Annotated in this window: 52 protein-coding genes and 8 pseudogenes (2 of these 60 running past the window's edge); 26 read left to right on the top strand and 34 right to left on the bottom strand. The window is 57.9% G+C overall.

The features are described from left to right. The 13 genes and pseudogenes from PSQ19_RS00935 to PSQ19_RS00870 all read left to right on the top strand — a co-directional run. A pseudogene (locus tag PSQ19_RS00935) lies at nt 1-696 on the top strand (NAD-glutamate dehydrogenase); its annotated part reaches 2,745 nt to the left of the window's first position; the annotation flags it as partial. A 254-nt stretch (nt 697-950) separates the two neighbouring features. Next, entirely contained in the window at nt 951-2,258 is a 1,308-nt protein-coding gene (locus tag PSQ19_RS00925; protein WP_282219230.1) for an NAD-glutamate dehydrogenase domain-containing protein, read from the top strand. Further along, the gene (locus PSQ19_RS00920; RefSeq protein ID WP_282220766.1) at nt 2,201-2,983 is read left to right on the top strand and encodes a class 1 fructose-bisphosphatase; all 783 of its coding nucleotides are present in this window, start codon (nt 2,201-2,203) and stop codon (nt 2,981-2,983) included. Before PSQ19_RS00925 ends, PSQ19_RS00920 begins: the two co-directional genes overlap by 58 nt. A gap of 127 nt (nt 2,984-3,110) precedes the next feature. Beyond that, nucleotides 3,111-4,358, top strand: a complete 1,248-nt coding sequence (locus PSQ19_RS00915) for an AGE family epimerase/isomerase (protein ID WP_407649188.1) — start codon at nt 3,111-3,113, stop codon at nt 4,356-4,358. Nucleotides 4,359-4,480: 122 nt separating this feature from the next. After that, nucleotides 4,481-5,357, top strand: a pseudogene (gene nadC, locus PSQ19_RS00910) (carboxylating nicotinate-nucleotide diphosphorylase). Further along, nucleotides 5,354-6,160 (top strand): 3'(2'),5'-bisphosphate nucleotidase CysQ, encoded by an 807-nt coding sequence (gene cysQ, locus PSQ19_RS00905; protein WP_282219228.1) that lies wholly within the window; start codon nt 5,354-5,356, stop codon nt 6,158-6,160. The pseudogene nadC and the gene cysQ overlap by 4 nt, the downstream one beginning before the upstream one ends. A gap of 134 nt (nt 6,161-6,294) precedes the next feature. After that, nucleotides 6,295-6,969: a PadR family transcriptional regulator gene (locus PSQ19_RS00900; RefSeq protein WP_282219227.1), complete on the top strand. Its 675-nt coding sequence runs from the start codon at nt 6,295-6,297 to the stop codon at nt 6,967-6,969. Next, nucleotides 6,908-7,453: an efflux RND transporter periplasmic adaptor subunit gene (locus PSQ19_RS00895; protein ID WP_282219226.1), complete on the top strand. Its 546-nt coding sequence runs from the start codon at nt 6,908-6,910 to the stop codon at nt 7,451-7,453. The genes PSQ19_RS00900 and PSQ19_RS00895 overlap by 62 nt, the downstream gene beginning before the upstream one ends. Continuing rightward, nucleotides 7,422-7,715 (top strand): HlyD family secretion protein, encoded by a 294-nt coding sequence (locus PSQ19_RS00890; protein ID WP_282220781.1) that lies wholly within the window; start codon nt 7,422-7,424, stop codon nt 7,713-7,715. Before PSQ19_RS00895 ends, PSQ19_RS00890 begins: the two co-directional genes overlap by 32 nt. Further along, nucleotides 7,657-8,127: an efflux RND transporter periplasmic adaptor subunit gene (locus PSQ19_RS00885; RefSeq protein WP_282219225.1), complete on the top strand. Its 471-nt coding sequence runs from the start codon at nt 7,657-7,659 to the stop codon at nt 8,125-8,127. The genes PSQ19_RS00890 and PSQ19_RS00885 overlap by 59 nt, the downstream gene beginning before the upstream one ends. Next, the gene (locus PSQ19_RS00880; RefSeq protein ID WP_282219224.1) at nt 8,124-10,382 is read left to right on the top strand and encodes an efflux RND transporter permease subunit; all 2,259 of its coding nucleotides are present in this window, start codon (nt 8,124-8,126) and stop codon (nt 10,380-10,382) included. The genes PSQ19_RS00885 and PSQ19_RS00880 overlap by 4 nt, the downstream gene beginning before the upstream one ends. Beyond that, on the top strand, nt 10,363-11,478 hold the full coding sequence (locus PSQ19_RS00875; RefSeq protein WP_282219223.1) for an efflux RND transporter permease subunit: 1,116 nt from the start codon (nt 10,363-10,365) through the stop codon (nt 11,476-11,478). Before PSQ19_RS00880 ends, PSQ19_RS00875 begins: the two co-directional genes overlap by 20 nt. A gap of 117 nt (nt 11,479-11,595) precedes the next feature. Next, nucleotides 11,596-11,724 (top strand): hypothetical protein, encoded by a 129-nt coding sequence (locus PSQ19_RS00870; RefSeq protein WP_282219222.1) that lies wholly within the window; start codon nt 11,596-11,598, stop codon nt 11,722-11,724. 495 nt (nt 11,725-12,219) lie between these two features. On the opposite strand, the pseudogene PSQ19_RS00865 reads toward PSQ19_RS00870, so the two are convergent. From PSQ19_RS00865 to PSQ19_RS00855, 3 genes and pseudogenes are all read right to left on the bottom strand, one after another. Continuing rightward, nucleotides 12,220-14,119: pseudogene (locus PSQ19_RS00865) on the bottom strand (ABCB family ABC transporter ATP-binding protein/permease). Further along, a complete protein-coding gene (locus PSQ19_RS00860; protein WP_282219221.1) occupies nt 14,119-14,442 on the bottom strand; it encodes an ArsR/SmtB family transcription factor in 324 nt (107 codons plus the stop codon). The pseudogene PSQ19_RS00865 and the gene PSQ19_RS00860 overlap by 1 nt, the downstream one beginning before the upstream one ends. A 93-nt stretch (nt 14,443-14,535) precedes the next feature. Continuing rightward, entirely contained in the window at nt 14,536-15,429 is an 894-nt protein-coding gene (locus PSQ19_RS00855; RefSeq protein WP_282219220.1) for a LysM peptidoglycan-binding domain-containing protein, read from the bottom strand. A 450-nt stretch (nt 15,430-15,879) separates the two neighbouring features. Here PSQ19_RS00855 and PSQ19_RS00850 point away from each other — a divergent pair, with 450 nt between their 5' ends. Beyond that, complete coding sequence (locus PSQ19_RS00850) at nt 15,880-17,079, top strand: hypothetical protein (RefSeq protein ID WP_282219219.1); 1,200 nt, start codon at nt 15,880-15,882, stop codon at nt 17,077-17,079. A 2-nt stretch (nt 17,080-17,081) separates the two neighbouring features. On the opposite strand, the gene cimA is transcribed toward PSQ19_RS00850, so the two are convergent. From cimA to PSQ19_RS00805, 9 genes and pseudogenes are all read right to left on the bottom strand, one after another. Further along, nucleotides 17,082-18,692, bottom strand: a complete 1,611-nt coding sequence (cimA, locus tag PSQ19_RS00845) for a citramalate synthase (RefSeq protein ID WP_282219218.1) — start codon at nt 18,690-18,692, stop codon at nt 17,082-17,084. Between the two features lie 11 nt (nt 18,693-18,703). Next, the gene (locus tag PSQ19_RS00840) at nt 18,704-19,186 is read right to left on the bottom strand and encodes a GFA family protein (protein WP_282219217.1); all 483 of its coding nucleotides are present in this window, start codon (nt 19,184-19,186) and stop codon (nt 18,704-18,706) included. Next, on the bottom strand, nt 19,186-20,145 hold the full coding sequence (pip, locus tag PSQ19_RS00835; RefSeq protein WP_282219216.1) for a prolyl aminopeptidase: 960 nt from the start codon (nt 20,143-20,145) through the stop codon (nt 19,186-19,188). Before pip ends, PSQ19_RS00840 begins: the two co-directional genes overlap by 1 nt. Then, complete coding sequence (locus PSQ19_RS00830; RefSeq protein ID WP_282219215.1) at nt 20,142-20,624, bottom strand: GFA family protein; 483 nt, start codon at nt 20,622-20,624, stop codon at nt 20,142-20,144. The genes pip and PSQ19_RS00830 overlap by 4 nt, the downstream gene beginning before the upstream one ends. Next, complete coding sequence (locus PSQ19_RS00825; protein ID WP_282220765.1) at nt 20,611-20,985, bottom strand: VOC family protein; 375 nt, start codon at nt 20,983-20,985, stop codon at nt 20,611-20,613. The genes PSQ19_RS00830 and PSQ19_RS00825 overlap by 14 nt, the downstream gene beginning before the upstream one ends. Nucleotides 20,986-20,990: 5 nt before the next feature. After that, the gene (locus tag PSQ19_RS00820) at nt 20,991-21,191 is read right to left on the bottom strand and encodes a CysS/YqeB C-terminal domain-containing protein (protein ID WP_282219214.1); all 201 of its coding nucleotides are present in this window, start codon (nt 21,189-21,191) and stop codon (nt 20,991-20,993) included. A gap of 43 nt (nt 21,192-21,234) precedes the next feature. Next, nucleotides 21,235-22,455, bottom strand: a pseudogene (gene cysS, locus PSQ19_RS00815) (cysteine--tRNA ligase); the annotation flags it as partial. A 257-nt stretch (nt 22,456-22,712) separates the two neighbouring features. Further along, nucleotides 22,713-23,168 (bottom strand): c-type cytochrome, encoded by a 456-nt coding sequence (locus PSQ19_RS00810; RefSeq protein ID WP_282219213.1) that lies wholly within the window; start codon nt 23,166-23,168, stop codon nt 22,713-22,715. A gap of 113 nt (nt 23,169-23,281) precedes the next feature. Beyond that, nucleotides 23,282-24,301 (bottom strand): fumarylacetoacetate hydrolase family protein, encoded by a 1,020-nt coding sequence (locus tag PSQ19_RS00805; protein ID WP_282219212.1) that lies wholly within the window; start codon nt 24,299-24,301, stop codon nt 23,282-23,284. Between the two features lie 157 nt (nt 24,302-24,458). On the opposite strand from PSQ19_RS00805, the gene PSQ19_RS00800 reads away from it, so the two are divergent. After that, nucleotides 24,459-25,637 (top strand): DUF2865 domain-containing protein, encoded by a 1,179-nt coding sequence (locus tag PSQ19_RS00800; protein ID WP_282219211.1) that lies wholly within the window; start codon nt 24,459-24,461, stop codon nt 25,635-25,637. Here the strand turns inward: PSQ19_RS00800 and gltX are convergent. From gltX to PSQ19_RS00785, 3 genes and pseudogenes are all read right to left on the bottom strand, one after another. Further along, nucleotides 25,582-26,910 carry a glutamate--tRNA ligase gene (gene gltX / locus PSQ19_RS00795; RefSeq protein ID WP_282219210.1) on the bottom strand — a complete coding sequence of 443 codons (1,329 nt, stop codon included), beginning with the start codon at nt 26,908-26,910 and terminating at the stop codon, nt 25,582-25,584. The two genes, PSQ19_RS00800 and gltX, sit on opposite strands and share 56 nt — an antisense overlap. After that, a pseudogene (locus tag PSQ19_RS00790) lies at nt 26,907-28,575 on the bottom strand (NAD+ synthase). Before PSQ19_RS00790 ends, gltX begins: the two are co-directional and overlap by 4 nt. A 119-nt stretch (nt 28,576-28,694) precedes the next feature. Continuing rightward, nucleotides 28,695-29,687 (bottom strand): hypothetical protein, encoded by a 993-nt coding sequence (locus tag PSQ19_RS00785; protein WP_282219209.1) that lies wholly within the window; start codon nt 29,685-29,687, stop codon nt 28,695-28,697. A 208-nt stretch (nt 29,688-29,895) separates the two neighbouring features. Here PSQ19_RS00785 and PSQ19_RS00780 point away from each other — a divergent pair, with 208 nt between their 5' ends. Then, entirely contained in the window at nt 29,896-30,321 is a 426-nt protein-coding gene (locus PSQ19_RS00780; protein ID WP_282219208.1) for a response regulator, read from the top strand. Nucleotides 30,322-30,334: 13 nt separating this feature from the next. Here the strand turns inward: PSQ19_RS00780 and PSQ19_RS00775 are convergent, their stop codons facing one another. The 6 genes and pseudogenes from PSQ19_RS00775 to rpiA form a co-directional block, all read right to left on the bottom strand. Then, the gene (locus PSQ19_RS00775) at nt 30,335-32,248 is read right to left on the bottom strand and encodes a PAS domain-containing sensor histidine kinase (protein ID WP_282219207.1); all 1,914 of its coding nucleotides are present in this window, start codon (nt 32,246-32,248) and stop codon (nt 30,335-30,337) included. A gap of 111 nt (nt 32,249-32,359) precedes the next feature. Then, nucleotides 32,360-33,736 carry a class II 3-deoxy-7-phosphoheptulonate synthase gene (locus PSQ19_RS00770; RefSeq protein WP_282219206.1) on the bottom strand — a complete coding sequence of 459 codons (1,377 nt, stop codon included), beginning with the start codon at nt 33,734-33,736 and terminating at the stop codon, nt 32,360-32,362. Between the two features lie 97 nt (nt 33,737-33,833). After that, a pseudogene (gene gorA / locus PSQ19_RS00765) lies at nt 33,834-35,209 on the bottom strand (glutathione-disulfide reductase). Between the two features lie 95 nt (nt 35,210-35,304). Continuing rightward, nucleotides 35,305-35,469, bottom strand: a complete 165-nt coding sequence (locus PSQ19_RS00760) for a hypothetical protein (protein WP_282219205.1) — start codon at nt 35,467-35,469, stop codon at nt 35,305-35,307. After that, complete coding sequence (locus PSQ19_RS00755; protein ID WP_282219204.1) at nt 35,454-35,807, bottom strand: DUF2059 domain-containing protein; 354 nt, start codon at nt 35,805-35,807, stop codon at nt 35,454-35,456. Before PSQ19_RS00755 ends, PSQ19_RS00760 begins: the two co-directional genes overlap by 16 nt. A 54-nt stretch (nt 35,808-35,861) precedes the next feature. After that, the gene (gene rpiA, locus PSQ19_RS00750; protein ID WP_407649187.1) at nt 35,862-36,494 is read right to left on the bottom strand and encodes a ribose-5-phosphate isomerase RpiA; all 633 of its coding nucleotides are present in this window, start codon (nt 36,492-36,494) and stop codon (nt 35,862-35,864) included. A 311-nt stretch (nt 36,495-36,805) separates the two neighbouring features. On the opposite strand from rpiA, the gene PSQ19_RS00745 reads away from it, so the two are divergent. Together PSQ19_RS00745 and moaA are read left to right on the top strand one after the other, a co-directional pair. Then, a complete protein-coding gene (locus PSQ19_RS00745; RefSeq protein ID WP_407649186.1) occupies nt 36,806-37,387 on the top strand; it encodes a L,D-transpeptidase in 582 nt (193 codons plus the stop codon). 98 nt (nt 37,388-37,485) lie between these two features. Beyond that, nucleotides 37,486-38,521, top strand: a pseudogene (moaA, locus tag PSQ19_RS00740) (GTP 3',8-cyclase MoaA). Here the strand turns inward: moaA and PSQ19_RS00735 are convergent. The 3 genes from PSQ19_RS00735 to PSQ19_RS00725 all read right to left on the bottom strand — a co-directional run bounded on the left by PSQ19_RS00735 (nt 38,518) and on the right by PSQ19_RS00725 (nt 40,074). Further along, the gene (locus PSQ19_RS00735; protein ID WP_282219201.1) at nt 38,518-38,934 is read right to left on the bottom strand and encodes a VOC family protein; all 417 of its coding nucleotides are present in this window, start codon (nt 38,932-38,934) and stop codon (nt 38,518-38,520) included. The pseudogene moaA and the gene PSQ19_RS00735 sit on opposite strands and share 4 nt — an antisense overlap. Further along, a complete protein-coding gene (locus PSQ19_RS00730; RefSeq protein WP_282219200.1) occupies nt 38,924-39,409 on the bottom strand; it encodes an Lrp/AsnC family transcriptional regulator in 486 nt (161 codons plus the stop codon). The genes PSQ19_RS00735 and PSQ19_RS00730 overlap by 11 nt, the downstream gene beginning before the upstream one ends. Before the next feature lie 149 nt (nt 39,410-39,558). Continuing rightward, nucleotides 39,559-40,074 (bottom strand): thermonuclease family protein, encoded by a 516-nt coding sequence (locus tag PSQ19_RS00725; RefSeq protein ID WP_282219199.1) that lies wholly within the window; start codon nt 40,072-40,074, stop codon nt 39,559-39,561. A gap of 98 nt (nt 40,075-40,172) precedes the next feature. On the opposite strand from PSQ19_RS00725, the gene PSQ19_RS00720 reads away from it, so the two are divergent. Continuing rightward, the gene (locus PSQ19_RS00720; protein ID WP_282219198.1) at nt 40,173-41,702 is read left to right on the top strand and encodes a sensor histidine kinase; all 1,530 of its coding nucleotides are present in this window, start codon (nt 40,173-40,175) and stop codon (nt 41,700-41,702) included. A 12-nt stretch (nt 41,703-41,714) separates the two neighbouring features. Here PSQ19_RS00720 and cobT read toward each other — a convergent pair whose 3' ends face one another. After that, nucleotides 41,715-42,743 (bottom strand): nicotinate-nucleotide--dimethylbenzimidazole phosphoribosyltransferase, encoded by a 1,029-nt coding sequence (cobT, locus tag PSQ19_RS00715; RefSeq protein ID WP_282219197.1) that lies wholly within the window; start codon nt 42,741-42,743, stop codon nt 41,715-41,717. A 64-nt stretch (nt 42,744-42,807) separates the two neighbouring features. On the opposite strand from cobT, the gene PSQ19_RS00710 reads away from it, so the two are divergent. Together PSQ19_RS00710 and PSQ19_RS00705 are read left to right on the top strand one after the other, a co-directional pair. Beyond that, nucleotides 42,808-43,650 (top strand): adenosylcobinamide-GDP ribazoletransferase, encoded by an 843-nt coding sequence (locus PSQ19_RS00710; RefSeq protein WP_282219196.1) that lies wholly within the window; start codon nt 42,808-42,810, stop codon nt 43,648-43,650. Nucleotides 43,651-43,733: 83 nt separating this feature from the next. Beyond that, nucleotides 43,734-44,393, top strand: a complete 660-nt coding sequence (locus PSQ19_RS00705; RefSeq protein WP_282219195.1) for a retropepsin-like aspartic protease family protein — start codon at nt 43,734-43,736, stop codon at nt 44,391-44,393. 25 nt (nt 44,394-44,418) lie between these two features. On the opposite strand, the pseudogene dusA reads toward PSQ19_RS00705, so the two are convergent. After that, nucleotides 44,419-45,406 (bottom strand): annotated as a pseudogene (gene dusA / locus PSQ19_RS00700) (tRNA dihydrouridine(20/20a) synthase DusA). A gap of 300 nt (nt 45,407-45,706) precedes the next feature. On the opposite strand from dusA, the gene PSQ19_RS00695 reads away from it, so the two are divergent. The 5 genes from PSQ19_RS00695 to PSQ19_RS00675 all read left to right on the top strand — a co-directional run bounded on the left by PSQ19_RS00695 (nt 45,707) and on the right by PSQ19_RS00675 (nt 50,467). Further along, nucleotides 45,707-46,618 carry a sulfurtransferase gene (locus PSQ19_RS00695; protein WP_282219194.1) on the top strand — a complete coding sequence of 304 codons (912 nt, stop codon included), beginning with the start codon at nt 45,707-45,709 and terminating at the stop codon, nt 46,616-46,618. Nucleotides 46,619-46,729: 111 nt separating this feature from the next. Then, nucleotides 46,730-47,950, top strand: coding sequence for a YeeE/YedE family protein (locus PSQ19_RS00690; protein ID WP_282219193.1), 1,221 nt, complete (start codon nt 46,730-46,732; stop codon nt 47,948-47,950). A 322-nt stretch (nt 47,951-48,272) separates the two neighbouring features. Then, nucleotides 48,273-48,884 (top strand): DUF6969 family protein, encoded by a 612-nt coding sequence (locus PSQ19_RS00685; protein WP_282219192.1) that lies wholly within the window; start codon nt 48,273-48,275, stop codon nt 48,882-48,884. 157 nt (nt 48,885-49,041) lie between these two features. Beyond that, nucleotides 49,042-50,025, top strand: coding sequence for a DUF3179 domain-containing protein (locus PSQ19_RS00680; protein ID WP_282219191.1), 984 nt, complete (start codon nt 49,042-49,044; stop codon nt 50,023-50,025). A gap of 43 nt (nt 50,026-50,068) precedes the next feature. Next, the gene (locus PSQ19_RS00675) at nt 50,069-50,467 is read left to right on the top strand and encodes a hypothetical protein (protein ID WP_282219190.1); all 399 of its coding nucleotides are present in this window, start codon (nt 50,069-50,071) and stop codon (nt 50,465-50,467) included. A 15-nt stretch (nt 50,468-50,482) separates the two neighbouring features. Here the strand turns inward: PSQ19_RS00675 and PSQ19_RS00670 are convergent, their stop codons facing one another. From PSQ19_RS00670 to PSQ19_RS00635, 8 genes are all read right to left on the bottom strand, one after another. Continuing rightward, nucleotides 50,483-51,730: a bifunctional alpha/beta hydrolase/OsmC family protein gene (locus PSQ19_RS00670; RefSeq protein WP_282219189.1), complete on the bottom strand. Its 1,248-nt coding sequence runs from the start codon at nt 51,728-51,730 to the stop codon at nt 50,483-50,485. Nucleotides 51,731-51,735: 5 nt separating this feature from the next. After that, nucleotides 51,736-52,017 (bottom strand): hypothetical protein, encoded by a 282-nt coding sequence (locus tag PSQ19_RS00665; RefSeq protein ID WP_282219188.1) that lies wholly within the window; start codon nt 52,015-52,017, stop codon nt 51,736-51,738. Further along, entirely contained in the window at nt 51,944-52,441 is a 498-nt protein-coding gene (locus PSQ19_RS00660; protein WP_282219187.1) for a flavodoxin family protein, read from the bottom strand. The genes PSQ19_RS00665 and PSQ19_RS00660 overlap by 74 nt, the downstream gene beginning before the upstream one ends. 214 nt (nt 52,442-52,655) lie before the next feature. Further along, the gene (locus tag PSQ19_RS00655; RefSeq protein ID WP_282219186.1) at nt 52,656-53,570 is read right to left on the bottom strand and encodes a DMT family transporter; all 915 of its coding nucleotides are present in this window, start codon (nt 53,568-53,570) and stop codon (nt 52,656-52,658) included. A 130-nt stretch (nt 53,571-53,700) separates the two neighbouring features. Next, entirely contained in the window at nt 53,701-53,892 is a 192-nt protein-coding gene (locus PSQ19_RS00650; RefSeq protein ID WP_282219185.1) for a glycoside hydrolase family 2 protein, read from the bottom strand. 19 nt (nt 53,893-53,911) lie between these two features. Then, nucleotides 53,912-55,210, bottom strand: coding sequence for a glycoside hydrolase family 2 protein (locus PSQ19_RS00645; protein WP_282219184.1), 1,299 nt, complete (start codon nt 55,208-55,210; stop codon nt 53,912-53,914). A 55-nt stretch (nt 55,211-55,265) separates the two neighbouring features. Further along, nucleotides 55,266-56,198: a glycosyl hydrolase 2 galactose-binding domain-containing protein gene (locus tag PSQ19_RS00640; protein ID WP_282219183.1), complete on the bottom strand. Its 933-nt coding sequence runs from the start codon at nt 56,196-56,198 to the stop codon at nt 55,266-55,268. Between the two features lie 195 nt (nt 56,199-56,393). Then, nucleotides 56,394-57,423 carry the 3' portion of an ABC transporter ATP-binding protein gene (locus PSQ19_RS00635; protein ID WP_282219182.1) on the bottom strand. The gene runs 833 nt beyond the window's last position, so 1,030 of the gene's 1,863 nt are visible here — the last part of the coding sequence; the start codon falls outside the window, past its right edge; the stop codon is at nt 56,394-56,396.

Below are 57,423 nucleotides of genomic sequence, written 5' to 3'. Positions count from 1 at the left end.
CGCGATATTCAAACCAGCCCCTTCACTGTTGTCGGCGTCGGCGACATGTCGGGCGATGTTTTTGGCAATGGCATGCTGTTGTCGCGCGAGATCAGGTTGGTGGCGGCCTTTGACCACCGCGATATCTTTATCGACCCCACCCCCGATGCAGCCAAAAGCTTTGCCGAGCGGCAACGCCTGTTTGAACTGCCGCGCTCGAGCTGGAAAGACTATGATCTCAAACTGATCTCGCCGGGCGGCGGGGTATATTCGCGGTCGCTCAAGGCGATCCCCGTGAGCGCCGAAATGCAGAAACTGCTCGGCATAGCCGCCAGCGCGGCAACGCCACAGGAGATCATGTCGGCGATTTTGGCGGCGCCGGTTGATCTGTTGTGGTTTGGCGGGATTGGCACCTATATCCGCTCCAGCCAGGAAACCAACGCCGATGCTGGTGATCGTGCCAATGATGCCATCCGTATTCCGGCGACGCAGATCCGCGCCAAGGTAATTGGCGAGGGCGCAAATCTGGGCATTACCCAACGTGGCCGGATAGAATATGCACTGGCCGGCGGGGCGATCAATACAGATGCCATCGATAATTCGGCAGGCGTCAATTCGAGCGACCTTGAAGTCAATATCAAGATTGCAGTCGCGCCCCTGCTGGTCGATGGCAGCTTTACCCAGGAGCAGCGCAATAGCTTCCTGGCCGAAATGACCCCGGAAGTGGCGGCGCTCTGTCTGCGCAACAATTATTTGCAATCGCTGGCCCTGTCATTGGCGGAGCGTTCGGGCCTATCGGAGTTGCCTGACCACCGCGAATTCATCGCCCGTCTGGAACAGCGCGGCCTGTTGGACCGGCAGGTTGAGTTCCTGCCCGGCGAGATCGCCATTACGGAGCGAGCCTGTCAGGGGACAGGCGCTCAGCCGCCCCGAGTTGGCGGTGCTGCTGGCCTATGCCAAGCTGACGCTTTATGCGGATCTGCTGGAGTCTCCCCTGCCCGACAATCCTTATCTGGGCGATGAGCCTGTTCCGGTATTTTCCCGAAACCCTGCATCAGCGCTTTCCTGAGCATGTCAAGGCGCACCGGTTGAAGCGCGAGGTCATCGCGACGGTTCTGGCCAATGCCATCATCAATCGGGGTGGTCCGGCGTTTGTCACCGAACTGATGGCAGCAACCAGCACCGGGGTTGGTGATATCGCCATTGCCTATGTTGCAACCCGCGACATTTACGGGTTGGGCGAACTCAATGGACTGGTTGATGCGCTGGACAGCAAAGTGTCGGGCGCAGCGCAACTCGAACTCTATGAAAAGCTGCGTTCGCTGCTACAGCAGGAGGTATTGTGGTTCCTGCGCAACAGCGATCTGAGCCTGCCCCTGCCCGAGATCATTGCCCGCCATGCTTCGGGCGTTGCCACCTTGCGCGACTTGATGCCGGAACTGATTTCTCCCAGCGTGACCGACGCGATCGAAACGGCTGTGGCGAAGGCCGAGGCGCAAGGCGTTCCCGCCTCCACGGCGCGTCGGATCGCCGAGTTGCCGGTGCTGTCCTACGCCAGCGATGTGGTACTGATCAGCGAGCGGGGCGGCGTTTCGGTCGGTGAGGCGGCCCACGCCTTTTTCGGTGTCTTCTCAATCTTTGAACTTTGGTCCATCCTCGATCAGGGACGTTCAATCAAGCTGGATGACCGCTTTGATCGCATGGCACTTGACCGGGCACTGGCCAATCTGATGCGGGCGCAGCGCGACCTGACCATTGATGTGCTGGCAGCGGGCAAGGGCAGCATGGCCGACCGGCTGTCGCTCTGGCGACAGTCGCGCGCGGTGGGTATCGAGCGCGCTGCGGCGGCTGTTGCCGAGTTGCGGCAGGGACAATTGAGCGTATCGCGCCTGTCTGTTGCCGCCGGTCTGTTGGGCGATCTGGCGCGACAGAGCCTGAGCTTCATAGTAGTCCTGTCGCGCTTGCCAATTGCGGGGCAATCGCGACAGGTCCAAACACATTGTTCAAGCGACGAGGAGCCGTTTCATGTCCGCCGCCACCACCTTACAAAACTGGCTCCAATCGCAGGCCCCGACGACCGAACTGGCCGGCGTCGTTTTGACTATTGCCGCAGCCTGCGCCGAAATCGCCAAAATATTGCGCACCGCGCCGATGGACGGGCTCGCCGGGGCGACAGACCACACCAACGTGCAGGGCGAGACTCAAAAGCAGGCTCGATGTCATCTCAAACGATATATTCATCAAGCACATACGCCAGAATGCTGCCATTTCGATTCTGATTTCGGAGGAGTTGGATGAAGCACTTCACATGCAGAATCAAGGCGACTTTGCCATCGCAACCGATCCGCTGGACGGGTCTTCAAACCTGGACGTAAATGTCACTGTAGGCTCGATATTTTCAGTTCTGGCAACCGATCCGAACGCGCCCGACCTGTTGCAGCCCGGCACCAAGCAACTCGCGGCTGGCTATGCCGCCTATGGTCCCTCGACCGGCCTGTTGTTGACATTTGGCAGAACGACTGCGGCCTTCACCCTGTCCAATGACGGGGTGTTCATGCTGGACCGCGCCGAGGTCAAGGTGCCGCCCCGGTCGGTCGAGTATGCCATCAATAGTGCGCGCCAGCGTTTTTGGGACGAACCGACAAAGGCCTATGTCGAACAGAATGTGGCGGGCGAAGATGGCGAACTCGGCGAGCGTTACAATATGCGCTGGGTGGGCTCGATGGTCGCCGACATTCACCGCATTCTGATGCGCGGGGGCATTTTTCTCTATCCGCTCGACAGCGAAACCAGCGCCAAAGGTGGTCGCTTGCGGCTGCTATACGAGGCCAATCCCATGAGCATGTTGCTCGAAGCAGCAGGCGGCGCGGCCTCGACCGGCCATGGCCGCATTCTGGATGTGATACCAACCGATATTCACCAGCGTGTACCGGTGATCATGGGGTCGTCAGAGGAAGTTGCCCGCCTCGACGCGCTTTATGCCAAGACGAGATGTACCGGTTGATATGACCGCAAGTGACATACGGGCCGTAAATTGCATCGTTGCGACTGCCTCGCTAAACATATGCCGAACACCAGAAAATCGGGATCGCCCCCGATTTGGGAGCCTATTGATGACTGAATATGCCAAATTGCTGCCAACCACCAATGCCGCATCGTGGACGGGTCGCCCGTTTCATCGGCAGTGGCTCATGCGCCAGGCCAATGATCTGTTCGACTTTTTCCAGGAAGCCTCGATTGATCCGGCGGGCGGGTTTTACGAACTTGATGATGCTGGCAAGGCGCTCAATGCCGACAATAATATCTGCCAGATTCATACCGCCACCCGCATGGTGCACTGCTTTGCCATCGGCGCCCTGATCGGTCGCCCCGGCTCTGGCGAAATTGTTGATCATGGCATGCGCTATATCTGGGATCGTCTGCGGGACGGGCGTCATGGCGGCTATTTCTGGTCCAGCGATCGCAATGGACCGGTCGATACCGTCAAGCAGGCCTATGGCCATGCCTTTGTCCTTTTGGCCGCGTCCAGCGCCAAGCTGGCCGGCCACAAGCTGGCAGACAAAATGCTGGCAGACGTCACCGAGGTGATCAATGCGAAGTTCTGGGACGACAAGCGAGGCGCAGTGCGCGAAGAGTTCAATGCGGACTGGGCCCCTGTTGCCGAGTATAATGGCCAGAACTCCAACATGCACATGACCGAGGCCCTGATGGCGGCCTATCAGGCCACCGGGGACAAAAGTTATCTGGACAAGGCCGAGCGGATCGCCGATTTGATCATCGGCAAACATGCCGCCTCACTCGACTATCGCGTTGCCGAACATTTTGATGGCGACTGGGCAGTCGACAAGACCTATCTCGGCAATGAAATGTTCCGCCCAGCGGGCACGACTCCGGGGCACTGGCTCGAATGGTCGCGCCTGTTGTTGCAATTGTGGACACTTGGCCATAAGCGGCTGAGCTGGATGACGGACGCGTCGCGCCAATTGTTCCGCCGCTCGATTGAACTGGGCTGGGACGACAAGCATGGCGGTTTTTTCTATACGCTCGATTGGGACAACAAGCCGGTGATGACGGAAAAGCTCTGGTGGCCGCTGAGCGAGGCCATCGGCGCGGCGGCCTATCTCAGCGATCATGATCGCGACCAGTACTTTCAACTCTGGTATCGCAAATTGTGGGATTTTGCCGCCAATCATATGATCGACCACAAACAGGGCGGCTGGCGTTCGGAACTGACAACGGATTTGCGTCACAGCGCCCGCTTGTTTACCGGCAAGCCCGATATTTATCATGCGCTTCAGGCATGTCTTATCCCGCTCTATCCGACTACCGGGAGCTTGGCGAACGCCATTATCGAGGCCGACCATACCAGTCACTACTGAACCCGTTCGATCATGGTTTGTAAACGGCGACGGCTGATACGTCATAGCGATGGGCGGCGACACTGTTGCAAGTGCGACAGACCGCGCGTAAACGTCCGGCATATCGCAACAACAGGCTGGCCATGTCACATCAGCAGAGCTTTCCGGCGCAGTTGCCGCGCCTGACCGTTGAGCGCGCCGTTATGGCGGCACTCGAAGAGGATTTGGGACTGGCCGGTGATTTGACCAGTCAGGCCACGCTATCGCCCAAGGATCGGGCCGTAGCGCGTTTGGGTGCGCGTGAAGCCGGTGTCATTGCCGGGCTGGATATGGCGGCGGCGGCATTTCGGCTGATCGGCGAGGGCGTGGTGTTCGACGCGCAAGTGGGCGATGGTGATATTGTGGCCGCTGGTGCGCTGGTCGCCCGAATCGAGGGGCCGGCGCGTCTGGTCATGTCAGCGGAACGCGTGGGGTTGAACTTTCTCAATCATTTGAGTGGCATTGCCACCCTCACACGGCGCTATGCCGATGCGGTGGCGGGCACCTCGGCGCAAATTTGCGACACGCGCAAGACGACGCCCGGCTTGCGGGCTTTCGAAAAATATGCGGTGCGGTGCGGCGGCGGTGCCAACCACCGCTATGGCCTGGATGATGCGATACTGATCAAGGACAATCATATCGCGGTGGCGGGCAGCGTAACGGCGGCTTATCAGGCAGCCGCCGCCTATGCCGGTCATCTGGTGGCGATTGAAATCGAGGTTGCAAGCCTTGACGAGGCTTAATGAAGCGCTGGACGCCGGTGCCCGGATCGTGCTGCTCGACAATATGGACAATGAACAATTGGCTGAGGCTGTCGCGATAAACAGGGGCCGTGCGCGTCTTGAAGCATCGGGTGGGGTCAAGCTGGACCGGGTTCGGTCAATTGCCGAAACCGGTGTTGATTTCATTTCCACCAGCCAGATAACGATGGCGGCGGTGCCGCTTGATCTTGGCCTCGATGTCGAGATCTCCCGCCAATGAACCAATCCCTGATCGATCTGATGGTCGAGGCGTCCATCGCGGCGGCCAAGGTGATCAATGACATCTATGGACGCCCCATTGCCGCCCGACAAAAATCTGATGGCTCGCCAGTCACCGAGGCTGACGCGGCGGCTGAAGCGATCATTCTCAAAATGCTCGATATCACCGGCCTGCCCGTTCTGGCCGAGGAAAGTGTGGCGGCGGGGCGCATCCCGGCGCTGGGCGAGCGTTACTTCGTCGTTGATCCTCTCGATGGCACCAAGGAATTCATCAAACGCAATGGCGAGTTTACCGTCAATATAGCGCTGATCGAACATGGTCGCCCGACAATTGGCGTGGTGCTGGCGCCGGTAACGGGCATTGCCTATGTCGGCAGTTCGGCGGGTGCCTTTACTGGTGATACTGCACGCGGCACCATCGCAAACAGGCGTCCAATAATGGTCAAGCCCGATGGCCCGGTCCGCATCGTTGCCAGTCGCTCGCACGGCCACGCGGCTCTGACCCATTTGTGCACCAGTCTCAAAGTGGTTGAGGATGTCTCGGTTGGCTCCTCGCTGAAATTCTGCCTTCTGGCGGCTGGTGAGGCCCAGCTTTATCCGCGATTTACCCCGACCTGCGAGTGGGACACCGCTGCAGGCCAAGCCGTACTCGAGGCTGCCGGTGGCGTGGTTTTGACGCTCGATGGCCACCCCTTGCATTATGGCAAGCGCAGCAGCGATTTTCTCAACCCGTTTTTCGTCGCGGCTGCCAGCGCCGGACTGGCCAAACAGGCGGCGCGCGAGATGGTGCACTTGGTCGCCTGAGCCGGGCCGGAATCTACACCCGATATTAACGCATTGAGATCATAGGTCGCGCCCGCGCCCTTGCGCCGTTCCGCACGAGCATATATAGACCCGATATATGTCCAACCACCATATCAACTTCTAGGGACGTCAATATGAACGTCAGAACGCTATGCCTGTCGATCCTTTATGACGGCGACGCCACGGGCTATGAGATTCGGCGCCTGTCGGTAGAGGGCGAATGTGCCTACTTTGTGGAGGCCAGTTTCGGCTCGATCTATCCGGCCTTGGCCAGGCTTGACGAAGAGGGGATGGTGACCAGCCGGGTAGAGCCACAGGAGGGCAAGCCCTCGCGCAAGGTCTATTCGATCACCGATGCGGGGCGCGCCGAGTTTGTTCAGGCTCTTCAAGCCCCTCTCGAAGAAGACGTCTATCGCAGTCCGTTCCTGCTATTTGCCCGTTTCGCCCATCTGCTACCGGCGGAACTGGTTGAGGCGCGGCTGACCGATCACATGAACCGACATATCGCCGACCAGAAGAAATTTGACGAGATGCTTGCAGAGCGAAGGCTCCTCTGCGGCAGACGCATGGGTCATCAATTACGGGCGTGCCATAATGGCGGTTGCGGAAGAACATTTGCGCACCCATATGCACGAACTCGTCAGTTTGGCGCGCACCGACGCTGCCGACCGCGACGCAGCAGAATAAAGGGGCACTTTGATGCGAGCATATATTTCATACGGCGTAGCCGGGTTGATCATTGTTGGCGTGGCCGTATGGCTGTCGACCGGCACACTGGTTATTGGCGGCAATGGCCCGGGCAAGGGTGAAAAGCCACTCATTGCCGTTATCGAGGGTCAGAATGACGGCCCGATTGCCAAGTCACTTGATGGCGCAGGCCTGTTGGCCGAAGCGCCGCACAGCGATGAGGCAACTGATCCGGCCCTGACCATCGCCGAACGCGTTGCCAGCACCAGCACAGGCGAAAGCGTGCCGCTACAATCGGTGCGTACCGTGACCTATATGGTCAAGCCGATGGCGCTTCAGGTGCCTTTGCGCGGCCGCACCCAGGCCAAGTCAACAGTGACGGCGGTGGCGCAGACAGCGGCGATTGTTGACACGGTTCACGTGACCAAGGGGCAAAGGGTTGCCGTTGGGGACAAGCTTTGCACGCTCGATCAAGGCACACGGGTTGCGGCTGTAGAACAGGCAAAAGCCGGGCTGGAACAGGCCAAGGCCTCCCAGGTGCAAGCCCAGGCTCGATTTCGACACCAATGCGGAGTTGCGCAAAAAGGGGCTGGCTGCTTCCAATAGCGGTCGCGGTCCAGAGGTGGCGCTATCAGCGGCCAAAGCCGGCGTCAGTTCGGCGCAGGCCGGTCTTGATAATGCCCAGGCCGAGCTTGATCGCACCGAAATCGTCGCCAAGGTTGGCGGCATCGTGCAGGAGCCAGTGGCGACCGCAGGGTCCATGCTGGCGATGGGTGCGCCGTGCGCCAGCATCGTGCAGGCTCGATCCGATGGTCTTTGTCGGTCAGGTGCCCGAGGCGCGTATCGGATTGGCCAAGACCGGACTTGAGGCCAAGATCACCACGGTGACCGATCAGAGTGTCGAGGGCAAGGTAACCTACATTTCCTCGACGGCAGATTCGGCGACGCGGTCATTTCCGGTCGAGATCGAATTTCCAAATCCCAATGGGGCGATCCGAGACGGCATCACCGCTACCGCCACTGTCGATATGGGCAGCGCTCCAGCACATTTGTTGCCCCAGTCGGTCCTGACACTCAATGATGATGGCGTGCTCGGGGTTCGGGCGGTTGAACAGGACAAGGTCAAGTTCTATCCCGTCCAGATCGCCAGCGATACGCGCGAAGGCGTGTGGGTTCTGGGCTTGCCTGCCAAGGTCGATGTCATCGTCATTGGTCAGGAATATGTCACTGACGGCCAATCAGTTGCCGCTACCAACGTTCCCGAGAGTGCCGCACTATGATGAACATACTCGACCGCGTCCTGCGCATGCCACGAGTCGTGCTGACGGTGATGGCGCTGCTGCTGCTTGCCGGCTTCGGCGCCTACACGGCGCTGCCCAAGGAAAGCTTTCCGGCCATCGATATTCCCTATTTTTACATTTCGGTCTCCCAGACCGGCGTGTCGCCGCGTGATGCCGAGCAGCTTTTGGCCAAGCCCATCGAAGACCGTATCAAGGATCTTGACGGGCTGGAAAACTATACAACGACCTCCACGACCGGGCATGCCTCGGTATTTCTGGAGTTCAACGTCAATACCGACAAGGACCAGGCGCTGTCGGACATTCGCGCCAAGATGGATGGCGCCAGCGCCGACCTGCCGGACGACGCCAAGGCCCCAACGGTCAACGAAATTTCCTTCACCGACACCCCATCCATTTCGGTGGCGGTCTATGGCAATGTGCCTGAACGTGAACTGGTGCAGCGCGCCAAGGATCTTCAGACCGAGCTGGAAGGGATCAACGACGTTCAAAGCGTGACCATTTCGGGATCGCGCGATGAAATGCTCGAGGTGACCATCGATCTCAACCGTCTTGAGGCCTATGGACTGACAGCATCACAATTGTTCGACGCACTGGCCAAGAACAATATGGTTGTCCCGGGCGGCACGCTCGATACCGGCCAGGGCTCGTTCAATGTCGAGGTGCCAGGCCTGATCAAGAGTGCACAGGACGTCTATTCGCTGCCCCTCAAGACCAGCGGCGACACCGTCGTGACCTTTGGCGATGTTGCCACCATCACGCGCACATTCGAGGACGCAACGCAGTATTCACACGTCAATGGCCAGCCAGCCATTACCTTGGGCGTGATCAAGAAATTGGGCACCAATGTCATCGATGTTTCCGATACGGTGCGCAAGACGACCACCGATTTTACCTCGGCCTGGCCAACTGGCATTCAGCACAGTTTCCTGATCGATCAGGCAGACACAACCAAAAATCTGTTCCGCTCGCTTGAAGCGGCTGTTTTGACAGCTGTTGCGCTGGTGATGATCACCTGCGTTGCCACCCTTGGTGTGCGCCCTGCCCTGATGATCGGCATGTCGATCCCGATTTCGTTCATGATCGCGTTTCTGGTGGTGCAGATGCTCGGCATGACCATCAATATGATGATCATGTTCGGCCTGGTGCTGGCGGTTGGCGTGCTGGTGGACGACCCGATTGTGGTGGTCGAATATGCGGAGCGAAAACTTCAGGAAGGCGTGCCCAAGCGGGAAGCCTTCATCATGGCCGCCAAGAAAATGTTCGTGCCAGTGGTTTCGGCGACGTTCACGACGCTTGGTGCGTTCATACCGCTACTATTCTGGCCCGGTATCATCGGCAAGTTCATGAGTTATTTGCCGATCATCGTAATCGTGGTCATGATTGCCTCGCTGGTTTCAGCATTGATTTTCATGCCCATTATCGGCGCGATCATCGCCTCCACTCATGTTGATGAAAAGGCCCGCGAGGCCGCTGACATCGTCATGTATGCCGACAAGTTCGACCCCAAGAAGGTCAAGGGACTGACCGGCATCTATGTGCGCACTATGGCGCATCTGATGCATCAGCCGCTGCTGACGCTGGGTGTGGGCTTCACCATCGTGGGGTTGATGTTTTTCGCCTATATTTCAAACCCGACCGGCACCGAGGCGTTTCCCGCCTCCGAGCCCGAGTTCGGTACGGTGAATGTGATCGCCCGCGGCAATTATTCGCCGGTCGAAATCCGCGACATGCTGGTGGAAGTCGAAAACCAGTTGCTGCAGGTCCAGGGCATCCAGGACGTGATCATGACATTTGGCGGCCAGGGCGGCTTTGGTGGCAGCGCGCCGCCCGACACAATTGGTTCGTTCAATCTGCAACTGGTCAACTACACCGAACGGGTCAAGGCAGAGGAAATCTTTACCGAAATCCGCAAGCGGGTCGCGCCGATTTCCGGACTTGACGTGCAGATCGCTGCGCAGGAAAACGGCCCCCCGGCCGGCAAGGCGATCAATCTGCGGGTTGAAGGCAATGTCTATGACGACCTTGCCCCAGCTGTTGCCAAGCTGCGCGACTATGTCGAAAATGACGTTGAGGGTACAATCGACGTCGAAGATGGTCGCCCCTCCCCCGGCATCGACTGGCAGATCACCATTGATCGGGTGGAAGCTGCCAAATACGGCATCGGCGTGCGCGAGGCTCAGCCCCTATGTGCAGTTGGTCACCTCCGGCGTCAAATTGGGGAGTTATCGTCCTGAAGATGGCGGCGACGAGCTTGATATTCGAGTTCGGCTACCTGAGGATGAGCGCACCTTCAATGCACTCGATTCACTGCGCGTCGTTACCGCCCAAGGGCTTGTGCCGGTTTCGAACTTCATTCACCGCAAGGCCGTACCGAAGGTTGCCAATATCCAGCGGCGCAATGGCGTCTATGCAATGACTGTTGCCGCCAATCTGGAACCGGGCCTCGCCAGTGACGAAAAGATCAAGCAGATCAAGGCATGGCAGGACACCCAGACATGGCCTGAAAGCGTCAAAATCGTTTATGGCGGTGCTGCCGAGCAGGTTGATGACACGAACGCGTTCATTGTGCAGGCGTTCGGGGCGGCGATGTTCCTGATCTTCTTTGTGCTGCTGCTGGAGTACAATAGCTTTTATCAGGTGCTGGTCACGTTATCGACGGTGATCATGTCGCTGGCGGGCGTGCTTACGGGCATGCTGGTGACCGGCATGAGCTTTTCGGCGATCATGACCGGGCTGGGCATTGTTGCTCTGGCGGGGATCGTGGTGAAGAACGGCATCGTTTTGATCGATACCTATAACCACTATCATCGCGACGAGGATGTCGAGCCAGTCAAGGCCATGCTGATCACGGCCGCCCAGCGCGTGCGTCCGGTGTTGCTCACCGCAACAGTGACCGGTCTTGGGGTCATCCCGATGGCCATGAATGTCGAATTTGACTTCATTCGTCGCGAGATCGTTGTTGGCGGCATTGCCGGATCGTGGTTCATCCATTTGTCGGCGGCGCTGGTGTCGGGCCTGTTCATTTCGACGGCTTTGACCCTGATCATGGTGCCGGTGATGGTGGTGGCGCCAAACGTCTTGTGGGGCCAGATCAAGTGGGTCTGGGCTCGGATGGCCGGGTTTGGCCAGTTGATCGCCAGCCCGTTCCGTCGTCGCCAGACCGCGGCGCCCGCCGGGTTCGATGGCATGGCGTTGGAGGTGCCGGGCGATACCGATAGCGCACAGCGCTACATCGTGTCCAAGGACATCACTGCACCAAAGGATGTCGGGCTCGTTGAAAACGAGAAGAACGGCGTTACGGTCGTCAGTCGCCCCGAAGCGGCCGAATAGACCGAACAGACCAAATTCAGGTCACTGAAGGCCCGCAGCGATGCGGGCCTTTTGCTTTTTAGCCAAGTAGAAAATTCGGACGGCGGCCCGTTTGGCCCGACCGGCATGGAGAATCACGTGAGTTTAGCTGACCGCATGAGCGGCATCGTTCTAACGGGGCATGGTGGACCTGAAGCGTTGGCGCCGCCCGTCGCCGAAACCTATCCCCTTGCGCGACATCGGGATCGCCCAGAAGAGTGTCGGTGAAAAATCCCCTACCGGCGAGATTGTTCTGCAGGTGGACTGACCCCCAACCCGCTAGTGGCAGAACTTATCCCCTGCCCGCCAAAACACCGCCATACTAATTGGGTCGCCCCCTCTTGCGTGGTCATGACGAGTGATGAGGGGGCGAGGCTGGTGGATCGGGGGTCGCTCCGGTTCGGGCCAAGCCGCAACGGGTTGGCTGTCTCGGGGTAGGCAGCTGTCTTAAAATGCCGCGACGGGGACTGTTTTCTTCGTCAAGACTGGCTCGGCTCACGGTTCGCTTGATGCGGCCAGTGGGCCAAAACGGGGGCCAAGCGGTGACGGGCAGTCCTTTATTGTCCCGGACCCTTGCGGAATAGGTCAAAAACTCCGGTCACCTCGGGCGTGGCAAGCCTCGTTTCTCTAGCTAGTTTCTGGGGCTTGTCTCGCCCGAGGTTCGCTATATTTTCAACGTCGGCGCGCGTCGGCGCGCCTATGCATGCCATGTAGCCGTCGGTCCTACTCCGCCGCAGGCATGCCGCGCTTGACGAAGCCGTCCGGATCGTTGGCGGTGCGCAGCAACTGCTCCTCGGCCTCCGTGGCCTCGCGCTGACGGTTCCACATCTGGGCGTATAGCCCGTCCTTGGCCAGCAACTCGTCGTGGCGCCCGCGTTCGGCGATGTGGCCGTCGCGCAGTACCAAAATCTCGTCGGCCTTGATGACCGTCGACAGCCGGTGCGCAATGACCACAGTGGTGCGATTGGCCGAAACGGCGTCGAGCGCCGACTGAATGTCGCGTTCGGTCTTGGTGTCGAGCGCCGAGGTGGCTTCATCGAGGATCAGAATGGAGGGACCCTTGAGAATGGTGCGGGCAATGGCGACGCGTTGCTTTTCGCCACCAGACAGCTTCAGTCCACGTTCGCCGACCGGGGTGTCATAACCCTTGGGCAGGCTCTCGATGAATTCACCTACCTGCGCCATTTTGGCGGCATCATGGATTTCCTCCTGGCTGGCGCCGGGCCGACCATATTCGACATTATAGCCAATGGAATCGTTGAACAGCACGGTGTCCTGCGGCACCATGCCGATGGTGGCCCGCAGCGAATTCTGCGTCACGTCGCGCAAATCCTGCCCATCGATGGTGATGGAGCCCTCGGTGACATCATAAAACCGATAGAGCAACCGCGAGATCGTCGATTTTCCAGCCCCGGTCGGGCCAACAATGGCGACGGTTTTGCCAGCGGGCACTTCAAAGCTCACGCCCTTGAGAATTTCGCGGTCGGGATCATAGTGGAACTTGACGTCATTGAAGCGAATAACCGGCCCGCTGACTTCCAGGGGCTTGGCGGTAGGCTTGTCCTCGATCTCGGGGCTCTGATCGAGTAGTTTGAACATTTCCTCGATGTCGGTCAGCCCCTGGCGCAATTCACGATAAACGAAACCGATGAAATTGAGTGGCCGGTAGATGCTGCATCAGGAAGGTATTGAGCAGCACGAAGTCGCCCAATGTCAGTGTCTTGTTCATGACGCCGGTGACGGCCAGCACGCCAATGACGACAAAGCCACCATAAAAAATTACCGCCTGGCCGAAATTGAGAAATCCCAGCGATGTCCAGATGCGGATGGCAGAACGCTCATAGCCGGACATGGCATGATCGAAGCGCTTGGCTTCCATGTTCTCATTGGCAAAATATTTGACGGTCTCGAAGTTCAACAGGCTGTCGATGGCCTTGGAATTGGCATCGGTGTCGCTTTCATTCATGTCGCGCCGGATGCCGATGCGCCAGTTGGAAGCCTTGATGGTGAAATAGAGATAGCCCCAGATCATCAGGATCAGCACGCCCAGATAGGTAATGCCGAACATGGTGACGAAAATAACCGCCACGATGCAGAACTCGACAATGGTGGGCGCAATGTTGAGCATGGTGAAACGTACGATGGTCTCAATGCCCTTGGTGCCGCGTTCGATGACCCGGCTCAGCCCGCCGGTCCGGCGCGCCAGATGGAAGCGCAGTGACAGCCGGTGCATGTGATTGAAAGTGCGGAATGCCAGCTTGCGCACGGCATTCTGGCCGACGCTGGCAAACAGCACGTCGCGCAACTGCTGGAAACCAGCGTCAACAATGTTACCCACCCCATAGGCAATCACTAATATAATCGGTACCGCCAGCCCCAGCACCAGGGCACTGTCAGGCGCGGCAACGTCAAGACTGTCGATAATGCCCTTGTAGGCAAAAGGAATAAGCGTGGTGGCAACTTTTGAAACCAGTAGGGCGCCAATGGCCAGAACCACACGCAAGCGCAGGTCCGGCCTGCCCTCGGGCCACATATAGGACCAGAGGTTTTTGACCGTAGAAAGCACAGAGCCTTCGTCCGCGCTCACTGTCGGCTTTTTAGTCCCGTCGATTTTACCTGTCATCAGACTGGGTCCATTTCCAGTTCTTTGATCGGCCCACCGGCCAATCCGGCCAGCAAGCCGGTATAGGCAGCACCCAGATCAGCGAGCCGGTCGTGCCGAATGGTATAGCAGTTGCGGGTGCCGCGAGACTTGCGCTCGATCAGACCCGCGTCGAATAGCACCTTGATGTGCTGGGATACTGTGGACTGCGCCAGGGGCAGCGACACGGTAACATCGGAGCAACAACACGGAGATTGCTGCTGAGTTGCAAGAATGCGCAAAATATTGAGGCGCACGGGGTGCCCCAAGGCTCGCATGGCGGTTGCAATGTCGTCGTCACGCATGGCTATCTTCTTTTATCGGTACATTACGATAAAAGAAGGTGAGGCAACCTGCAAGCCCTATCAGCCCCACCGCTTGGCGGGGCTGATAATCGGCTATTGCGCTTGTGTCTTGGGCAATTCAAACACTTGACCCGGATAAATCATATTCGGGTCACGGATCTGATCGGTATTGGCGTCATAGATGGTGGTGTATTTGATCCCGGCGCCATAGACGCGGCGGGCGATGGTCCAGAGATTGTCTCCGCGCCGAATGATCGCCTTGCCCGACGCGAAACGAAGGTTTTCGGGATCACCGACGGCAGTCCCAATCAGGGTTGGCACCTCAGGTTCGGCGATGGTTGTTGATGATGCTTCTGGCGCAGCAGTCGCCGTCGCCATGGACTCAGAAACCGTGGCCGGTTTGGATGCCGTTGCGGTCTCCACCGGCTCGGGCGGAGTCGTGGCCGGTACGGATGCGGATGCGCTGCTATTGTCCGCATCACTGGCTGCGGGTACTACCGGTTCCGGTGTCGTCGCCGCTATCGTGGCTTGTGGCTTGGCCTGTTGGGGTGCTGTCGCCGCAACCTCTGGCGTTGGCGCGGTGGCGGGTTCGCTCACTGGGGCGGTTGTCGGCGGGGCCATGCTATTTTCGGCTTGTGCCGGCACCTCTGCCGTTACGGTGGGCGTTACCGGCGCTGCTTCAGGTGCAACCGCCGGCTGTGGCGCTGTCGCTGGTGTCTCGACCGCTGGGGGCGTTGGCGTCGCCAATTCAGGCGCTGGTGTGGCGCTTGGCGCAGGCTGCTGCGTCGGTTCCACCGCTACAGGTGCCTGGTTGTCTTGCGTTGTGGGCGCGTCTGGTGCTGGCTGATCAGCTGACGCGATGGCAACGGGCGGCTCGACTGCTGCGGGCAATTGAACCTCGAAATTGACCTCGGCGCGGGCGGTGACGTCGGCAGAGCCAGATTTCAGTACGTCAATGCGAATGCGCTGGCTCGGCTTGGTCAGCACCTTGCCCGCCTCAACAAGCCAGCGGCCATCAGCAACGGTGGCGTCGGCGATATACTGATCATCAACATAGAGCCGGACCGTGGCGCCATCGGGGCCACCACCGGCAATAAAGGATTTGTCACCGTCGATTTCGATCGCGTCAATCGTGGGTTGGACATCAGCGACCGCTTTGGGCGTTGTCGAAACCGGAGGTGCTTCCGGCGCTGTTGACGTGGTCGCAACGGCGGCTGGTGCGGCTGGCGCTGCTGGCTGATCGAGCGATGGTGCCGCCGCCGGTGCCGTCGCTGATTCAACCTGCGGAGTGGGCTGGGGTACGGCCGGAGCAGGTGCTTCGGCAGGTGCCGTGAGGGTCGGTTGAGCTGACGTCTCGGGTGCCGGTGCGGTCTCGGGTTCTGCAGTTGCGACCTGGATCTGCGTATCGGCAGGTGTCGTATCCCCCCGGTCGGCGCCGTGGTATTATCGCCTGATGGTGGGTTTTGCTCACTATTGGTGGCAGGATTGTCAGCATTGGGCACGGATGGCGTCGGTGTGGCTGCCTCGACTGCAGGAGCAACTGACTCGACCGCCGATGCTGTTGCTGGCGCAGCGGTGGTGTCGGTAACGGTGTCGGTGGCGGCTGATGCCTCAGCCGTCGCACTCGGTGTCGGCGTTGCGGATTGGGCGGGTGCCGACGTTTCAGCGGTTACCGCTGGTTCAGTTGGCGTTGCCGTTTCTGGGGGTGGCGCAGTCTCTGTTGGCGTCGCAGTTTCAGCGGGTGGCGCCGTTTCAGCGGTTGTTGCGGGTTCAGCTTCCACGGCTGGTGCTGTATCTGCTGGCGTCGGAGCCGGTGCGGTCGCGGGGGCATCTGCCGCGGGTGGTTGCGTCGTCGCCGTTTCGGCGGTGGCGGTTTGGACGGGTGCTGGCCTCGTCAGGCCTTGCAGGATGTCGCTTGCCTCGCCCGGTGCACTTGCCACAACCAAAGGTTCGGTTTGCTTGTCAGGATTGATCACAACCACAAATGATTTGTCGGCAAGAGCGGTCTTGCCAGTCTCGCCCAGCGTGATTTCAACACCACCTGCCGGCAGTGGCGCGTCGGGAACCAAAACCCAGTCACCGCTGGATTCAACGGTGGTTTTACCCAACAGGTCGCCATTGGCAAAAACTTCGATTTCGGACTTTGGCGTTCCTGACCCGGCGATAACCACTGACCCATCTGGTTCAGCACGCAACAAGCCAAAGGTCGCGGCAATCAGATCATTTGGAACCTTGGGTTCTGCTGTCGGCGCCGGTTCGGCAGGATTTGCTGTCGCGACCTCTGCCGGTGACGAAGCGGTCGCCTCGCCCGCATCTGGCGGAGTCACGCTCTGGTCGGTGTCACCGATTGTCGTATCGGTTGGCGTGTCCGGTGCCGTTTGGTCCGGTAGCGCGGCGGTCTCGGTCACGGCGACCGGCACGCCGGGCATATGGGCGCGCAAACACAGCCCCATGCCGTCCGGACTGTTAAAGCAGTTCACAACTGTCGGGCCGGTCAGAACGCCAATGACAATGAGCAGGGTAACCGCAGCCGCACCGATGGTGAGCGCCAGGGGTTGTTTCGGTGCGGAATCGGCCAGTGTTGCCTCCCGGGCAAAATGGGGCGACGCGCCCGAGGTGGGTGCGCTGCCAGATTAAGTTTAAGCGGCTGTTGTTGACTGTGCCGCCGCAGTTTTCAACAGCTTATATGTAATGGATTCATACAGTGCCTCAAACGAAGCATCAATGATATTGGGCGAGACCCCGATTGTGTACCAGCGCTCGCCGCTGCCATCCCGACTTTCTACCAGCACACGAGTGACCGCGCCCGTGCCGCCGTTGAGGATCCGCACCTTAAAGTCGACCAGTTCCATGTCGCCAATTAGGTCCGAATACTTTCCAAGATCCTTGCGTAGCGCCAAATCCAAAGCATTGACCGGGCCATTGCCTTCGGCAACCGACATTAATACTTCGTCGTCGATACGGATCTTGACCACCGCTTCGGTCAATGCATCGAGCGCGCCAGCACCATCGACACGCTGTTCGACACTGGCACGGAAGCTGGTGACAGTAAAAAAATGTGGCAGCGTGCCAAGCACCCGGCGCGCCAGAAGCGCGAAAGAGGCGTCGGCACCGTCGTAAGAATAGCCACGTGATTCGCGATCCTTGACGTTGGCGAGGAGCGTATTCAGGCGTGGATCGTCCTTCTCAATAGCGATGCCGTGGCGCGCCAAGGCAGTCATCAGGTTGGATTTTCCGGCCTGCTGGCTCACCAGAATGGCGCGCTCATTGCCAACGCTCTCGGGCTGGACATGCTCATAGCTGGAAAAATCCTTGGCCAGCGCCGATGCGTGGATGCCCGCCTTGGTGACGAAAGCAGATGCACCGACATAGGGGCTTTGGCGCTCCGGTGCACGGTTCAAGCGGTCGTCAAAGGCGCGCGAAATCTGTGTCAGACTGGCAAGCTGTTCGGCGCTGATACCCAGCGTAAACCGCTCGGCAAACACTGGCTTGAGCGCCAGCGTGGGAATGAGGGTTATCAGATTGGCGTTGCCACACCGTTCGCCGATACCGTTGAGTGTGCCCTGAATCTGGCGCGCACCCGCCTCGACCGCCGCCAATGTGTTGGCGACCGCCTGTCCGGTGTCATCATGGGCATGGATGCCGATTTTATCGCCCGGCACCACGGCCACGACTTTACTGACGATGTCGTCGATTTCGGATGGCATAGTGCCGCCATTGGTGTCGCAAAGGACCACCCAGCGCGCGCCCGCTTCGATGGCACCCACCACACAGGCCAAGGCATAGTCGGGGTTGGCCTTGAACCCATCAAAGAAATGCTCGCAATCGATCATCGTTTCCTTGTTGGCGGCAACCGATGCCCTGACGGTATCAACCAGGTTGGCAAGATTTTCCTCGGGTGAGATTTCAAGCGCAGTTTGCACCTGTTGGTCCCACGCCTTGGCGACAAAGCAGGTGGCTTCCGCGCTGGAATTGAGTAGCCCCTGCACGCCGGGGTCATTGGCAGCAGAGCGCCCGGCTCGCTTGGTCATGCCAAAGGCAGTAAAGCGCGCGTTTTTGGTGCGTTTCTCGGTAAAAAATTCGGTGTCGATCGGATTGGCACCGGGATAACCGCCTTCAATATAGTCGACACCCAGGCGTTCAAGCAGCCCGACAATGGAAATCTTGTCTTCCAGCGAAAACTCGATCCCTGCCGTCTGTGCGCCGTCTCTGAGGGTGGTGTCGAAGATATAAAGGCGTTCTCTGGTCATGCCGATTTGCTCTATTTCTGCTGTGGCCAACTGGCCGTGTCATAGTCTGGATGCTGGTGGTTGCTGGCGAGAATGCGTGCGGTACCCGCGGGATCCTGCATTTCCGTTGTCGGTTGTTCCGGTAGTGATCCCAGGCCATTGGTGTAACTCAGGCGGCTTTCGGTTCCGTGCTGGTCGACGGGCGGAAAATCCTCCGGGTGATCAAGCGAGCCAATGGACACCGAGATATATTTGCCGCCGATGTCGCCCAGGGTCAGTGGAGTGCCGCAGGCTGCGCAGAAGCCGCGCTCGACCTGGTCTGACGACTTGAAGACGCTCAGTGTGCCGCGCGTAAACTCAAACGTCGTTTTGAGCCCACCGACCAGTGGCGCATAAAAGCTGCCAAATGCCTTTTGGCACATGCGGCAATGACAGATATGGGCGTGGCTGGGCGGCTGGGTAAAGCGATAACGTATGGCGCCACATTGGCAGCCGCCGCTCACTGGCTGGTCCATTAGATATCCTTTCCGGCGAAACGATCCGTTGCCTCTATCAGGTGGTGCAAAATACCCGGCTGGCTCAAGGCGTGACCGGCATCGTCTACGACATGAAACTCAGCCTCCGGCCAGGCGCGGTGGAGTGCCCAGGCGGTAATGGCGGGTGTGCACACATCGTAACGTCCCTGAACGATCACGGCTGGAATATCGGCAAGCTTGTGAGCGTCGCGAATGAGTTGGCCCTCATCCATCCAGCCGGCATGGACAAAATAATGATTTTCGATGCGCGCGAACGCCAGCGCGTAGTGGCCATCATAAAAGGCATCACTGACGGAAGGGTCCGGCAGAAGAGTCAGCGTTTCGCCTTCCCATTTGGCCCAGGCCTTGGCTGCTTCGAGTTGCACTGCCTTATTATCCGACACCAGGCGCTTGCGGTAGGCGCCCATCAGGTCATCGCGTTCTGACACCGGGATCGGAGCGACAAAGCCTTCCCACTTGTCGGGGAAAATGTTCGATGCTCCCTCCTGATAATACCAAAGGAGTTCGGAGCGCCGCAGGGTAAATATGCCGCGCAGAACCAACTCGCTGGTGCGATCGGGATGTGTTTGAGCATAGGCCAGCGCCAATGTTGATCCCCAGGAGCCGCCGAAAACCAGCCAACTCTGGACACCAACCATTTCGCGCAATTTTTCGATATCGGCGACCAGGTCCCAAGTGGTGTTGTGATCTAGTTCCGCATGGGGCGTCGAGCACCCGCAGCCTCGCTGATCAAATAACACTACGTCATAGAGTGCCGGGTCAAATACCCGCCGCTGGCTGGGACTGATACCACCGCCCGGGCCACCATGCAGGAACACCGCCGGCTTGGCGCCAGGCGTGCCGACTCGCTCCCAATAGACGCTGTGGCCATTGCCAACGTCGAGATGACCCGACGCATAGGGTTCAATTTCCGGATAATATGTGCGGCGCTGGTTCATTTCGTCTCGTTTGTTGGAGGCCAATCATCGGTGTCATGATCGGGATGCTGGTTGGAGTGAATACCGGCGAGAAAATCGACCCATTCATCGCTTTGCGCGGCACGGACCGGCAGGCTGGTCAGTCCATCAAAGAACGGCAGTTTGTCGTGCATATTGACCTGAAGGGCGGGCGCGGCGCTGCTCGGTTCGTCAAATGAACCAATGGCCAGTTCCAAGCCGAAGCGCGTTTCATAGGCCAGTGGCGTACCGCAATCGCCGCAAAAGGCGCGGCGCGCCGCATTGGAGCTTTGAAACCATTTTGGTGTGCCACGCGTCCAGATCGCATCGTGTGCGGTGATCAGTGGTCCGAAAAAGCCGCCGAAGGCTTTTTGGCACATACGGCAATGGCAGATCGAACCGCGCCCCAACAGGCGCACGGCAAAGCGCACCGCGCCGCACTGGCAACCACCAGACAGGCTCGCCCGCTTATTCGTGGGCATGACACACCGCCTCGATATTATTGCCGTCCGCGTCGAGGATAAAGGCGCCATAATAGTTGGGATGGTATAAATCACGAATGCCGGGCCCGCCATTATCGCGACCACCAGCGGCAATAGCGGCGGCGTAAAATGCATCGACCTGTGCGTGACTGGTGGCTGCAAAAGCCAGATGTAACGAGGTTTGTACCGTCTTGCCGGTACCGATCCAGAATACCGGTCGGTCGACACCAAAACCGGCGTGGTGATTTTCGTTGTAGGTAAAATCGGTCAGAAGCGTAATGCCAAGCCGCGCGAGTGCCGTTCCATAAAACGATTTGGCTGCCTCGAAATCCGACACCACAAAGCCGACATGATCGAAAATACTGGTCATCGCTTGATCTCCCATTTGGTGCGGCGTTCGCCTGTGTCTGCGTCCTTGTAGTCCATCAGGGCAATGCCCTGTTCGGTCAGTTGGTCGCGAATATTATCTGCCGTAGAAAAGTCCTTGGCGTTCAAGGCGTTGAGACGGGCAGTGACCATTTCTGTTACCGCGTGCTCGCCGGGTCCATCGCGAACTTCCTGCCGCAATAGGACATCCGAGTTTTGTTTTTCATATAGCCCGGATAGGCTCGAGTGCTGCTCTCAGCCTTCCCGCGGTCTCAACCTTGTCGAGACCGGTGGCGGCGGCATTGACCGATTTTGCCAACGCATGCAGGATCGTAATGGCGCCCGAGGTATTCAAATCCTCGCAGAGTGCCGCGAGAAATTCGGCAGGCACAGGCTGCAATGGTGCTTCGAACACCGCTTTATTCCAGTCGTAAAGCATCGAGCGGCATTCAAAGAGCCGATCTGCTGTCCAGTCGATGGGCTGGCGATAATGCGTGGTCAGCATCGCCAGACGTAGCACGCGACCATGCCATTTTTGTCCGCCGAATTTATTGGTGTCCAGCAGATCATTGATGGTGATGAAATTGCCCAGGCTTTTGGACATTTTCTGCCCTTCGACCTGCAAAAAGCCGTTGTGCATCCATATGTTGGCCATGGCGTGGGTGCCGTGGGCGCAACGGGACTGGGCGAGTTCGTTTTCGTGGTGCGGAAAGATCAGGTCTAGCCCGCCCCCGTGAATGTCGAATATTTCGCCCAGAAAAGCGGCGCTCATGGCCGAGCATTCTATGTGCCAGCCCGGGCGCCCCCTGCCCCATGGGCTTTCCCAGCCGGGTTCATCGGCGGAAGATTGTTTCCAGAGCACAAAATCGGCGGGGTTCTTCTTGTGGGCATCAACGGCAATGCGGGCACCGGCAAGGTTCTCAGCAAGATTGCGGCCCGACAGTTTGCCGTAATCAGGCATTGAGGTTACATCGAATAATACCTCGCCATTGGCCTCGTAGGCGTTGCCCTTGTCGATCAATTGGCCGATCAGGCTGACCATATCCGACTTGCCGTCGTTGCGGGGGACGATGAAGTCAGTAGCGCGCGGCTGATGTGTGGGCTCCAGGCACCCCAACGCCATTGCGTCGGCTACAAACCGGTCAGCGGTTTTTTCGGTGACTTTGCGTATCGCCTCGTTGAGCGGCATATCGGGAAAGTCGCGCGCGGCGCGGGCATTTATCTTGTCGTCGACATCGGTGATGTTGCGCACATAGGAAACGTGCTCGTCGCCAAAATGGTGACGCAATAGCCGAAACAACAGGTCGAATACGATGACCGGGCGGGCATTGCCGATATGGGCAAAATCGTAGACGGTCGGCCCGCAGACATACATGCGCACATTGTTTTCGTCCAAGGGGTGCAAGGGCTCCTTGGTGCGCGTCAGCGTATTGTAGAGACTGATTGGAGATTTGGCCGAAGTCATGGATGCGTCCTGAGCATAGAAATGCACTGGCGGTGGAGTCTTCGGGTCGTGTGATTCAGAATGAAGAAAACCGCGCCGCCAACAAGTGGTTAGCAGCTAATAATGCAGCCAATAATGCAGATTGCGTTTACGGTTTTCATTTGCGGCGAAATTGACCGCAGATGCGACGGAAATCAAGCATTTTTTGCGTTTGAGTAATCGGGCAAAAGAAAAGGGGCGGCGCAAGCGCCGCCCTAGATCGCTTTGGAGGCGATAAATTATTGCGGTTTGCGGAACTGTTGGTGGCAGGCACCACAGCTTGCGCCAAGTGCCTTGAGCGCCGCGCCATAAGCGGTTGCATCACCGGTTTCAGCTGCCGCCATTGCTGTCTTGGCCGCTTCGGTGCCGGTATCCACAATCGCGGTAAATTCGTCAAAATTGTCCCAAATTATCGGCAGGGCTTCGGAGTCGCCTACTATGGAGCCTTCAGGGAACAACGCTGGAATATGGGAATAGTTGGTGATGATGGTTTTCATAGCAGTAACCGCTTCGTCACCGGTGAGACCCCCCGCTGTGCGCAGAATGCCACCATCTTCTTTCATCAATGCCTGTCGCGCCGCAACGATTTCCTCGGGCGCGGTCGGCACCACAAATGCATCCTGCGCGAACACCGCTGCGGTTCCGGCAAGCGACAGAGCGACGCCGACGATAATTGAAAGAGATCCAATACGCATGACAGTTCCTATTTCATCGGCTCGCGGTGGATGCGGGCAATTTCGGTTGAGGCAGACTGCCACGGCTTGGGGAGGATGCGGAACCGGCACACACAATTGTTATCGGCTACTGTTCACCCGTGGGCTTTCGGGGTGCGAACGGTGACGATCTGGTCGATTTCGCCAAATACCGGCGTACCGTCGCTATCGAGCGCAGCAATTCGGATGCGATCACCGGCCTTCAGGAAGGGCGTTCGGGCCCGACCGTATTTTAGTTTTTCAACGGTGCGGGCCTCGGCGATGCAGGCAAAACCGATGCCGCCTTTTTTGGTGGGCAGACCCTCATCATGCCGGTTTGACACGGTGCCCGAACCGATGATGGTGCCGGTACCTAGGTCACGGGTGCGCGCCGCCTCAACAATCAGATCGGCGAAGTCGAAATGCATATCAACGCCAGCATTGGGCTGACCGAACAATGAATCATTGATCACAGACTGAACACGGAGGTGCAAGCGGTTGTCGCGCCAGGCATCGTCGAATTCGTCGGTGGTCACGACCAGCGGCGCAAAGGCTGTGGAGGGTTTGGCGTGGAAAAAACCAAAGCCATTTTGGAGATCATCAAGAACAAGACGTCGGAGTGAAACATCGTTGCACACGGTCAGCAGGCGTATGGCGGCGCTGGCAGTGGCACGATCCGCGCCCATGGGCACCGGGCCGACAATGGCCGCGATCTCGGCCTCGAAATCAACCGCCAATGCATCGTCGGTGACCGCAATAGGAGACATGGGAGCTGAGAGCGAATCGGACCCGCCCTGGTACATTAGCGGTCGGGCCGATTGCAATTCGGCATCCTTGCTGCCCTTGAGGGTGCGCACACGTTCGAGATGGCTGAGATAGCCGGCGCCATCGATCCACTGAAATGCGCGCGGCAATGGGGCAAGACAGGTGGCGGGGTCAAACATTTGCCCGGCGATTTCGCCAGCATTTAGCTGGTCGGCAAGCGCCGCAAGCGCCGGGCTGGCCTCGGTCCAGTCATCTAACGCGGCTTGAAGCGTGGGCGCGATACGACTGGCCGATACGGTGCGCAGTCGATCGCTGGATACCACGACCAATTGTCCGTCGGGTCGGCCATTTTTTACGGTGGCAAGTTTCATATTGAGTTCATCCGGTCGCGACGGTGTGTCTTTGATACGCTACCAACATAAGCGCTATGGCACTATAATGTTGCACTACGCCCTAGCGTTGTCTTAAAGCCCGATGGTTCGGGCGCCTCGCCTAGGTAATAGCGTCAACATGACGGATGCAAACTTGATGGCCGGTTCTAGCAGTGTTTTTTTCCGCCTTCTGGCAATGATATTGGCACTGTGTGCTGCCAGTCTGGTCGATGCAACCAGCGCCTACGCGCAATCGTCAACCTGTTCGCGCCTACAATCGAATTTGCGCACATTTGATCGTAATGGCGATTTTCGCAATATTCAGGCCAACACCCGCAATGCGCGCGATCTGGCGCGGCAGGTTCAGGCGGCGGAAAGTTCTTACATTCGCAATGGCTGTAATGCCGACGCCAAGGCCGGGCGGACGCTGACCCGTGAGTGCCAGGGCATTGGCCGCACAGTGCTGCGGCTGCGCGACGACTATGCCAATGTCGCGGGCGCTGTTGAAACCGCGAATGCGGTGGCCCAACAACGCGAAGCAATATTACAGGAACTGGCACGATTTGGCTGTGGCGCCGACCAGCGCGGTTCAACCGCGACGTTCACCAATGAGCGGCAGGGAATATTTGATCGGATCTTTGGCAACGGTTCGAACGGCGACTATCAGGATGGCAACATTATCGAAGATGATGGTTGGGGTTATGGCGGTTCGGGCACGGTTCGTACGGTCTGCGTGCGCTTGAGTGACGGCTATTTCTGGCCCGTCAGCTATGCAACGCTGCCCGATATGGTGGGTAATGACGCTGCGATGTGCAAGCAGCAATGTCCGGGAACGCCCGTTGATATCTATTATTATGATAATCCGGGCCAGGAACCCGAACAGATGCGCAATATGTTCAACCAGCCCTATTCAGCGCTGCCGAACGCCTTCCGCTATCGGCGCGAATATGACCGGTCGAGCACCTGCAAGCCCGATAATGCCGGTGGCAATGTCTCGGTTGTGGAACTGGCCAACGGCCAGAAACGACAGTTCGCTGATCTGGGCGGCAATCGTTTTGCCCTGCCAGTACCCGACCCCCGGCGTCGTCAGGCCGAACCCGCTACTGCTGCCGCGCCGGTCGAGGTCGTACAGCCAACACCTGCGCCGCTCGAGACGGCTCAACTGGCCGATATCCCTTTGCCACGCGCGCGTCCGCAAGCGCCCGGAGAAACCCCAATTGCCAAACCGATCGTTCAAGCCGACACATCGCTGCGGCTGGTTCGGTTTGGTGACAAGGTTGTCAGAGTAGTCGGTCCAGACACGCCTTACGCCCAACCAGCGCCAGCAGGCTCTTAAGCTCCGGGCCATCGGGTCGCCCGGTCAGCGCGAGGCGCAATGGCAGGAATAGAGTTTTGCCTTTGCGCCCACTTTCGGCTTTGAGTGCACTTGTCCATTGCCCCCAGGTGTCCCCGTCCCATGGCTCATCGGGCAGACGTTTTGCTGCCAATGAAATGAATTCGCGATCCTCGGACGCGATGATGGGCGTCATCGGCCCTGTCACCAGGCGCGCCATATCCTTGATATCGTCAAATTTGAGCAGGTTTTCACGCAGCAGGTCCCACATGGGCTCATGGGCAAGGCCGAATTGCTCCAGCCGTGGTCGTGCGACCGAATAGGGCATGGTGTGCAGTATCCGAGCATTCAGACTATCGAGTTCGGCTGGATCAAATCGGGCCGAACCGTGCGAGATCATCGATAGGTCGAGCTTTTCGGCGATCTCTGCAAAGCTTGAATAAGGCTCAATCGGCAGGCTGGTGCCGGTCAGGACAGCCATGATTGCCACAGCTATCGCCTCGTACCCCTGGGCACGCAGGTCGGATAGCGACAGCGATCCCAAGCGTTTGGAAAACCCCTGCCCGTCAGCATCGGTCAGCAGATTATGGTGCGCGAAATCAGGCACGTTGCCGCCTAGCGCCTCGAAAATTTCAATCTGGGTACCGGTATTGGAAACGTGATCTTCGCCTCGGATGACATGGGTTATACCCATGTCGATATCATCGACTACGGAAGGCAGCGTATAGAGATAGCTGCCGTCCTCGCGTACCAGCACCGGATCGGACATCGAGGCCGTGTTAACCGTCTGGCCGCCCTTGATCAGATCGTTGAACTGCACCGGGCGTCCATCGAGCTTGAAGCGCCAGTGGGGTCGACGACCTTCGGCTTCGAGTTTGGCGCGATCCTCGTCGGTCAGACGCAGCGCGGCGCGGTCATAGATCGGCGGATTGCCGAGGGCACGCGCACGCTTGCGGCGGCGGTCCAGTTCGTCGCCGGTTTCATAGCATGGATAGAGACGCCCTGCCGCCATCAGGCGATCCCGCGCCGCATCATACATTGTCGTGCGTTCGGACTGGCGCACCAAAATGTCGGGCCGGACGCCAAGCCAGGTCAGATCGGCTTCGATGCCATCGGCAAATGCCCGGGTCGATCGCGCCAGGTCGGTATCGTCCATTCGCAAGACAAATTTGCCGCCATTGGCTTGGGCATAGAACCAGTTGAGAAGAGCGGGTCGGGCGTTGCCAAGGTGGAGGCGACCGGTCGGAGACGGCGCGTAGCGAACAATAGGGGTCATAATGCGGACTCGTCACGGTAACCGTTGGTGATGGGATATTTCCGGCCCATGCCAAAGGCTTTTGGTGACAATTTGGGTCCGGGTGCGGACTGGCGGCGCTTGTATTCCGCTATGTTCAGCAGTTTTTCAATGCGTTTCACCAGAGCGAGATCGAACCCCTTGGCGACAATTTCAGCGACCGAGAGTTCCTGTTCTACCATAGCGTCAAGGATGGCATCCAGAGTCGGATAGGGCGGTAAACTGTCCTGATCGGTCTGATCGGCGCGCAGTTCGGCGCTTGGTGCCTTATCGATAATCGCGGTGGGAATGACTTCGCCAGCGGGCCCGAGACTGTCGGTGGGCTTGTTCGCATTGCGCCAGGCAGCGAGATGATAGACCTGCATCTTGAGCAGATCCTTGAGTGGATTGTAGCCACCATTCATGTCGCCATAAATGGTGGCGTAGCCGACCGCCATTTCCGATTTGTTGCCGGTGGTCAGCAACATCGAGCCGAGTTTATTGGAAACCGCCATCAAAACGACCCCGCGCATGCGCGACTGAATATTTTCCTCAGCCAGATCAGCCGGGCGATCAGCGAAAATCGGAGCCAGTTCGGCCAAAGCGCCATCTACGGGGTCGCCGATGGCGACAATGTCGTAGCGCACGCCGAGCCGTTCGGCACAGTCCCTGGCGTCACGAAGACTGGCTTCCGAAGTGTAGCGATAGGGCAGCATGAGGCAGTGGACATTGTCGGGTCCAAAGGCATCGACTGCCATCGCTGCAACCACGGCGCTATCTATCCCGCCGGACAGACCCAACACCACCTGCTTGAAGCCGTTTTTATGAACATAGTCCCGCAAGCCCAGGACACAGGCTCGCCACGGCGCTTCATCCGTGTCGGTCAATGGGACGACCGCGCCGGTAACGCATGTCCAGCCATCATCCTGATAGGCCCAATCGGAAATGATGAAATCGGGCTCGAACGATTTGCCCTGAAAAACCATCTTATCGCCGGGCTCGATGGCGAACGAGGCGCCATCAAAGACCAGGCTCGTCCTGGCCCCCGACCTGATTGAGATAGAGCATGGGTACCCCGTCCTCGGCGACACGCGCGCGCACCAGCTCCTTGCGAATATGCTGCTTGTTGGTCCAGTAGGGTGATCCGTTGGGGCAGAGCAGAATTTCGGCGCCAAGGCGCACCAGCTGGGCGCTGACCCACGGATGCCAGATATCCTCGCAGATCGGGATTCCAATCGAAATGCCTTTTATCGAGACCGGTTCCGGCAATGGGCCGGGCGTGAAATAGCGCCGTTCATAGAATACATCGGTGTGCGGTAGTTCGCGCTTGTAGCGGGTAGCGATAATTTCGCTATCCTCGACTACGAGCACGGCGTTGTAGAGCACCTCCTGCTCAAGCCATACGGTCGGCAGAATAAGTGTTGTCTGCAGCCCCTTGGTGGCAGCAACCAGTTCTCTGGCGGCTGCAATTGCGTCAGCCACGAATTGCGGCTTGAATAATAGATCGTCCGGAAAATAACCGGTCAGAAAAAGTTCCGAGAGCATCAGCACGTCAGCCCTGGCTGCCACGGCGTTATTCAACGCAGATTTTGCCAAGGCAAGATTATCGGCCAGCGCGCCAACTTTGGGATTAAGCTGGGCGAGTGCGATGCGGAGACGATTGGTCAAGAAACAAGGCTCGCTGCCAAGAGAAAAATGCTCTGCCCACCAGTGAAAGCGGACGCGACAAACACTTATCCGCTCACCCCGGCAGGGGCAAGCGGACAAAGTGAAATTGCAGCGAAGGGCTAGAAGCGACCGGTGAGTTCAAACAGTGCACCGTATCGGAAAATGCGGGCGTAGTTGCTCTTGAGGTTCATGTCGGCGTTTTGGATAACAGCCGGACCGACGACTGTGTTGGATTTGAAGTTTGCCTCCAGATCGCCCTGAACGTACCAAGCGCGTCCACCGAGTCTCAGCGTCAGGTTTTCTGTAGGATGAAACCCAAACATCAACTCGCCCATGGCGCCATAACCGTGCCCGCTCAACGTCGTTGGCGCGCGTTCGTAAACTTTGGCGCCACCAAGTGCCGGGAACATGAAGGGCGAGGAACCACTGCCTCCAAGCGATCCGGTGACCCACGCGTATGGCACCGCTGCGACTTCGGCCTGAACGTCGAATTGGTCACTTAGATCGGCCTGCATCTTGACGCCAAGACGCAGGGCATGAATGTCAAAATCGTCCTTGGCCGTGCCATAGCTTGCCGGGTTGCCACCGGCATCGAAGGACGCGGCATAGGTGCCCTGCCCGATATCGGGCGCGTCTTTCCAGTACTGATATCCAACCAGTCCGCCAATAGCGACGCCACCGTCCATATTACCGAACGGCAACCAGCCAAAATCGGCGCCAGCGTAGCCTATCGAGGAATTGGGACCGATATTGCCCGAACTGGCGGGCGCAATGTTGTAGGTGCCAGAGGTGCTGAAGCCCAGGCCTGCAATGGCGTTGACATAGGTCTGGGTCGACAGATCGGTAATCTTGCCGTGCAGTTCCCCGATGTGAGTTCGGTCATCAACGGCGAGATTGACATCGCCGATGCCCGGCGCGGTGAACCCTGCTTCCTGCTTGCCCCATGAATACCAGTAGCGGGTGCCGAACTCAAAGCGAACCGGCCCCTGCCCTGAATCCGAAAACATTTCGCCAAAGGCAGGTCGAAGGTCGGGTGCCTCCGGAAAGTCGGCCGCCAGCGCAGGTGTGCCAACTACCAGCGCCGCGACAACAGCAATTTTGATCGAACGCACGGCATGTCCCCCAGAGTGACGGATCGATATCGGTCGAGTTTGGACATCAGTTATGCGCGATTAGAGTTAACGTTCCACTAACCGTAAGTATCGAATCATACTAGGTAATCGCGATTGTGAAGACCTTTTCAGTCAAACGGCGCAACCGATCAGGGGCCAGGCGTGTTGGGTTGAAACTGGATGAATGAACAGATCAAAGATTAGCGTGATGAGTTGTAAGATACTTGTAGTCGAGGATGAAATTTTTGTAGCGGCCGAGATCGAGCATGTCGTAACCGAGATGGGTCACGTTGCGGTCGGAGTTGCTGCCGACAAGGTGGCGGCGCTAAAGCTGGCGCCGGACACTGATGTCGCACTGGTCGATCTTAATCTTCATGATGGCCCTACCGGCATTGCTATCGGTCGCATACTGGCGCAGTCCTACGGGGTCACGGTATTGTTCATGACTGCGAACCCGGCCCAGCTCGGCAGAGGCGTTTCAGGGACGCTAGGCGTCCTGCCCAAGCCCGTCGGCGGCGACGAAATGAAACAGGCCGTGGCTTATGCGGTCGCACAGCGTGAAAAGAAAGTGGCGAAGCCACCGCGCCGATTACAGCTTTTCAATTGGAACGGGACGTCGGCTCTATTGGCCTGAAGGTTCGAGCGATCTAGCTATCAAGCAGTTCGGGCTGTAGCTTGGCGGAACGCCGAAGCGCGCTCAGCGGCACTTCAATGCTCACAAGCAAACCATCCTGTTCCCACACGCGATTGAGTTTGCCGCGAAGTTGACCTTCGACGCTCAAACCAATCAAGCGCGAGCCAAATCCGGCATGGCCGTTGGGTTGCAGGGGCGGTCCGCCGCGCTCCTTCCACGTCAATGTGTACGTGCTGTCATCGAGCGCCCCGGTCAGCAATATTGAACCATCTGGTACCGACAAGGCACCATACTTGGCGGCGTTGGTTGCCAGCTCATGCACTAGCAAGGCCAGCGGGGTCGCCGCGCCGTCGTCAATAGTTGTATCCGATCCGGAAAATTCGACGCGCTTTTGCCCGCCATCCTGATAGGGCAAAAGCAATTTTTCGATAAGTGCCCACAAGTCCGACTGAGTACCGCTTGTCTGCCCGCCATGTCCATGTGGACGAACAAAATCATGGGCTTGTGCCAGCGCGTAAATACGTTCGCGCAATTGTTCGGCGAACTGTTTCATCTCGGGCTGGTTGCGCGCGGACAGACTGATAATGCCGGTCATGACCGAGAATATATTCTTGATCCTGTGGCTTAATTCCTGCGCCACCAATTCGCGCTCCTCCGCCAACAAACGGGTTTCATGGATATCGGTGCAGGTGCCGAACCAGCGAATAATTTTCCCGTCAGCGCCGCGAATTGGCTGAGCAAGCCCAAGCGTCCAGCGATAGTTGCCGGAGTGATGACGCAGGCGGTATTCGATCTTGTATGGCTCGCCCGTCGCCAGACTGTGCTTCCAAGTCGACCAGGCACGTTCCTGATCGTCGGGGTGGAACATGCCGTTCCAGGCTTCACCGTCCGTGGAGCCAATGGGCACGCCGGTGAATTCGTACCAGCGCGCATTGTAATAGTCATGCATGCCATCAGGCAGCGTCGACCAGACCATTTGCGGCATGGTATCGGCCAGCGTACGGAATTTTGCCTCGCTTTCAGCCAGTGCTTCAGCGGCCTGTTTTTGCTCGGTGATATTGACGACAACACCCGGAAAGCGCACCGCGTTGCCGTCACCATCTACCCGTGCGCGCCCCGAGGCAACAACCCAGCATAAGGTGCCATCGGGCGAAACAACGCGATATTCGGAACGAAAATCGGCTCTATCACGAAAGGCTGCCTCAACGCCCTGGCTGACACGTTCGAGATCGTCGGGATGAATTGCCTCGCCGATCAGTTCGGCGGGAACGCCAATGCCGGCACGCAGCGGATCAAGATTATGCAGTGACGCAAAAAGGTCATCGGCGGTCAGTGTTCCAGCCTTCACATCCCAGTCCCATGTGCCCACGAGGTTGCTGCCGCTCAAGGCAAGTGACAGGCGCTCCTCACTGCGTGTCAGGGCTTTTTCGACGAGGATGCGATCGGTGGTCTCGTGAACGATGCACAAAGTGCCCAGGGACAGACCGTCATCACCCAGTACCGGGCTATAGTTGAGATCGAGCCAAACGGGCTCGGGTTGGCCGTGCCGGTTCAGCGAAAGTTCGGCGTCACGCAGTACCAACGTTTCACCGCGAAGGCCGCTTGCAATGCGTTCCCTGTTAAAGTCTGCCACTTCAGGCCAGGCCTCGACCGCCGGCATGCCAAATATTTCTGGATGTCTTTCTCCCGCAAATTGTGCGTAGGCATCGTTGTAGATCAGAATGCCTTCGGACCCCAACAGCACCACCATCGGCGCCGATGCCGTTACCAGCATGCGCACAACGCCCTTGACGCTATCCGGCCATTGGTCGATCGACCCTATCGGGCTTGAGGCCCAATCATAATCATTGATCAGCCTTAAGGTGGGAAATGCGTCAAGTTGCGTTCTAAGTTCAGGCGTAGCGGCAGGAAACAGTGTACGGGGCATGGCTGGCGCCTGTGTCTCGCGGTTGGTTGCAACGGTCGCTGGGCCATGTGCTATGGCCGCAGGCCCTCAAAGAACGCGCAACCTAACCAATCGGTTCATTAGCGCTGACAATTATTTACCGGCAGATCGCAGCACCCGGGCAGGTTTTTGGGCGTGTACTTCCTCGGCCACAAGAAATGCCAGTTCCAGCGCCTGGCTGGCATTGAGCCGGGGGTCGCAATAGGTGTGGTAGCGGTCAGAAAGTGATGCCTCTGTCACCGCCGAGACGCCGCCAACGCATTCGGTGACGTCGTCCCCGGTCATTTCAATATGCACGCCACCGGCATAGGTGCCCATCTCACGGTGAACATCGAAGAAGGCTTTGACCTCTGACAGGACCTTGTCGAACGGACGAGTTTTATAGCCGCTCGAAGCCTTGATGGTGTTGCCGTGCATCGGGTCCGAGCACCAAAGAACCGTGCGCCCGGCGCGCTGAACTGTTTCAACCAGCCGTGGCAGGTGCTCATGGACCTTTTCGGCGCCGAAGCGGCCAATCAAGGTGATACGACCGGCATCATCCTGGGGATTGAGGCGGTCCAGCAGGCGCAGCAGGTCGTCGCTCTCAAGCGATGGGCCGCATTTGATCCCAATCGGGTTGTGAATGCCGGAAAAATACTCCACATGCGCCGCGTCAGGCTGCCGGGTGCGATCACCAATCCAAAGCATGTGCCCAGAGGTAGCGTACCAATCATTGGTGATGGAGTCCCGGCGCGTCAACGCTTCCTCATAGCCAAGCAGCAGTGCTTCGTGGCTGGTGAAAAACTTGGTCTGGCGCAGCGCCGACGTATTTTCGGGCGTAATATTCAGTGCCGCCATGAATTCAATGGCGTCGTCAATCTTGCGGGCCAGTTCCTCGTAGCGCGGATACCAGTTGGAATCCTTGAGAAATCCAACGGTCCATTCATGAATGCGCGTCAAATCTGCATAGCCGCCAGAAGCGAATGCGCGCAGCAGGTTCAGCGTGGCGGCCGACTGACGATAGGCATGAAGCATGCGCTCGGGATCGGGCACGCGCGCGGCTTCGCTGAAATCAATGGCATTGATAATATCGCCACGATAGCTGGGCAGTTCCGTATCCCCAATTGTTTCGGTATCTGAGGATCGCGGCTTGGCAAACTGACCCGCGACACGCCCGACCTTGACTACTGGTTTGGATGCGCCGTGGGTAAGCACAACAGCCATCTGCAAGAAGACGCGGAAAAAATCACGAATATGGTCGGCGCCATGTTCGGCAAAGCTTTCAGCACAATCTCCGCCCTGCAACAAAAATGCATCGCCGTTGGCAACGGCGGCCAGTTGGGACTTGAGATCACGCGCCTCCCCCGCAAAAACCAGCGGCGGAAATGTAGATAATTGGCGTTCGGCGTCCTGCAGCGCTACGGCGTCGGGATAGTGGGGAACCTGCGAGATCGGGCGTTCACGCCAGCTGCCTGGTGTCCATGTACTCATATCTCGTCTCACTATGCCGTGCGGCCAAACCGTTTGCCGCGATCCATCTGGCAGGGAGATAGCAAGCCCTGCCCAACCTGCCAAGGTACAATTGGTGCTAGACCTTGGTGCCGTTCCGGTAGGAGTAACTTGGTGACTTGAATGTAACCAGGCTCTTCGGCGGCGGACGGATGCAGCGCCATGGCTCGATCAAAATCCGCCTTGGTTGCCTGCACGCTGAGTGGAATGGCAACCAGTTGGATCATTTCTGCTGCACCGGGCCCCAGTATGTGACATCCCAAAACCTTGCCACCGTTGGGTTCGGTGATCAATTTCAGGATCATGCGATCAGTTCGTGTGGACAGTGTATTCATCATCGGGCGAAAGCGCGAGACATAGATGTCGACATCGCCGTGCGTTGCCGCTTCCTGTTCGGTCAAGCCGATGACGCCAAGTTCAGGCTCGGCAAAGACCGCCGTCGGGATCATCGAGTGATCGACGGCGAGCGGATTGTCGTTGTAAACCGTTTCGGCGAAATACCAGCCTTCGCGGATGGCAACCGGCGTTAGCGCCGCCCGTCCCGTCACATCGCCGACCGCATATATGGATGGGCAGGTCGTCTGGGAATAGACATCAACAGTGATATTTCCAGCGTCATTGATCTCGACGCCAGCAGTTTCCAGACCGAGTCCTTCGACATTGGCGACGCGACCCGTCGCGAACATTACAGCCCCGAACGGCGCTGTCACGCCATCACTGAACGCCACGGAAACATCGTCGCCCTGGCGTTCCAGCGACCGGATAGTGGTTTGATAAATCAGCTTGATACCACGATTTTGCAAACCCGATTCCAGACCGCGACGCATGTCCATATCGAAGCCCCGCAACAGGCAATCTCCACGATATATAATAGTGGTGTTCACGCCCAATCCGGCAAAGATGGTGGCAAATTCGACGGCGATATACCCACCACCCTCGATCAGGATCGAATGCGGCAATGCTGCCAGGTCAAAGGCTTCGTTGGAGGTAATGCCCAATTCAGCGCCCGGAATGTCTGGGACACGGGGATGACCACCAGTTGCGATGAGGATGTGTTCGGCCTCCAGTTCCTGTCCGGATTTGATCAGTTTGATGCTGTTGGCACCGGTAACAACCGCCCGATCACGAATGATATCGACGCCGGGTGCTTCCAGCGCTGAAACATAAGCCGCCTCTAGTCGGGTAATTTCGGTTTCCTTGTTGGCAACAAGTGTGGGCCAGTCAAAACGGGCATCAACCTGCCAGCCAAAACTTCCGGCGACGTCAAACAAGTCGGAAAACCGGCTGGCATAGACATAGAGCTTTTTGGGGACACACCCGCGAATAACGCAGGTACCGCCAACGCGAAATTCCTCGATCACCACAACCTTGGCGCCGAATCCGGCTGCCATGCGAGCCTGCGCGAACACCGCCGGAGCCGGCGCCGATCACTATCAGATCATATTTGTTGCTCATCAAGACACTCCAGATTGGCGACTATATGTGGCGTGCGAGTGACATAAAAAAAGGCCCCGCACAAGCAGGGCCTTTGTTCAACAATAGCCACCAGACTAGAGGTCGACGCCTTCGGCTTTGAGTTCGGCGCGAACCTTGGCAAAGAACTCCCGATTGAGATTGTTGGTGAATACCTTGAGTACCTGCTGCATGTCGGTATTGACCTCAAAATTTGCCTTGGCCAGCTTTTCACCGGTTGGCGAGGCTATAGAAGGCGACAATTTCCTGAAGGCTCTTCAATACTGAACCGAAGGGCATAGATGCGGGCAAACTGATCGAGCAATTCGCCCTTGCGCCCTTTATATTCGCTCAGCACCGTCTCGATCGCCTTGTTGGTTGCGTCAGCGAGATCGGGGCTTTGGGATAATATCTGCTTTGATGTCTGAATTGCCGTTTCAACCAGCGTCGTTTCATAAATGGCAGCACGATCGGTCAGATCAACATATTGACGCGCCAGTGCCAGATGATCGGGCGCCACCTCCTGCGCCATGGCAGGCGCGGCCACGGCCAGCATGCTCAGGCTGAGAACGATCGCTGTAACGGCCTTCAGGCGTTTCACTGCATTCGTCATCATCGAAAAACCCATATTTTTGATCCACCCATTGGTCAGCGTTTAATCGTTGAGAGTTCTTACGCCATCTGGCGTCGCGACATAAGCCCTTTTGCACAACCCGAGAAACAGACCGTGCTGCACGACACCGGGAACATTCAACAAGGCAAGCGAGAGCGCTTCTGGCGCTGAAATGCGGCCAAAAAAAGCATCGAAAATCAGGTGCCCACCATCAGTAACAAAGTCAGTGCCCGCACCATCCGAGCGTAGTTTCAAGGCCCCTTCGGCCTGATGATCGCTCAAAACCAGTTCGAGGGCACGGCGCGTTGCACCTAGTCCAAAGCGGTTGACTTCAATGGGTAAGGCGAAGCGACCCAGCGCATCAACTACTTTTGAAGCGTCGGCGATAACCACCATTTGATCGGAGGCGGCAGCAACAATTTTCTCGCGCAGGAGTGCCCCGCCGCCACCCTTGATCAGCGCCAGACCCGGCCCGATCTCGTCGGCGCCATCCACGGTGACATCTAGCCGATCGATCGTTTCCAGGTTGGTAAGAGGAATATTAAGCGAGGCAGCCTGTTGGGCGGTAACCTCGGAGGTGGGCACGCAAAGGCAGTCCAAACCATCGGCAACGCGCTCACCCAACAGTTCGACAAAATGCCGCGCCGTCGAACCAGTGCCCAGGCCGATCCGCATGCCGGACTGAATTTCTTCCAACGCCTTAGCCGCCGCTTGACGCTTTTCGATCTCGCTCACTGTACGTTCCTCAACTGGATTTATGTCGTCGTGATGCGGATCACTATGAGATCTGTCAACCAGGACCTACGAACAGGTTTTGAAAATTGTAACCTGTCAGCAACACTATTGTGGCGATAGTGCTGGAAATGTGGCAAAATCGCGGCCCTCATCTATTCGATGTCGCGCAAACCACATAAATAGTCCGTAGTCCAACCCCGGCGAGTCATGTGGTCGGGCACAATCATAAGGCGTTGCGATACATGTTTAAGATGAAAACTGCCGCAATTATCCTGGCATCGATAGCATTGTCGATGACCTTTGTCTCCGAGGCCATGGCGACCAAGCGTTACAATGCAGATACCAACACGTTTGAAGAGGTAACCTACGGCGCGCGCACCGGGGGTAAAAGTGCCATCAAGCGTCAGGTGGTCTCCTACCAGACCAATCAGCGCCCGGGCACCATCATTATTGAGACCAGTGAACGGCGACTCTATTTCGTCCTGGGCGACGGCAAGGCCGTGAAATATGGCGTTGGTGTTGGTCGCGATGGCTTCCGCTGGGCTGGACAGAACCGCATTTCGCGTAAGGCCGAGTGGCCAGGCTGGACGCCGCCTGCGCAGATGCGCAAGCGTGTTCCGGATTTGCCGGCGTATATGCCCGGCGGCCCCGACAACCCACTAGGGGCCCGCGCACTCTATATTGGCTCCACGCTTTATCGAGTGCACGGTACGTCCGAGCCATGGACGATAGGCCAGGCCGTCTCATCGGGCTGCATTCGCTTGACCAACGAAGACGTGATGGACCTTTATGAACGTGTCCGTGTGGGCGCCAAGGTTATCGTCAACCGGTAGCATTGCCAGATTTTTTGCTGGATTGAGGGGCAGTCATCTGACTGTCCCTATTTGTTTGCGGGCTTTATAATTCTGGCAAATTGGAACAGAATGACGCCATGAGCATCTCCACGTCACCGCATTCACTTCAGCCAAATAGTCGCCCGCTCGTTGATAGCTTTGGGCGCAAGGTCAGCTATTTGCGCATATCAGTGACTGATCGCTGCGATTTCCGATGCACTTATTGCATGGCGGAAAATATGAGTTTCCTGCCCAAGCGCGAGGTTTTGTCGTTTGAGGAGATTGAGACCATAGCATCGGCGTTCGTGGCGCGCGGGGTTACCAAGCTCAGGCTGACGGGCGGTGAACCATTGGTGCGTCGTGACATTGTCGATCTGGTCAGCGCGCTGGGTCGTCATCTTGGTGATGGCGGGCTGGATGAATTGACCATGACCACCAACGGCAGCCAGCTTGCACGCCACGCAAGGGCGCTGGCGTCTGCCGGCATTCGACGACTGAACGTATCACTCGATACGCTCGACGCCGAAAAATTCCGCGCCATTACCCGCCGTGGACGGATCGAGGACGTGTTCGCCGGCATTGAGGCGACGCAAGATGCTGGTTTGCAGATCAAGATCAATATGGTGGCGATACGCGGCACCAATGATGATGAAATTGAACCGATGATGGTTTGGGCGCATGCCAAGGGCATGGGCCTGACGCTGATCGAAGGCATGCCGCTGGGCGAGGTCGGGATTGATCGCGTCGATAGCTATTTGCCGTTGCGCGAGCCTTCGCGACCGTCTGGCGCGACGGTTCACTCTTGAAAAGCTTGACCGGACCACTGGCGGTCCGGCGCGCTATGTAAGAGTGGCTGAAACGGGCGGCATATTGGGGTTTATCGCGCCAATGAGCCACAATTTTTGTGAGAGTTGCAACCGGGTTCGTCTTACCGCAACCGGAAAATTGTACTTGTGTCTTGGCCAGGACGATCAGGTCAATCTGCGCGACGCGCTGCGTAATGGCGGCCTGGGTGCTCTGGATGCGGCGCTCGACCGCGCAATGGTCATCAAGCCAAAAGGCCACGACTTTGTTATCGACCGCGACAAGCCTCAGCCAGCTTTAACCCGCCACATGTCAGTAACCGGCGGTTAGCGGCCGTCGGCGCGTTCAGCCAGTTCTATCAGAATGCCATCCGGGTCACGGACAAAGGCCACGCGTTTGAACATTTCAAAATTGTGAGCGATTCTGGGTGCTTCGACTGGCTCGGCACCGGCGGCAACGAGCTTCTCAAACATGGCGCCGATGTCCTGGTAGGCAAAGGTCAGATGACGAATTCCAGCCTGGGATGATGCTATGTCGCCTGCCGGCGTGGTGGGTTGGGTACGCCCAAATATCTCGAGCATGGCGCCACCAGCATCCAAAAACGCGGTATCACCATTTGGGTTGGGTTTGCGCAGCACCAGCTTCAGTCCAAGCTGGCCACAATAAAATGCAATGGTTCGATCCAGATCAGTAGATGTCATACCGATATGTTCGAACCCAACAAGGCCAGTGTCACTTGTCATCGTCGGCAACCACGACATATTCCAATGGCAATGCGGTGGTGTATTTGATCTGCTCCATGGCAAATGAGGAACTGACATCGGTCAGGGCGATCTTGGCAATCAGGCGCTTGTAGAAGGCGTCATAGGCCGCGATATCGGGCACAACCACGCGCAGCAGATAGTCGATATCGCCGCTCATGCGGTAAAATTCCACGACCTCGGTAAAGTCCTCAACGCTGGTGGCGAATTTTCGCAGCCAGCCGTCTGAATGCTCATTGGTCTTGACCGAGACGAAAACGGTGACCCCGGCATTGACCTTGGTTGGCTCGAGTACGGCGACCCGGCGCTTGATAACGCCGTCCTCTTCCATTTTCTGGATTCGGCGCCAGCATGGCGTGGTCGACAAGCCGACTTTACGACCAATCTCGGCCACTGGCATGGTTGCATCTTTCTGCAGCAAAGTCAGAATTTTGCGGTCTATCTTGTCGAGCGCCACTTTTTGCATCCTAGTATTTGATTGCGTTTATCATGAAAAAATTGCCGAATGTTGGCGCGTCATGCCGCAAACGTCACAGGATCACGCAAAATTCTTGCACAAACCTACTCTGATGCGGTCGGGTTGTAAATCGGGCCCGATGCGTCGTTCTATCGCGGATGCCGATCCCGCCACTGGCGTGGATTTTCAAAAGTACCCGCCCAAATGCCCTGCCGACCGGCACGGGCAGCAGCCTGTTCCCCAGCATAATTGTCAGTGGCGATGGCAAGTCCTTTTGATACCATGACCGCCCCGATATCGCGCCCATCGCTTTGGCATGTGGCAAGGGTGCGGTCAAAGCGATCTCGACCCGACTGGGTGCAAGCCACCTGCCCGCGCAGGAGAATGTCCATCTGCTCACGCGCACGCTCGCCACAGGGCCAGGGTGCGCCATTGGCGTTGGCGCAAGACTGTTTCAACTCCGGCGCATCAATGCCGAGCAGTCGCACGCGATCGGCACCAAAACGAAAACTATCACCGTCACTCGCGCGCAACTGGCCGGAAAGCTGGGGCGTTGCCGGCTCAAGGCGAGCCGCAACCAATGCGCAGGCCGCCAAAATAGCCACGACGAGAAGGGCACCACGGCGTCCGGAAAACGGTCGACTATTAGACGAATAGGAGGGCAAGATTTCACCGGGTGTTAACTACGACGTCGCTAGTGTCTGAGTTGAGCGTAGCGAATGTGTTTGTGGTTCGCATCATTTAGTAAACGAGTAGTAGTGACATGCCGTATGAACCGGCGACGTTTGATGTTGACGTCCGCGCCCGCATGGGCCGTGAACCCAAGGGCAATGCGCAAAAGACGGTTTCGGATGCGCGCCAGCGCCTGACCTCGAGTTCAGGTACACGCTCGTCCTATGATTTTGAACTCATGCAGGAATATGCCAGTGCGCGGCTGGCGGGCGCGATCCCGATTGCGGCAATCGTGGTTATTCTTGCCTGTGTCTCCTCGCTCTGGGTACCCGCATTATTCACAGCGCTGTGGGCGGGGGTGGTACTGCTCAGCCTCGCCACGGTCGCCCTTATTGCGCGGCGGTTTCAACGCACAAGTCCGCTAAAATTCAACGCCAGCCAATGGACCACCACATTTGTGGTCGCCGAGTGCATATATGGACTGACCTGGTCAACACTGGCGCTGTTTACGCTGGTTGCGGATCTTGATTCCCTGACCGCGGTGATGTTTGCCATGGTTTTGGTATGTATCGCGGCCAATGCGGTTTCCACGCGGTCGCTGCCACCGGCCACCGTCATCAGCACCCTGCCCGCAACGCTTACGGTCAGCATCAATCTAATCGCGCTGGGCGGCACCCTCAATTATACGCTTGCGGGTGTGACGATCTGTGGCGAGATATTTTTTGTCTATCTTGCGCGCCAGATGCACACTGCCGATCTCGACACGATTACGCACCAATCGGAAAAGGATGCGCTGATCAATGATCTGGAAGAGGCGCGGCAAATGTCGGACGAGGCGCGGCGCCACGCCGAACAGGCCAATATTGCCAAGTCGCAGTTCCTGGCAACGATGAGCCACGAGCTGCGCACGCCTCTTAACGCCATTATCGGCTTTTCCGAAGTGCTGAAATCGGAATTACTGGGGCCACACCAAGTGGCGCAATACAAGGAATACGCCGGAGACATCCACAATAGTGGTCAGCATTTGCTGAATCTTATCAATGAGTTGCTTGATTTATCGCGAATTGAAGCGGGTAAGTATGAACTCAATGAGGAAGTTGTGTCGCTGGTAGAAATCGCCGAAGACTGCCGCCGAATGATGGAATTGCGTGCCAAGGCCAAGGGCATCGAGTTGGTTTATAATGTTGGCAGAAACCTACCCAAACTCTGGGGCGACGAACGCGCCATTCGGCAGGTGGTGCTCAATCTCTTGTCAAACGCCATCAAGTTCACGCCCCAGTCGGGCAAAGTCGTACTCATCGTTACCCGGAGCGGAGATGGTGGACAGATGGTTTCGGTCAAGGACAATGGCCCCGGCATTCCCGAAGAGGAAATCGTCACGGTTCTGTCGTCGTTCGGGCAAGGATCACTGGCGCAAAAGACTGCCGAGCAAGGCGCGGGACTGGGTCTGCCGATCGTGCAGAAAATCATGGACCTGCATCAGGGGCGATTTGACCTGTTTTCCAAGCTCCGTTTTGGCACCGAGGTCATTGCAACCTTCCCGCGTGCACGGGTCATGGACGCCCTTGCCCCGGTTGTGGAACGCAAGCAGAAGTTGGAAATATACTCCGAGGTCAGCTAGGGCGTTGCCGACCTAGTCCGATTGCCGGCCGCTCACGGAGGCGCTTTCAAACGTCGCCATATTATTGTGCAGATGGAGCGCCGTCTTGGCCAGAATGGCGGCCAGGGCCGCTCCACTGCCCTCGCCCAGCCTCAATCCCAAATCAAGCAAGCCGGTTTTCCCCATCGTCCTGAGTGCCTTGGCGTGCCCACTTTCAGCCGAGACATGGGCAAACAGGCAGTGGTCAATCGAGGCTGGATTGACCGCAAAGGCGACTGCGGCGGCTGCGGTGGCGACAAAACCGTCCACGATGACCGGGACCTTCTGCTGACGGGTGGCAATCAATGCGCCAAGCATGGCCGCAATTTCGCGGCCACCGACACGCGCAAGAATCGCCAGCGGGTCGCTCAATGCCTCGGCGTGGAAAGCCAATGCGCGATCCACTGCGTCGGCCTTGCGTTGCAGACCAGCATCATCAACGCCCGTTCCCCGCCCTACCCAATCGGCGCCCGAACCGCCAAACAGGGCAGCATAGATCGCGGCGGCGATGGTGGTATTGCCGATACCCATTTCGCCAATGCAGATCAGGTCGGGTTTTCCCGCGATAGCTTCCATGCCATAGGCGATAGTGGCGGCACACATGCGATCATCGAGCGCTGCGGCCTTGGTAATGTCACCGGTAGGCAGTTCCAGCGCCAGTTCAAACACCCGGAGGTTGATCTCGTGTAGGGTGCATATTTGCGAGATGGCGGCGCCGCCATTGGTGAAATTGGCCACCATCTGGGCCGTCACTTCACGCGGAAACGCTGAAACCCCCTGATCCGTCACTCCATGATTGCCCGCAAAGATTGCGACCATGGGATTATCGAGCGTTGGCGACGACTTGCCCTGCCAACGGCCCAGAAATTCGACCAGTTTTTCCATTTGCCCCAGTGATCCAGGCGGTTTGGTCAGGATAGAATCACGGTCACGAATTGCGGCGACCGCCGCCTCGTCACCCTTTGGCACGATGGTCAATAATTCGATGACATCGGCGTAGGCAGCGTTGGGCAAGGTGGGCATGGATGGTCCGGCGGTTAGGTGCTAGGAATGGCGACCTTGTTACGCAAACGCGATGGAAATGCAATTGAGCGCCGAGCATCAGGGCAGCCCGCCAATAACAGAGACGCGCGAACCGACCGTGCCGCTCGACGCGCCGCCCGTTCCGGGGCTGAAGGCAGACGTTCTGATGGCCTTGCGGTTTTTTTCACGATTGCCCACCGGCGAGGCGGCGCACGAAGTGCCCAACCTTAATCGGATTGCCCTGGCGCTGCCCTTCGCCAGCCTTTTGATCGGTGCCGGACCGGTAGCACTCTTGCTGCTGGCATCGTGGCTTGGGCTCCCAACCTATTTTGGCGCAGCGCTGGCTGCTGGAGCCATGGTAATTGTCACAGGTGCCATGGCCGAGGATGCGATAGCCGACAGCGCCGATGGACTTTTTGGCGGTACGACTGCGGCCAGACGCTTGGAGATTATGAAAGACAGTCGGCACGGCACCTATGGCGTGGCGTCATTGTGCCTGTTCCTCATTTTACGGGTTGCCGCCCTTGGCAGCATCTTGTTGGTCAATCCGCTGTCGGCAGTTGGACTATGGCTCGGGGCCACGGTCATGGCGCGATCAAGCGCGCTGTGGCTGGCGGCAACTGCCGCGCCAGTGCGAGAGAACGGCGCCAGCGCGACGGCGGGCCTTTTGCTCAAGCGGAATTTTTTCGTCGGCGCGGGGTTTTCGCTTTTGATCGGCTTTGTTCTGGTCGCCCCGTTCGCCGGGTTATTAGGATTTGGACTGGGTCTGGCGTTGGCTTTGGCAACGGTGGCCGGGTGGTCCGCGTTATGTGTGCGACTGGTCGGCGGACAAACCGGTGATTTGGTCGGGGCGCTGGTGGCGCTGGCGGAAATTGGTCTGCTGGCAGGATTTCTGGCCGGGGTATGAAGCGGCTGCAATGGCGACTTGAAAAAGCCACAGCGGCCCCCATTATCAGTTGTAGCGAAGCGGTGGCGAGGTAGAGCGAAGCGATGGCATTTATCGGGATCGCATTGCTGATCGCCGGCGCACTGGCGTTGGTGGTTATCGCCGACGCGGGGGCGTTGGTCGGCCTTAGCCAGTTTCAGACGGCTCAAGTCCTGCCCTTGCTGCTATTGCTGGTCATATTTGCCGGCGGGTTGTTTTCACGGCGACGACGCGCCTCTGAACTGTTTGGAAACCTTGCAATCTGGATCGGTATCGCTGCTGTCGCCGGGCTTGGTTATGTCTATCGATATGATTTGAGCAATGTTGCCTGGCGGGTTGCAGGCCAATTCCGGCCCGGCGTGGCAGTTGTAGATGCCGAGCGCGGCACGGCGACATTTTCGCGGGGTCTTGGCGGACACTTTGAAGTCCGTGCGGATATCAATGGCCATATCACGCCGCTGATTTTTGATACTGGTGCCAGCGCGGTCGTGCTTAACAGCACCGATGCTGCTGCCGCTGGCATTGATATTGACAGACTGCGCTTCAATATACCGGTTTCAACGGCGAACGGCACCGGACAGGCTGCCTTTGTGACCCTTGACCGAATGGAAGTTGGCGGGATTGTTCGCACCGGCGTTCGTGCCTTTGTCACATCCAATGACTCGCTGGAAAAGAGTTCTATTGGGCATGACGTTTCTGGAGACGCTGAGCCGCTACTCGGTTAGCCAGGACGCCTTGGAGCCTGACCGACTAAGGCGTCAACGCCAATTCCCTGGCAGGCATCACTGCCGCCAACGCCCGCTCCAACACCTCGGGCCCGGCATGAGGGCGGCAGGCTTCGACGCTGAGTATCTGGCGGAACTGTCGCGCGCCGGAAATCCCGTTGGCCAAACCGAGCATGTGGCGGGTAATCTGGTTCATGCGCGTGCCATCGGCCAATTGTGCGTCGGCATAGGAGGCCATTTGTTCCATGACCGTCTGGAGCGAAACTGGTTCGCGTTCCTCGCCGAAAATCCTGCTATCGACCTCTGCCAACTGCAAGGGATTGTGATAGGCCGCGCGGCCCATCATGACGCCGTCGGTATGGCGCAATTGTTCCAAGGCGCTATCGATGGTGTCGATGCCGCCATTGATCATCACAGGCAAGGGCGCGAGCCGGGTCCGCAGCCGATGGACACGGTCATGATCCAGCGGGGGAATTGTACGGTTTTCCTTTGGCGACAGCCCGCTGAGCCAGGCTTTGCGCGCGTGCACATAAAGCGCATCGACGTTGGCAGCCACCATGGCATCGGCAAAATGGTCCAGTCCCGTCTCAACGTCCTGATCATCAATGCCAATTCGGCACTTTACCGTAATCGGCCGGTCCGTGACGCCCCGCATGGCGCGAACACAGTCAGCAACCAGCTCAGGCTCCGCCATCAGGCAGGCGCCAAAGCGGCCCGACTGTACCCGGTCGGAGGGGCAGCCAACATTCAGATTGATTTCGGCATATCCAAACTCGGCTCCGATGGCAGTGGCCTCAGCCAATTCGCGCGGATTGGACCCACCCAATTGAAGAGCCTACGGGATGCTCGCCCGGATCAAAACGCAGCAGCCGTGCCCGATCACCCCGGACCAGCGCGGCACTCGTGACCATTTCAGTAAACAGCAGTGCACGGCGACTCAATAACCGGTGAAAATACCGGCAGTGCCTGTCCGTCCAATCCATCATGGGAGCGACGGAAAAAGTTCTATCCATATTTTTCAATTCGTTTTGACTTCTTGTGGCGATGGATACTCAGATAAGGCTGCGTTTCGCCCTTCTCTAGCGCAAAACGGACAATTGTGCACCGGTGACAAATGCCCCACATGGCAGCAATGCGCGCATAGGCCAAGACCCGACGGCAATCGGGCTATGACCCTGGCGAAATCTAATTGCTCAAAAAACAGGCGTTGGGGCAGGAAAATCTCCTAACGCCAGTGACTTTGCCATTGGTTACCCGGACTCCGAGAGGTTGATCTTGTACAAATTCACCACCTTGCAATTTGGAGTCTCCACATGCGCTTTTCAACGCTTGCCGCTACCGTCCTAGTCGGTTTCGGCCTCATCTCCGGCGCTCACGCGGAACGCCTGACCGACCAGCCGCTGGTCAACGCGGCATGGCTCGAACAACATTTGGGCGACAATAGTCTGGTTGTCCTCGATAGTCGCGATGCCGTGGACAATGTGCTGCCATACACAGTTGCGCACATCCCCGGCGCGATCAGCGCTCCCTATTCAACGTCGGGCTGGCGCGATTCAATTGACGGCGTGCCGGGTCAGTTTCCAGGAGCAGAAAAGACGTCGGCGCTAATTGCTGCGCTTGGCATTTCCGACGACAACCATGTGGTAATCGTACCGGCTGGCACCAATTCGAGCGAGTTTGGCGCCGCTACCCGCATCTACTGGACATTCAAGGTGTTAGGGCATGACGCGGTATCTATCCTGGATGGCGGTGCCCGGGCATGGGACGCGGCTGGCGGTGAGGTCACCGATGTTGCCACGGTACTGCCGCCTGCAACCTTTACACCGAATTTTCGCCAGGAATTGCTGGCCACGACTGCAGACGTCAAGGCCGCACTCGCCAACGGCACGCCATTGATTGATGGCCGTCCGGCGGCGCAATACAAGGGTGAATCCAAGAGCCCGGTCGTTCGCGTGGCTGGCACGATCCCAGGCGCGGTCAATATCGAAAATATGAGCCTTTATGATAACGACAAGGCCTCGTTCGCAGACCCCGAAAAAGTAGCAAGCCTTGCCGCCAGCGTTGGCGTCAAGTCGGACGAATCTAACATCGCCTTTTGCAATACCGGTCACTGGGCTTCGGTGATCTGGTTCGGTCTATCTGAAGTACAGGGCAACAAGAATACCCGTATGTACGATGGTTCAATGGCCGAATGGGCTGCCGATCCCGAGCGTCCCGTCGAATAGAAGTGCTGGCTACGATATGCAGGTGTAATGTCCGGGGTAGAGCCCTGGACATTGCCGTATTAGAACGACTATTGCCCTCTTATTCATTCCCAAGATAGCAGCGTTGATTTCATGAGTATGGCCTCCGCATCCATGCCGCAGTCCCCAGCCCCGAGCAGCGGCACCAATGTCGACCGTGGCGTAGTGCTGTTGGTCAGTTTGGCGATTGTGATATTCGCCCAAATTATCGGGCAACTGATCAACCCGCGCCAATCACTATTGTTTCTGATTGGTAGCCTGTTGGGCATTACGCTTTATCACGCGTCATTCGGTTTTACCGGTGGTTGGCGCCGGTTGGCTGTCGAACGACGTGGACGCGCCATGCGCGCTCAACTGCTGATGATTGGCGCGGCGGCAGCCGCTTTCATACCGCTATTGGCGGTGGGATCCGTCTTTGGACAACCGTTGGTTGGGGCGACGGCGCCGGTTGGGATATCAGTTCTGGTTGGGGCAGCCATATTCGGACTGGGCATGCAACTGGGGGGCGGCTGCGGGTCGGGCACCCTGTTTACCGTGGGTGGGGGCAGCGCACGCATGTTGGTGACCCTGGCATTTTTCATCATCGGCGCTCTGTTGGGCACTGCGCATTTGCCCTGGTGGCTGGGGATGCCGGCATTGCCGCCGACCAGTCTGGGCACTGTACTTGGTGTGCCGGGGGGCGTCGCCGTAACCCTTCTGGGACTTGCCGCTGTCGGCGCTGTCACCGTTCTGGTGGAACGGGCGCGCCATGGATCCCTTGAAAAGGTCGCAGCGCCATCTCGAGGTGGCTTGACGCGCCTGCTGCACGGTCCATGGCCACTGATCGGGGCTGGTTTGGCCTTGGCGGCGCTTAACCTGGCGACCCTGTTGGTGGCCGGACACCCTTGGTCAATCACCTACGGCTTTGGCCTATGGGGCGCAAAAATTGCCAGCGCGGTCGGCGTGCCGGTGGCGACGTGGGAATTCTGGACCTGGCCAGGCCAGGCGGCAGCGCTCAATAACAGCGTATTGGCTGACGCCACCTCGGTGATGAATTTTGGCATTTTGCTCGGGGCCGCGCTGGCGGCGAGCCTCGCTGGAAAGTTCGCGCCCAAGGCCACTCTGCCCCTGCTATCGCTGCTGGCAGCCGCAATTGGCGGCATTGCCATGGGCTACGGCGCCCGACTATCGTTTGGATGCAATATCGGGGCGCTGTTTTCGGGTATCGCTTCGGGCAGCTTGCACGGTTGGCTCTGGTTCGGGGCGGCCTTTGCTGGCAGTCTCGGTGGCGTTTTCCTACGCCCACTGTTCGGATTGGATGGGTTCAAGAAATGAGCAACCGCAACACATTCCTGTTTGGAGCCTGCGCTGGCCACTGCTGTTGGCGCGGTTGCGATTGATCATGTCAGTCACCGGGCAGCGCCGGTACCCGCTGCTGTGACGGCTGCCGTCGTTAGCGTGACGTCGGATTCGTCATCAGCGCCCTGCTCGGCTGCCGCGCCCTGCGCGGCGGCGGCACCCTGCTCAGCAGGCGCCCCATGTGCGGCTGTCGCCCCATGCGCCGCTGCGGCGCCCTGTGCTGCAGTCGCTCCGTGCGCCGCTTCGGCACCGTGTGCAGCTGTGGCGCCGTGCTCGGCTGCGGGTCAATAGGCCGCCAATGCAACACGATCAGGCCCGCGCCGCCCAGGAAGCCCTGTTCTGCGAGGCAACGCTTGCCAAGTCGGGTGACAACGTCTTGCTGGAAACGCTGCGCGGTTCAGATCCGATAACGAGTTGGAGCCATTACCCGCCCGGGGACGTATTTGATCCAGATAGTGGCGCTCAATGGTACTATCACTGTCACGACCCGCAGCCCGATGCGCGTGAACATGGCCATTTTCATTGCTTTGTGCGGCCAGCGGGCGCCAAAGGGCCCATTCACCACCTCGTCGCCATCGGCGTCGATCCATTTGGCAAACTGGTGCGGTTGTTCACCGTCAATCACTGGGTGGTTGGCGACGATTGGGCGGACGCGGCTGCTACAGTTGATCTACTGGAAAAATTCGACGTGCAGATGGGCCGCCCATCCTATCTGGTCAACCGTTGGCTAACGGCGATCATCGCGCTTTACCAGGACGAAATCGCCGAACTGATCCGGCGGCGCGATCGGGCAATCGCGGGCCTGTCCGCTGCTGCGCCCGATGTGGCGCGGGCTGACAGAACACTGGAAGTGGCCTCTGAATTGACCATCAATCTATCGGTCAAGGCAAAAGCGGTACTGGCGGACTAATTCGCCTGCGTGCAACCAGCGCCCGAAAATCAACAGCACATGTAAGGCCATCCGGTGACTTTGTAACCTTGGACGCTGCGCGAACGAATGTCCTATATATCCCGCCAAAATGTCCCGGCAGCCCCGCAGCCAGGTGCACAAAATGGAGTTTGGGTACATGGAACGCAATCACCAGATTAATCCTGCCATAGCGTTGGCGTGCCTGATTTATCTTGTATCGGTCAACTTGACCCATGCCCAGATAGACACCTGGACCAGCGAAGGCTGGAGCACAGATTTTTCCAAGACAAGCATTGATCTGTCGGAAATCATTTCCGGCGGGCCACCGCGCGATGGCATTCCGTCAATCGATAATCCGACATTTTCAGCAGCGGACGAGATTACCGATATTGACGGGCGTGAACCGGTTATCGAGTTTCCCATTGAAGGGGAGAGCCGCGCCTATCCGCTGCGGGTATTGATCTGGCATGAAATCGTCAATGACACGATCGACGATATACCGGTTGCCGTCACCTATTGTCCGCTTTGCAATGCCGCCATTGTGTTCGACCGGCGCCTCGACGCGGAAACCCTGGCATTCGGCACCAGTGGCAAATTACGCCACTCCGACCTGATCATGTACGACCGCACCACCCAAAGCTGGTGGCAACAATTTTCAGGCGATGCCATCGTCGGCGAATTGACCGGCAGCGCCCTTAAGAAGCTGCCGTCGCGGATTGTTTCGTTTGAAAAGTTCAAACAAGCACATCCCAAGGGCCAGGTTCTGGTCCCGAATGATCCCAATTTCCGTCCCTATGGCAATAATCCTTATCAAAGCTACGACACCGCCGAGCGGCCATTCCTGTTTCGTGGGGAGTTGCCTGCCGACATTGCCGCCATGGCCCATGTCGTTGTGGTCGACACCGGTGCCGAGCCGATCATTGTTAGCCTCGAGCGTGTCCGACAATCGGGATATGAGCACGACGGCTATGTCGTAACGTATCAGGACGGGGTCGCATCAGCGCTTGACTCCTCAAGCATCCAACAGGGTCGCGATATTGGCACTGTAATGGTTACCAAGGATGGTGCCGATGTGGTTCACGATCTGACATTCGCCTTTGTCGCCCATGTATTCTACCCCGACGTGATGATCGTTCAATGACCGCCACGCTTTCCGACACACGATATTCATGAGGACTAATACCATGCGTCTATCCTTGCCGTACGCGCTATTGCTGGCAGCGGCCATCACTCTGGTTCTTGGCTATTCGGGATTAGTCACGTTTCTCGGGGCGCACCCTTGGTGGGCGCAATCTGCCTCGTGGATAGGGGCAATAGCCGGGGTGGCGGTGGGGTTGGTCGTGTGGTGGTTGCGCGTATCCCGGAAACTCGCCTTGGGGTTGGTCATCGTGACATTGATCGCTGGTGGGTTGGCCGCCTATTTCGGCAAGGCCGAGTTCACAGCATCCTATGCCGAGAATGGGCTGGCCGGTCGATTCTGGTATGATGGATGGCTGGTCGGTCTGGCGGCGTTCACCAGTCTTGTCGCCATTGGTACCGGGCGCCAGCGCGCGCCTGACAACACGGCAGCGCGGACTGGTTAAGGTAGTTACCGCGCCTTAGCGGCACGCCTCGTCCATTGCCTGGGAATGGTCCGCGGCAGTGTCCGGACAGGGAGTGAATTCGGCCACTGACCGCGTTATGACCGCAGAACTTGCTTCAAGCGTTCTGTGAACCGGGCATTTGTCGGCAATGTGCATGAGGCTTTCGTGCTGGTCGGCATTTAACTCGCCATCATAACTGATCTGGCGGTCGAATTCGTCTCGGCCATCCTGACCTTTGCCATTGTGGACGACCTCGGCTCGTATGCCGGTTATCGGCATATTTTTGCGGTCGGCGTAAAGCCGCAGCGTCATCACCGTGCACGCGCCAAGCCCGGCCGAGACCAACCCGTAAGGTGTTGGACCGCTGGCCATGCCGCCGACACTGACTGGTTCATCAGCCAAAAAGCCGCCCGATGAGGTCGCAATCTGAACCTGAAATTTGCCGGCACCCGTCTCGGTGACAGTTACCGCGTCGCCTTGGGGCAAGTCCACGGCTTTGGCAGGCGCTGGCCTGGTGACATATCGTGTTGCCCATGCCGACAGGCAATCGGCGGCATATTCGGCATCGCGGCGGCGCGTCAGCAAATGGTCGGCATCGTCGAGCGATATAAAGCTTTTGGGGTGACGGGCGGCTGTATAAATTCCGGTGGCGTTGTCCACAGACACAACCTTGTCCGTCGGTGAGTGCAGGATCAACAATGCCTTGCCCAGTCTGGCGATTTCGGCGCCTGCATCATATTGGGCGAGATCGCGGGCGAATTCGGGCGCCAGATTGAAGGCCCGACCGCCGATATTGACGGGTACTCGCCCCTGGTCATTGGGTTCAGAATCCGACTTTACGTGGGTCAGAACATGTTCAGGCTCAAACGGGGCACCCAAAACGGCGACCGCGGTAACATCGGCGAGCGCGGTGGCCGCAGACAGCACCGCAGCGCCGCCAAAACTATGGCCAACCAGCAATTCCACTTTCCGACCGGTCGAGGCCATCGCTTCGACCGCCGCAATTATGTCAGTTCGGTCGCGCGATAGTCCGCTGCCGAACTCGCCTTCGCTGTCGCCCAGTCCGGTAAAATCGAAGCGCAGCACGCCAATCCCGGTGTCCGCCAAGCGTCGTGATATGCGCGTGGCGGCAAGCGAGGTTTTGTCGCAGGTAAAGCAGTGGGCAAAAACGGCGTAGCTGTGGGCTGGGGTATCACTGAGTTCCAGACGACCCGATAGCTGCTCGCCATTCGCATTGGTGAACGAAAATTCTTCCGTGGGCATCGCCGTCACCTGTATTCGGGGTTTGGATGATCAAAACGTTCGCCCTTGTCCCAGGCGGGGCGCTGATTGCCATGGGCTGGAATGCCGCCCGCGTCCTTGAGCATGCGAGCCAGATGCAACAGGTTCCAAGTCATGAAGGTGGTGTTGCGCTGGGTAAATTCATTGTCCAGCCCCACCTTACCATCGTCACCATATGACGGGCCGGGCCCGGCCTCACCGATCCAGCCTGCGTCGGCCTGCGGGGGAATGACATAGCCCAGATGTTGCAGCGAATAGAGGATGTTCATGGCGCAATGCTTGATACCATCTTCGTTGCCGGTGATGATGCAGCCCCCTGCGCGACCGTAATAGGCGTATTGCCCCGCTTGGTTGAGCCTTGCCCGAATAACCATAAAGCCGCTCGATGGCGCTGGTGCAGATCGAGGATTTGTCGCCCAGCCATATCGGCGTGCCGATGATCAGGATTTCGGCCGCCATGACCTTCTCCTGGATCGCGGGCCAATCGTCCTTTGGCCAACCGTGTTCGGTCATGTCGGGATAGACACCGGGCGGCACCTCATAGTCCGCGACCCTGATGGTTTGGGTGGATACACCGTTGGTTTGCATGATTGCCTTGGAAACATCCATCAGGGTCTGGGTGTGCGACGTCTCAGACGAGCGCTTCAGACTGCAGTTCAAGAACACTGCATTGAGATCCGAATAGTCAGTCATGGGCGAATTTCCTTACATGGCAATTTGGCACTAATGCATCATAAACCGAGGTCGCGCCGATCCGGCTCCATCACTATCGGGTCAGAATGACTTGAACCGGACGCCGGACAATATGGTTCAACTATGTCTGGAAATGTCCGCACCCGTTACAGGTTATTTCCATAATGGCGAAAATAGGTCCTGATCGGCCGGGGCATATGTCGCCTGACCGCTTCTAGCGCGGTTCGGCAATTGGGGTGACCGGCTTGGCCAGAGACCGCTCGCGCAGCCAGATATACATGCCGCTGCAGATAACGATGGGGGCGCCAATAAACAGCCAGATATCGGGTGGCTGATTGAAAATTAGCCAGCTTGACGCGGTCAGAAACAATATCTGGAAATAGGAAAATGGTGCCAGCACCGAAGCGGGCGCGAAGCGATGGGCAATGGTGGCCAGTTGATGGCCAAAAAACCCGAACAGGCCAATAGCGAAAAACGCAATCCACGCCCCCATATTGTCAGGCCAAGCCCAATTTGCGAGTGCAAAGGGGGCGAGCACGATCGTCGCAAATATGGCCACATAAAATTGCTGGGTCGCGGCGGAATCGACACCAGCCAAACGGCGGGTAAGCAGGAAATAGAAGGCAGAGAAAAAGGCGGCGGCGACACTAAGGAACGCGGCGGGGTGGAAGGCTTCGCCACCAGGCCGCACAATAATCAGAATGCCAACAAAACCAACGCCGATTGCTGTCCAGCGCCGCGGGCCAACCGTCTCACCGAGAATTGGCACCGACAAGGCGCAAAGGATCAATGGCATGGTGAAACCAATTGCCCCGGTTACGGTCAGCGGCAGGTATTGAACGGCGATAAAATTGCTAAGCGACATTCCAAGCAAGGCGAGCGCCCGAAGGATCTGCAGGCCCAAATTGTTCGTGCGGATCAAGCCCAGGCCATAACGCGGAAAGCTGATGGCGGAGGCCAACGCCAAATGGATGCCATAGCGCACAAAGACGATCTGAATGGCCGAAATACCTGACAGGCCCAGCCATTTGGCCGAGGTATCAATACCGGTAAACAGGAAAAACGCCAGCATCACCAAGCCGATTCCAAGGAGGCGGCGCTCCATGGGTGGCGCGATGCTGGGTGTCATGTCATATCCGGTTTTGCGGGACCAGAGCCAGAAATGTTGACCAGTGGTCAGAAGTCAACGCCAAATGTCCGCCAGGGGACAGAAGTTTGGTGCCGCCACGCCAATTAATGCAAATCGCGCAGGCAAGCGGCTAAAATGTCTCCGCCAGATTTCTCAATTTGAGTGAACTGGCCAATTTTTTCGCCGATATTTTGTTCCCATGGCGCGCGGTAAACCGCAGTTTGGCGGTCCGGCCGGGCAGGAGTGTTATCGCATTGTCCGAAAAATAGCCGGGCAGATCGACGGTCGCGGTGACGAACAGGGCGGGCGCATCAGTGGTCAAGCTCAACACCTGCTGGCCATTATTGCTTGACCATTTCGCCTTGATCTTGGGTTGGGGTAGCCTCGTAATTTTTGTAGGCGGTGGGGAAAAAGTCGTTTTCCCCGAGCAAGTTACCGTCGGCGTCTCTCCAGCCGAAGAATAAAAATTCGTCCGCGGCCAGATCGCCTTTGGCAACGGCATACAGGTCCTTGGCCGCATTGACGCCAATAGAGGTTTGGCCGGTGTGAAGCACACGTTCGCCCCCCGATATCTTGACGGCCAAAAGGTCGAGCAAAACCCCGGCCTTGTCGGCGGTGTCATTGATGCCGCGCAGGACGATGTCGCCAGTCTCCGGATCGGGTACCGCCACCACACTAATCGGCAGGTAAAAACGCTTGGCCATATAGTGCAGCAATTTCCATTGCCCGCCATAGTCCAGACTCGCCCAACTGGCGACAGGCCAGATGTCGTTGATCTGCCAGTACAGCGTGCCCATACAGCGCGGTTTGGTGGATCGCCAATATTCAATGGCGGTCTTGATCGCCAGCCCCTGTTGTATCTGGGACAGGAAAACCATCTGATCAAAATTTGAGGGAAAGCGGAAATAGCGCGTCATGGTTTCAAGAATGCGCGCATTGCCGCCCTCATTGCGCTGGTGATTTTCCATCACCGGTGAGGAGGGATTGCGATCCTTGGGCTCGGCAAATGTCTCGATGACATTCATTGAGGTGAACGACTGAAAACCAAATTCAGAAGCAAAACGTGGATTGACCGTGCGATAGGCTTCAAATGGTTTGGCTGAGTGCCAAACATCCCAATAGTGAGTATCGCCGCGCGTATCGGCATGCCAACCGTCGGAGAAATCCAGATAGCCCATGGAGGGTGACGATGGCCAGAACCGACGTGCCGGGTCCTCGTCCTCTACAATGCGACCCAGCATGGAATTCAGCCGGTCATAATTGGCAACATAGCGTTCCGGCGCCGCCATGGTTTCGGGATACCATCCCAATGATCCGATGACCTCGTTGTCCCCGCACCACAGCGCAATGCAGGCGTGGTGGGAGAGGCGTCGCAGCTGTTGGGTGATTTCGACACGCACATCGTCGAGGAATTCGCGATCGGACGGATAGCTCATGCAGGCAAACATGAAATCATGCCAGATGAGAATGCCAAGTTCGTCGCATAGCTCGTAAAAATAGTCGGGTTCGTACTGGCCGCCACCCCAGATGCGCAACATGTTCATATTGGCCGCTTTGGCGCTCTCGAGCAGGTCGCGCACCACCGCGGGCGTGATGCGGCTGGGAATGGCGTCTGCCGGAATCCAATTGGCACCCATCATGGTTATGTCGCGACCATTGACGCGGCACTTGAAGGTGTGGTCGATGGCGTCCTTTTCAACGACCCATTCGAGCCTTGCGCAAGCCGAGTTTTCGCACGGTCTTTTCGCCGTCCAGTTCGGTGGTGAGTTCATAAAGTGGCTGACCGCCCTGCCCGGCCGGCCACCACAAATCAGGGTCTTTGATTGTGACAGTGTGGTGAAAGACATTCTCACCCATCGACACCGACACCTTGTCGGCGACGGTCTGTCCACCAATAGTGTGGGTGAGTTCAATGTCGCCACTGGCGAAGGCGAAGACGCTGGTCTTGATAGTCAGTTCCACCGCACGCTTTGAATGGTTCTGATCGACTTGAACGCTGTCCTGCCGCGCCAGTCGAGACTTTCGCAGGCTCATTGTGCCATAGACACCAATCGGCATCAGGCAAATGCCCCAATCCCAACCGGCGTGACAGGCGGCCTTGCGCACAAAGTTCATGTGAATGCCGGCAAGGCCGTTGGTCTTGTAATTATTGGTAAAGGGAATTGGAAATGGATGCGCCTCGGCCCGCGCCTTGGCGACATCGCGGGTAATGCCGAATTCGATGCGCAGGGTATTTTTGCCCTCCAGCACCTTGCCGCTGACGTCGATGTCATAGCGGATAAAGGCGTTTTGGGCCGAGGCAATGGCTTCACCATTTAGAAAGACCTTGGCGATGCAGTCAATCTCAGACAGCGTCAGTGTCAGATAGCCGTTGATCTGGTCGGGCGTGGCGACAAATTGGCGCTCGACCGCCCAAGCTCTTTCATTGACCCACATGACTGCCTTTTCGTTGCTGGCGAAATAGGGATCGGGAATTTCACCATTGGCGAGCAGCGCGGTGTGCACGTCGCCGGGCAGGTCAATCTTGGCATTGGTTTTATGAATGGGCGATGAGAGGCTATAGGTGCCTGCCAGATCCAACACCGAATAGCTGATATTGGCGCCATCGGGCGCAACAATTTGAACCAATTTACGCTCCCCCCACCGGATATTTGGTATCCGGTCTGTTTGGTGGCTCAAGCTGAGCCGTCCCATGCAATCGATTTCATCGCACTATTAGGCGATAGTGAACCGGTTTCCAATGGGACAAAATTGCATTTCGCACGGCGCCAACCGTCCTGCGAGGAGCGCTGGGAGCCTCTACGATAGTCCCCAGCGCCTGTTTTATTGCGCCGCCGTTTCGACCGTATCGGCATCGATAAAGCCACCGGACTGACGATGCCACAGGCGGGCATAGTGACCACCCAGTTCGAGCAGTTCGGCGTGGCTTCCCTGCTCGACTATCCGCCCCTCATCCAAGACGATCAATCGATCCATGGCGGCTATGGTGGAGAGGCGGTGCGCAATGGCGATGACGGTCTTGTTGGCCATCAGCATTTGCAGCTGGCTCTGTATCGCTGCCTCGACTTCGCTGTCCAGCGCCGAGGTCGCTTCGTCAAGCACAAGAATTGGCGCGTTTTTAAGCAAGACCCGCGCAATGGCGACGCGCTGGCGCTGACCACCGGACAGTTTTACACCGCGTTCGCCAACATGTGCATCGTAGCCGACACGCCCATGGGGGTCCGTCAGTGTCTCGATGAAAACATCTGCTTCGGCCTGCGCAGCGGCGTGGCGAATGTCTGCCTCGCTTGCGTCGGGGCGGCCATAGGCGATATTTTCTCGCACCGAACGATGCAGCAGCGAGGTATCCTGGGTGACAACACCAATATTGGCACGCAGCGAATCCTGGGTGACGGTTGAAATGTCGGTACCATCGATCAGGATACCGCCTGCCTGCCGATCGTAGAATCGCAACAGCAGATTGACGATGGTTGACTTGCCCGCCCCGGAGCGCCCCACCAGACCAATTTTCTCGCCGGGTCGGATGTGCAGGTTCAATCCCTCGATGACCCCGCTTTCCTTGCCATAGTGAAAGGCGACATTCTCAAACCTGATATCGCCATTGACCGTCTCGATCGGTTGTGAATTGGGTTTATCGGCGACCATTCGCGGCAGCGATATCGAGGAAATACCATCCCGAACCGTACCGATATTTTCAAATAGCGACGACATTTCCCACATGACCCATTGGCTCATCGCCTGAAAGCGCATGACGAGGCCAAGCGATACGGCCAAGGCACCCGGTGTCATGGTGCCGATCAACCAAAGCCAGATTCCAACAGCGCCGACCCCGAACAGCAGTGCCGAATTGAGC

This window comes from Devosia algicola, assembly GCF_028816455.1.
Taxonomy (GTDB): Bacteria; Pseudomonadota; Alphaproteobacteria; order Rhizobiales; family Devosiaceae; genus Devosia; species Devosia algicola.
Note: the sequence above shows the minus strand (reverse complement) of the source record. Positions and strands in the feature narration are given on the sequence as shown.

Excerpts from the sequence above, each read along its gene's own strand:
- PSQ19_RS00665 (WP_282219188.1), bottom strand. The coding sequence starts at position 52,017 with ATGAACATCCTCTATTCGCTGCAACATCTGGGCTATGTCATTCCCCCG.
- PSQ19_RS00685 (WP_282219192.1), top strand. The coding sequence starts at position 48,273 with ATGCAACACGATCAGGCCCGCGCCGCCCAGGAAGCCCTGTTCTGCGAG.
- PSQ19_RS00805 (WP_282219212.1), bottom strand. The coding sequence starts at position 24,301 with ATGAAACTTGCCACCGTAAAAAATGGCCGACCCGACGGACAATTGGTC.
- PSQ19_RS00800 (WP_282219211.1), top strand. The coding sequence starts at position 24,459 with ATGGCCGGTTCTAGCAGTGTTTTTTTCCGCCTTCTGGCAATGATATTG.
- PSQ19_RS00885 (WP_282219225.1), top strand. The coding sequence starts at position 7,657 with ATGGTCTTTGTCGGTCAGGTGCCCGAGGCGCGTATCGGATTGGCCAAG.
- PSQ19_RS00810 (WP_282219213.1), bottom strand. The coding sequence starts at position 23,168 with ATGCGTATTGGATCTCTTTCAATTATCGTCGGCGTCGCTCTGTCGCTT.
- PSQ19_RS00745 (WP_407649186.1), top strand. The coding sequence starts at position 36,806 with ATGAAAACTGCCGCAATTATCCTGGCATCGATAGCATTGTCGATGACC.
- PSQ19_RS00645 (WP_282219184.1), bottom strand. The coding sequence starts at position 55,210 with ATGATGGGTGCCAATTGGATTCCGGCAGACGCCATTCCCAGCCGCATC.
- PSQ19_RS00695 (WP_282219194.1), top strand. The coding sequence starts at position 45,707 with ATGCGCTTTTCAACGCTTGCCGCTACCGTCCTAGTCGGTTTCGGCCTC.
- PSQ19_RS00735 (WP_282219201.1), bottom strand. The coding sequence starts at position 38,934 with ATGACAAGTGACACTGGCCTTGTTGGGTTCGAACATATCGGTATGACA.
- cysQ (WP_282219228.1), top strand. The coding sequence starts at position 5,354 with ATGAACCAATCCCTGATCGATCTGATGGTCGAGGCGTCCATCGCGGCG.
- PSQ19_RS00925 (WP_282219230.1), top strand. The coding sequence starts at position 951 with ATGCGGATCTGCTGGAGTCTCCCCTGCCCGACAATCCTTATCTGGGCG.
- PSQ19_RS00720 (WP_282219198.1), top strand. The coding sequence starts at position 40,173 with ATGCCGTATGAACCGGCGACGTTTGATGTTGACGTCCGCGCCCGCATG.
- PSQ19_RS00660 (WP_282219187.1), bottom strand. The coding sequence starts at position 52,441 with ATGACTGACTATTCGGATCTCAATGCAGTGTTCTTGAACTGCAGTCTG.
- PSQ19_RS00680 (WP_282219191.1), top strand. The coding sequence starts at position 49,042 with ATGGAACGCAATCACCAGATTAATCCTGCCATAGCGTTGGCGTGCCTG.
- PSQ19_RS00880 (WP_282219224.1), top strand. The coding sequence starts at position 8,124 with ATGATGAACATACTCGACCGCGTCCTGCGCATGCCACGAGTCGTGCTG.
- PSQ19_RS00775 (WP_282219207.1), bottom strand. The coding sequence starts at position 32,248 with ATGCCCCGTACACTGTTTCCTGCCGCTACGCCTGAACTTAGAACGCAA.
- PSQ19_RS00900 (WP_282219227.1), top strand. The coding sequence starts at position 6,295 with ATGAACGTCAGAACGCTATGCCTGTCGATCCTTTATGACGGCGACGCC.
- rpiA (WP_407649187.1), bottom strand. The coding sequence starts at position 36,494 with ATGCGGATCGGCCTGGGCACTGGTTCGACGGCGCGGCATTTTGTCGAA.
- PSQ19_RS00830 (WP_282219215.1), bottom strand. The coding sequence starts at position 20,624 with ATGCCCACGAATAAGCGGGCGAGCCTGTCTGGTGGTTGCCAGTGCGGC.
- PSQ19_RS00705 (WP_282219195.1), top strand. The coding sequence starts at position 43,734 with ATGGCATTTATCGGGATCGCATTGCTGATCGCCGGCGCACTGGCGTTG.
- gltX (WP_282219210.1), bottom strand. The coding sequence starts at position 26,910 with ATGACCCCTATTGTTCGCTACGCGCCGTCTCCGACCGGTCGCCTCCAC.
- cobT (WP_282219197.1), bottom strand. The coding sequence starts at position 42,743 with ATGCCCACCTTGCCCAACGCTGCCTACGCCGATGTCATCGAATTATTG.
- PSQ19_RS00690 (WP_282219193.1), top strand. The coding sequence starts at position 46,730 with ATGAGTATGGCCTCCGCATCCATGCCGCAGTCCCCAGCCCCGAGCAGC.
- PSQ19_RS00670 (WP_282219189.1), bottom strand. The coding sequence starts at position 51,730 with ATGCCCACGGAAGAATTTTCGTTCACCAATGCGAATGGCGAGCAGCTA.
- cimA (WP_282219218.1), bottom strand. The coding sequence starts at position 18,692 with ATGACCAGAGAACGCCTTTATATCTTCGACACCACCCTCAGAGACGGC.
- pip (WP_282219216.1), bottom strand. The coding sequence starts at position 20,145 with ATGAACCAGCGCCGCACATATTATCCGGAAATTGAACCCTATGCGTCG.
- PSQ19_RS00780 (WP_282219208.1), top strand. The coding sequence starts at position 29,896 with ATGAGTTGTAAGATACTTGTAGTCGAGGATGAAATTTTTGTAGCGGCC.
- PSQ19_RS00675 (WP_282219190.1), top strand. The coding sequence starts at position 50,069 with ATGCGTCTATCCTTGCCGTACGCGCTATTGCTGGCAGCGGCCATCACT.
- PSQ19_RS00840 (WP_282219217.1), bottom strand. The coding sequence starts at position 19,186 with ATGGACCAGCCAGTGAGCGGCGGCTGCCAATGTGGCGCCATACGTTAT.
- PSQ19_RS00655 (WP_282219186.1), bottom strand. The coding sequence starts at position 53,570 with ATGACACCCAGCATCGCGCCACCCATGGAGCGCCGCCTCCTTGGAATC.
- PSQ19_RS00860 (WP_282219221.1), bottom strand. The coding sequence starts at position 14,442 with ATGCGTGACGACGACATTGCAACCGCCATGCGAGCCTTGGGGCACCCC.
- PSQ19_RS00770 (WP_282219206.1), bottom strand. The coding sequence starts at position 33,736 with ATGAGTACATGGACACCAGGCAGCTGGCGTGAACGCCCGATCTCGCAG.